This window comes from Amnibacterium soli (assembly GCF_039544415.1).
GTDB lineage: Bacteria > Actinomycetota > Actinomycetes > Actinomycetales > Microbacteriaceae > Amnibacterium > Amnibacterium soli.
In genome coordinates, this window is sequence record NZ_BAABLP010000005.1 from 1 (window position 1) to 54,150 (window position 54,150).

At 72.6% G+C, this 54,150-nt stretch carries 56 protein-coding genes, 2 tRNA genes and 2 pseudogenes (1 of these 60 only partly in view); 30 read left to right on the forward strand and 30 right to left on the reverse strand.

What is annotated here, in order from left to right:
- The first annotated feature begins 76 nt into the window (after positions 1-76).
- Both ABEA53_RS12215 and ABEA53_RS12220 read left to right on the forward strand, forming a co-directional pair.
- Positions 77-262, forward strand: a complete 186-nt coding sequence (locus ABEA53_RS12215; protein WP_345481496.1) for a Sec-independent protein translocase subunit TatA/TatB — start codon at positions 77-79, stop codon at positions 260-262.
- 7 nt (positions 263-269) lie between these two features.
- Positions 270-659 carry a twin-arginine translocase TatA/TatE family subunit gene (locus tag ABEA53_RS12220; RefSeq protein ID WP_345481497.1) on the forward strand — a complete coding sequence of 130 codons (390 nt, stop codon included), beginning with the start codon at positions 270-272 and terminating at the stop codon, positions 657-659.
- Positions 660-677: 18 nt separating this feature from the next.
- Here ABEA53_RS12220 and ABEA53_RS12225 read toward each other — a convergent pair whose 3' ends face one another.
- From ABEA53_RS12225 to ABEA53_RS12255, 8 genes and pseudogenes are all read right to left on the reverse strand, one after another.
- Positions 678-1,925, reverse strand: coding sequence for an MFS transporter (locus ABEA53_RS12225; protein ID WP_345481498.1), 1,248 nt, complete (start codon positions 1,923-1,925; stop codon positions 678-680).
- 23 nt (positions 1,926-1,948) lie between these two features.
- The gene (locus ABEA53_RS12230; RefSeq protein WP_345481499.1) at positions 1,949-2,611 is read right to left on the reverse strand and encodes an MmpS family transport accessory protein; all 663 of its coding nucleotides are present in this window, start codon (positions 2,609-2,611) and stop codon (positions 1,949-1,951) included.
- A gap of 162 nt (positions 2,612-2,773) precedes the next feature.
- The gene (locus ABEA53_RS12235) at positions 2,774-4,819 is read right to left on the reverse strand and encodes an APC family permease (protein WP_345481500.1); all 2,046 of its coding nucleotides are present in this window, start codon (positions 4,817-4,819) and stop codon (positions 2,774-2,776) included.
- A 106-nt stretch (positions 4,820-4,925) separates the two neighbouring features.
- A pseudogene (locus ABEA53_RS16940) lies at positions 4,926-5,444 on the reverse strand (DUF6611 family protein); the annotation flags it as partial.
- Positions 5,445-5,528: 84 nt separating this feature from the next.
- On the reverse strand, positions 5,529-6,890 hold the full coding sequence (gene nhaA, locus ABEA53_RS12240) for a Na+/H+ antiporter NhaA (protein WP_345481501.1): 1,362 nt from the start codon (positions 6,888-6,890) through the stop codon (positions 5,529-5,531).
- A 336-nt stretch (positions 6,891-7,226) separates the two neighbouring features.
- The gene (locus tag ABEA53_RS12245; protein ID WP_345481502.1) at positions 7,227-7,640 is read right to left on the reverse strand and encodes a PPOX class F420-dependent oxidoreductase; all 414 of its coding nucleotides are present in this window, start codon (positions 7,638-7,640) and stop codon (positions 7,227-7,229) included.
- Complete coding sequence (locus ABEA53_RS12250; protein ID WP_345481503.1) at positions 7,637-7,795, reverse strand: hypothetical protein; 159 nt, start codon at positions 7,793-7,795, stop codon at positions 7,637-7,639. The genes ABEA53_RS12245 and ABEA53_RS12250 overlap by 4 nt, the downstream gene beginning before the upstream one ends.
- Positions 7,796-8,061: 266 nt before the next feature.
- Positions 8,062-9,495, reverse strand: coding sequence for a GDSL-type esterase/lipase family protein (locus ABEA53_RS12255; RefSeq protein ID WP_345481504.1), 1,434 nt, complete (start codon positions 9,493-9,495; stop codon positions 8,062-8,064).
- A gap of 412 nt (positions 9,496-9,907) precedes the next feature.
- Between ABEA53_RS12255 and ABEA53_RS12260 the strand changes: the two genes are divergently transcribed.
- Entirely contained in the window at positions 9,908-11,242 is a 1,335-nt protein-coding gene (locus ABEA53_RS12260; protein ID WP_345481505.1) for an ATP-binding protein, read from the forward strand.
- Positions 11,243-11,259: 17 nt separating this feature from the next.
- A complete protein-coding gene (locus tag ABEA53_RS12265; RefSeq protein ID WP_345481506.1) occupies positions 11,260-12,297 on the forward strand; it encodes a hypothetical protein in 1,038 nt (345 codons plus the stop codon).
- A 103-nt stretch (positions 12,298-12,400) separates the two neighbouring features.
- On the opposite strand, the gene ABEA53_RS12270 is transcribed toward ABEA53_RS12265, so the two are convergent.
- Positions 12,401-12,473 (reverse strand) — tRNA-Lys (locus tag ABEA53_RS12270).
- 148 nt (positions 12,474-12,621) lie between these two features.
- Here ABEA53_RS12270 and ABEA53_RS12275 point away from each other — a divergent pair.
- The 3 genes from ABEA53_RS12275 to ABEA53_RS12285 all read left to right on the forward strand — a co-directional run bounded on the left by ABEA53_RS12275 (position 12,622) and on the right by ABEA53_RS12285 (position 14,863).
- Positions 12,622-13,248 carry a DNA-directed RNA polymerase subunit beta gene (locus tag ABEA53_RS12275; protein WP_345481507.1) on the forward strand — a complete coding sequence of 209 codons (627 nt, stop codon included), beginning with the start codon at positions 12,622-12,624 and terminating at the stop codon, positions 13,246-13,248.
- 257 nt (positions 13,249-13,505) lie between these two features.
- A complete protein-coding gene (gene sigK, locus ABEA53_RS12280; protein ID WP_425550629.1) occupies positions 13,506-14,099 on the forward strand; it encodes an ECF RNA polymerase sigma factor SigK in 594 nt (197 codons plus the stop codon).
- A complete protein-coding gene (locus ABEA53_RS12285) occupies positions 14,096-14,863 on the forward strand; it encodes an anti-sigma factor (protein WP_345481508.1) in 768 nt (255 codons plus the stop codon). Before sigK ends, ABEA53_RS12285 begins: the two co-directional genes overlap by 4 nt.
- A gap of 113 nt (positions 14,864-14,976) precedes the next feature.
- Here ABEA53_RS12285 and pstB read toward each other — a convergent pair whose 3' ends face one another.
- The 8 genes from pstB to ABEA53_RS12325 form a co-directional block, all read right to left on the reverse strand.
- Positions 14,977-15,756 carry a phosphate ABC transporter ATP-binding protein PstB gene (gene pstB / locus ABEA53_RS12290; RefSeq protein WP_345481509.1) on the reverse strand — a complete coding sequence of 260 codons (780 nt, stop codon included), beginning with the start codon at positions 15,754-15,756 and terminating at the stop codon, positions 14,977-14,979.
- Positions 15,757-15,784: 28 nt separating this feature from the next.
- On the reverse strand, positions 15,785-16,861 hold the full coding sequence (pstA, locus tag ABEA53_RS12295) for a phosphate ABC transporter permease PstA (protein ID WP_345481510.1): 1,077 nt from the start codon (positions 16,859-16,861) through the stop codon (positions 15,785-15,787).
- Positions 16,861-17,808 (reverse strand): phosphate ABC transporter permease subunit PstC, encoded by a 948-nt coding sequence (gene pstC / locus ABEA53_RS12300; protein WP_345481512.1) that lies wholly within the window; start codon positions 17,806-17,808, stop codon positions 16,861-16,863. Before pstC ends, pstA begins: the two co-directional genes overlap by 1 nt.
- 85 nt (positions 17,809-17,893) lie before the next feature.
- Entirely contained in the window at positions 17,894-19,000 is a 1,107-nt protein-coding gene (gene pstS, locus ABEA53_RS12305) for a phosphate ABC transporter substrate-binding protein PstS (RefSeq protein ID WP_425550630.1), read from the reverse strand.
- Positions 19,001-19,221: 221 nt separating this feature from the next.
- Positions 19,222-20,172 carry an NUDIX hydrolase gene (locus ABEA53_RS12310; RefSeq protein ID WP_345481513.1) on the reverse strand — a complete coding sequence of 317 codons (951 nt, stop codon included), beginning with the start codon at positions 20,170-20,172 and terminating at the stop codon, positions 19,222-19,224.
- A complete protein-coding gene (locus tag ABEA53_RS12315; RefSeq protein WP_345481514.1) occupies positions 20,169-22,337 on the reverse strand; it encodes an RNA degradosome polyphosphate kinase in 2,169 nt (722 codons plus the stop codon). The genes ABEA53_RS12310 and ABEA53_RS12315 overlap by 4 nt, the downstream gene beginning before the upstream one ends.
- An 18-nt stretch (positions 22,338-22,355) precedes the next feature.
- Positions 22,356-22,880 (reverse strand): hypothetical protein, encoded by a 525-nt coding sequence (locus tag ABEA53_RS12320; RefSeq protein WP_345481516.1) that lies wholly within the window; start codon positions 22,878-22,880, stop codon positions 22,356-22,358.
- Positions 22,881-22,983: 103 nt separating this feature from the next.
- Positions 22,984-23,673 (reverse strand): response regulator transcription factor, encoded by a 690-nt coding sequence (locus tag ABEA53_RS12325; RefSeq protein ID WP_345481518.1) that lies wholly within the window; start codon positions 23,671-23,673, stop codon positions 22,984-22,986.
- Positions 23,674-23,803: 130 nt separating this feature from the next.
- Between ABEA53_RS12325 and ABEA53_RS12330 the strand changes: the two genes are divergently transcribed.
- Positions 23,804-24,058, forward strand: coding sequence for a hypothetical protein (locus ABEA53_RS12330; RefSeq protein ID WP_345481519.1), 255 nt, complete (start codon positions 23,804-23,806; stop codon positions 24,056-24,058).
- Between the two features lie 186 nt (positions 24,059-24,244).
- Positions 24,245-24,865 (forward strand): heme-binding beta-barrel domain-containing protein, encoded by a 621-nt coding sequence (locus ABEA53_RS12335; protein WP_345481520.1) that lies wholly within the window; start codon positions 24,245-24,247, stop codon positions 24,863-24,865.
- A gap of 77 nt (positions 24,866-24,942) precedes the next feature.
- On the opposite strand, the gene ABEA53_RS12340 is transcribed toward ABEA53_RS12335, so the two are convergent.
- Positions 24,943-25,416, reverse strand: coding sequence for a VOC family protein (locus ABEA53_RS12340; protein ID WP_345481521.1), 474 nt, complete (start codon positions 25,414-25,416; stop codon positions 24,943-24,945).
- 105 nt (positions 25,417-25,521) lie between these two features.
- On the opposite strand from ABEA53_RS12340, the gene ygfZ reads away from it, so the two are divergent.
- Together ygfZ and ABEA53_RS12350 are read left to right on the forward strand one after the other, a co-directional pair.
- The gene (gene ygfZ / locus ABEA53_RS12345; protein WP_345481522.1) at positions 25,522-26,628 is read left to right on the forward strand and encodes a CAF17-like 4Fe-4S cluster assembly/insertion protein YgfZ; all 1,107 of its coding nucleotides are present in this window, start codon (positions 25,522-25,524) and stop codon (positions 26,626-26,628) included.
- 71 nt (positions 26,629-26,699) lie between these two features.
- Positions 26,700-27,719, forward strand: a complete 1,020-nt coding sequence (locus ABEA53_RS12350) for an FUSC family protein (protein WP_345481523.1) — start codon at positions 26,700-26,702, stop codon at positions 27,717-27,719.
- Between the two features lie 3 nt (positions 27,720-27,722).
- Here ABEA53_RS12350 and ABEA53_RS12355 read toward each other — a convergent pair whose 3' ends face one another.
- Positions 27,723-28,496, reverse strand: coding sequence for a class I SAM-dependent methyltransferase (locus ABEA53_RS12355; RefSeq protein ID WP_345481524.1), 774 nt, complete (start codon positions 28,494-28,496; stop codon positions 27,723-27,725).
- Positions 28,497-28,551: 55 nt separating this feature from the next.
- On the opposite strand from ABEA53_RS12355, the gene ABEA53_RS12360 reads away from it, so the two are divergent.
- Positions 28,552-29,307, forward strand: coding sequence for a phosphoglyceromutase (locus tag ABEA53_RS12360; protein ID WP_345481525.1), 756 nt, complete (start codon positions 28,552-28,554; stop codon positions 29,305-29,307).
- A 63-nt stretch (positions 29,308-29,370) separates the two neighbouring features.
- Here the strand turns inward: ABEA53_RS12360 and phoU are convergent, their stop codons facing one another.
- Positions 29,371-30,024, reverse strand: coding sequence for a phosphate signaling complex protein PhoU (gene phoU / locus ABEA53_RS12365; RefSeq protein WP_345481526.1), 654 nt, complete (start codon positions 30,022-30,024; stop codon positions 29,371-29,373).
- Between the two features lie 151 nt (positions 30,025-30,175).
- On the opposite strand from phoU, the gene ABEA53_RS12370 reads away from it, so the two are divergent.
- Together ABEA53_RS12370 and ABEA53_RS12375 are read left to right on the forward strand one after the other, a co-directional pair.
- Positions 30,176-31,345, forward strand: a complete 1,170-nt coding sequence (locus tag ABEA53_RS12370) for a sensor histidine kinase (RefSeq protein ID WP_345481527.1) — start codon at positions 30,176-30,178, stop codon at positions 31,343-31,345.
- Positions 31,342-32,040, forward strand: coding sequence for a winged helix-turn-helix domain-containing protein (locus tag ABEA53_RS12375; RefSeq protein WP_345481528.1), 699 nt, complete (start codon positions 31,342-31,344; stop codon positions 32,038-32,040). Before ABEA53_RS12370 ends, ABEA53_RS12375 begins: the two co-directional genes overlap by 4 nt.
- A gap of 57 nt (positions 32,041-32,097) precedes the next feature.
- Here the strand turns inward: ABEA53_RS12375 and ABEA53_RS12380 are convergent, their stop codons facing one another.
- The gene (locus ABEA53_RS12380) at positions 32,098-32,700 is read right to left on the reverse strand and encodes a hypothetical protein (RefSeq protein ID WP_345481529.1); all 603 of its coding nucleotides are present in this window, start codon (positions 32,698-32,700) and stop codon (positions 32,098-32,100) included.
- 163 nt (positions 32,701-32,863) lie between these two features.
- Between ABEA53_RS12380 and ABEA53_RS12385 the strand changes: the two genes are divergently transcribed.
- The 5 genes and pseudogenes from ABEA53_RS12385 to ABEA53_RS12405 all read left to right on the forward strand — a co-directional run bounded on the left by ABEA53_RS12385 (position 32,864) and on the right by ABEA53_RS12405 (position 37,861).
- Positions 32,864-33,346 carry a CarD family transcriptional regulator gene (locus ABEA53_RS12385; protein ID WP_119480860.1) on the forward strand — a complete coding sequence of 161 codons (483 nt, stop codon included), beginning with the start codon at positions 32,864-32,866 and terminating at the stop codon, positions 33,344-33,346.
- A gap of 50 nt (positions 33,347-33,396) precedes the next feature.
- Positions 33,397-34,496, forward strand: a pseudogene (gene ispF / locus ABEA53_RS12390) (2-C-methyl-D-erythritol 2,4-cyclodiphosphate synthase).
- A complete protein-coding gene (gene cysS / locus ABEA53_RS12395) occupies positions 34,493-35,896 on the forward strand; it encodes a cysteine--tRNA ligase (RefSeq protein ID WP_345481530.1) in 1,404 nt (467 codons plus the stop codon). The pseudogene ispF and the gene cysS overlap by 4 nt, the downstream one beginning before the upstream one ends.
- A complete protein-coding gene (rlmB, locus tag ABEA53_RS12400) occupies positions 35,886-36,839 on the forward strand; it encodes a 23S rRNA (guanosine(2251)-2'-O)-methyltransferase RlmB (RefSeq protein ID WP_345481531.1) in 954 nt (317 codons plus the stop codon). The genes cysS and rlmB overlap by 11 nt, the downstream gene beginning before the upstream one ends.
- Before the next feature lie 188 nt (positions 36,840-37,027).
- Positions 37,028-37,861, forward strand: a complete 834-nt coding sequence (locus tag ABEA53_RS12405) for a hypothetical protein (protein WP_345481532.1) — start codon at positions 37,028-37,030, stop codon at positions 37,859-37,861.
- 108 nt (positions 37,862-37,969) lie between these two features.
- On the opposite strand, the gene ABEA53_RS12410 is transcribed toward ABEA53_RS12405, so the two are convergent.
- Together ABEA53_RS12410 and ABEA53_RS12415 are read right to left on the reverse strand one after the other, a co-directional pair.
- A complete protein-coding gene (locus tag ABEA53_RS12410) occupies positions 37,970-39,265 on the reverse strand; it encodes a DUF4032 domain-containing protein (RefSeq protein ID WP_345481533.1) in 1,296 nt (431 codons plus the stop codon).
- Positions 39,262-40,359, reverse strand: a complete 1,098-nt coding sequence (locus ABEA53_RS12415; protein WP_345481534.1) for an ABC transporter ATP-binding protein — start codon at positions 40,357-40,359, stop codon at positions 39,262-39,264. Before ABEA53_RS12415 ends, ABEA53_RS12410 begins: the two co-directional genes overlap by 4 nt.
- A 199-nt stretch (positions 40,360-40,558) precedes the next feature.
- On the opposite strand from ABEA53_RS12415, the gene ABEA53_RS12420 reads away from it, so the two are divergent.
- Positions 40,559-41,488: a DsbA family protein gene (locus ABEA53_RS12420; protein ID WP_345481535.1), complete on the forward strand. Its 930-nt coding sequence runs from the start codon at positions 40,559-40,561 to the stop codon at positions 41,486-41,488.
- 65 nt (positions 41,489-41,553) lie between these two features.
- On the opposite strand, the gene ABEA53_RS12425 is transcribed toward ABEA53_RS12420, so the two are convergent.
- A tRNA-Thr gene (locus tag ABEA53_RS12425) sits at positions 41,554-41,629 on the reverse strand.
- A 37-nt stretch (positions 41,630-41,666) separates the two neighbouring features.
- The gene (msrB, locus tag ABEA53_RS12430) at positions 41,667-42,065 is read right to left on the reverse strand and encodes a peptide-methionine (R)-S-oxide reductase MsrB (RefSeq protein ID WP_345481536.1); all 399 of its coding nucleotides are present in this window, start codon (positions 42,063-42,065) and stop codon (positions 41,667-41,669) included.
- Positions 42,066-42,208: 143 nt separating this feature from the next.
- On the opposite strand from msrB, the gene ABEA53_RS12435 reads away from it, so the two are divergent.
- The 4 genes from ABEA53_RS12435 (at position 42,209) to groL (ending at position 45,412) form a co-directional block, all read left to right on the forward strand.
- Positions 42,209-42,493, forward strand: a complete 285-nt coding sequence (locus tag ABEA53_RS12435) for a DUF3263 domain-containing protein (protein ID WP_345481537.1) — start codon at positions 42,209-42,211, stop codon at positions 42,491-42,493.
- A gap of 53 nt (positions 42,494-42,546) precedes the next feature.
- Positions 42,547-43,098, forward strand: a complete 552-nt coding sequence (locus tag ABEA53_RS12440) for a LytR C-terminal domain-containing protein (protein WP_345481538.1) — start codon at positions 42,547-42,549, stop codon at positions 43,096-43,098.
- Between the two features lie 171 nt (positions 43,099-43,269).
- On the forward strand, positions 43,270-43,473 hold the full coding sequence (locus ABEA53_RS12445; RefSeq protein WP_345481539.1) for a cold-shock protein: 204 nt from the start codon (positions 43,270-43,272) through the stop codon (positions 43,471-43,473).
- 316 nt (positions 43,474-43,789) lie between these two features.
- The gene (gene groL, locus ABEA53_RS12450; RefSeq protein WP_345481541.1) at positions 43,790-45,412 is read left to right on the forward strand and encodes a chaperonin GroEL; all 1,623 of its coding nucleotides are present in this window, start codon (positions 43,790-43,792) and stop codon (positions 45,410-45,412) included.
- Positions 45,413-45,559: 147 nt separating this feature from the next.
- On the opposite strand, the gene ABEA53_RS12455 is transcribed toward groL, so the two are convergent.
- The 4 genes from ABEA53_RS12455 to ABEA53_RS12470 all read right to left on the reverse strand — a co-directional run bounded on the left by ABEA53_RS12455 (position 45,560) and on the right by ABEA53_RS12470 (position 48,691).
- Positions 45,560-45,847 carry a WXG100 family type VII secretion target gene (locus tag ABEA53_RS12455; protein ID WP_345481542.1) on the reverse strand — a complete coding sequence of 96 codons (288 nt, stop codon included), beginning with the start codon at positions 45,845-45,847 and terminating at the stop codon, positions 45,560-45,562.
- A 45-nt stretch (positions 45,848-45,892) separates the two neighbouring features.
- Positions 45,893-47,581: a sensor histidine kinase gene (locus ABEA53_RS12460; RefSeq protein WP_345481543.1), complete on the reverse strand. Its 1,689-nt coding sequence runs from the start codon at positions 47,579-47,581 to the stop codon at positions 45,893-45,895.
- Positions 47,582-47,645: 64 nt separating this feature from the next.
- A complete protein-coding gene (locus ABEA53_RS12465; RefSeq protein ID WP_119480874.1) occupies positions 47,646-48,341 on the reverse strand; it encodes a response regulator transcription factor in 696 nt (231 codons plus the stop codon).
- Positions 48,342-48,415: 74 nt separating this feature from the next.
- Positions 48,416-48,691: a hypothetical protein gene (locus ABEA53_RS12470; RefSeq protein WP_345481544.1), complete on the reverse strand. Its 276-nt coding sequence runs from the start codon at positions 48,689-48,691 to the stop codon at positions 48,416-48,418.
- 130 nt (positions 48,692-48,821) lie between these two features.
- On the opposite strand from ABEA53_RS12470, the gene ABEA53_RS12475 reads away from it, so the two are divergent.
- Both ABEA53_RS12475 and ABEA53_RS12480 read left to right on the forward strand, forming a co-directional pair.
- Positions 48,822-49,202 (forward strand): cold-shock protein, encoded by a 381-nt coding sequence (locus ABEA53_RS12475; protein ID WP_345481545.1) that lies wholly within the window; start codon positions 48,822-48,824, stop codon positions 49,200-49,202.
- Positions 49,203-49,204: 2 nt separating this feature from the next.
- Positions 49,205-49,825: a DUF3027 domain-containing protein gene (locus ABEA53_RS12480; RefSeq protein ID WP_345481546.1), complete on the forward strand. Its 621-nt coding sequence runs from the start codon at positions 49,205-49,207 to the stop codon at positions 49,823-49,825.
- Positions 49,826-49,842: 17 nt separating this feature from the next.
- On the opposite strand, the gene serC is transcribed toward ABEA53_RS12480, so the two are convergent.
- Complete coding sequence (gene serC / locus ABEA53_RS12485) at positions 49,843-50,964, reverse strand: phosphoserine transaminase (protein WP_345481547.1); 1,122 nt, start codon at positions 50,962-50,964, stop codon at positions 49,843-49,845.
- Between the two features lie 92 nt (positions 50,965-51,056).
- Between serC and ABEA53_RS12490 the strand changes: the two genes are divergently transcribed.
- From ABEA53_RS12490 to ABEA53_RS12505, 4 genes are all read left to right on the forward strand, one after another.
- Entirely contained in the window at positions 51,057-51,749 is a 693-nt protein-coding gene (locus ABEA53_RS12490) for an iron-dependent transcriptional repressor DtxR (RefSeq protein WP_345481548.1), read from the forward strand.
- 320 nt (positions 51,750-52,069) lie between these two features.
- Entirely contained in the window at positions 52,070-52,714 is a 645-nt protein-coding gene (locus tag ABEA53_RS12495) for a C40 family peptidase (RefSeq protein ID WP_345481549.1), read from the forward strand.
- A 391-nt stretch (positions 52,715-53,105) separates the two neighbouring features.
- The gene (locus tag ABEA53_RS12500; RefSeq protein WP_345481550.1) at positions 53,106-53,603 is read left to right on the forward strand and encodes an HNH endonuclease; all 498 of its coding nucleotides are present in this window, start codon (positions 53,106-53,108) and stop codon (positions 53,601-53,603) included.
- Positions 53,600-54,150: the 5' portion of a nucleoside hydrolase gene (locus ABEA53_RS12505; protein ID WP_345481552.1), read on the forward strand. The gene runs 397 nt beyond the window's last position; only the first 551 of its 948 coding nucleotides appear in the window; it begins with the start codon at positions 53,600-53,602; its stop codon lies off the right edge, out of view. The genes ABEA53_RS12500 and ABEA53_RS12505 overlap by 4 nt, the downstream gene beginning before the upstream one ends.

Below are 54,150 nucleotides of genomic sequence, written 5' to 3' on the forward strand. Positions count from 1 at the left end.
GGTCACCCCATCGGTCGTGCCGTCACCCTGCGCGGGTGGCGGCACGACCCGTTTCACCGCTGATCGAAGGAGATCCATGCTCGCCGGCCTCACCGGACTGCACCTGCTCGTCGTGGCGGGCGCGATCCTGCTGCTCTTCGGTGCCACCAAGCTGCCCGTGTTCGCGAAGGGGCTCGGTCAGAGCGTGAAGGTGCTCCGCACCGAGCTGCGCGACGACGAACCGGTCGTCGTGCCCGCGCAGCCCGCGACGACGGAGCGCTGAGCGCACCGTGGACCTCTCCATCGGCAAGCTGCTCGTCATCGGTGTCGTCGCGCTCTTCTTCGTGAGCCCCGACAAGCTGCCGCAGTACGCGGCGCAGCTGGCCCGCTGGGTCCGCGTCGTCCGCAGCTTCACCGACGAGGCGAAGCAGCGGGTGGCCACCGAGATGGGCCCCGAGTTCGACGACGTCGATTGGGCGAAGCTCGACCCCCGGCGGTACCACCCGAAGCGCCTCCTCGCCGACGCCTGGAACGCCGCGCCCGAGGGCGAACGCGATCCGCGTCCGGGCGACGCCCGCGCCGTCGACGACGAGCCCGACCTGCTGACGCAGGCCGACCGCCGCGCCGCCGCGAGCGCGTCCCCCGCCCCGGCGCACGCGCACTACGAGATCGGCAGCTGAGCCGGCGCCGCTCGTCCGTCAGCGCGGGCCCCTCGCCGCCTCCTGCAGCGGCCCTGCGCGGCCCGTGCCGCTCCGTCGGACGGCGGCGCCGACGAGCACGAGCAGCGTGGCCGCGCCGGCGGCGGCGTACACGCTGCGGTAGGCGTCCGGCGCCAGCGCTGCGGCCGTGATGAGCGCCCCCGAGAGGACCGCGCCGATCCGGCGCGTGTTGGTGAACAGCCCGGACGCCAGCCCCGGCGCGGGGAAGACGTCCTGGAACAGGGGCAGGCCGACGCCGGCGACGACCGCGAAGAAGACGGCGTTGAGGGGCTGCAGGGCGAGGAAGACGACGGGGCCGGGGGCGACCGCCGCGAGCCCGTAGTAGACCGCGCCCGCCGCGCAACCCGCGGTGACGAGGGCACGGGTCGGCCAGCGGCCGACGAGGCGCCCGACGAGCAGCAGCGCCGGGATCTCGAGCAGTGCGGCGAGGCCGAGGGCGATGCCCGCCCAGAGGATCGGCGCGTGCAGCGACCGCGAGACGTACAGCCCGGTGATCGTCACGGTCGCGATGTTCGTGGCCTGCAGCGCGACGAAGGCGGCGAGGACGACGAGGGCGCGCCCGAGGCGGACCTGCCGGAGCGCGGCGAGGCCCGACGTGCCCGGCGCGGCGGGCTGCGGGTCGCTCGCGCGACGGCGGCTGCGGATCAGCAGGAGCCCGGTGACGACGTTGACGACGGCGATCGCGGCGAGGAGGGCCAGCGCCGCCCGCGGCGAGCCGGCGCCGGCGACCGCGGTGGCGAGGAGGGGGCCGATCACCCAGGCGAAGGAGACGATCGCCCGGGTGCGGACGACGCGCGCCCGCGCCGCGCCGCTGTGCCGCAGCTGCGCGAAGAGCAGGGTGGAGCCCACGCCGGGCGGGCCGCCGAGCAGCACGAGCGCGACGACCGCGAGCGGGAGCGTCGGCGCGAGGACGAGGGCCGCGACCAGCGCGACGCCGCTCGCCCCGCAGAGCACGAGCGGGCGCAGGTAGTCCCGGCGCCGGTCCGCCGCCCCGGGGATGAGCAGTGAGGCGACGAACCCGCCGACGTTGTAGGCCGCGAGGGCGAGACCGGTCTCGGCGTCGCTCGCGCCGTAGAGGGTCACGAGCAGGACCGCCAGGATCGGGTTCAGGACCGCGAACTGCAGCGCCCAGAACCAGGCCGAGACCGGCCAGAGGATCGCGTCGCGCCGCACCGGGGCGCCCGGCCCGACGCCTCCTGCCGCGCCCGCGTCGGCCGCCTCCTCCACCGCTGCTCCCGCCGGCCTCGGGCTCAGCTGCCCGGGCGGTAGATGCACTGGGCCGTGGAGCCCTTGCCGTCGCCGCTCTGCTCGGCCACGACCTTCCCGTCGAGGGTGATGGAGCAGGCGATCGTGCCCGATCCCGCGTTCTGGCCGACCACGGTCAGCACCGACGACGCGGAGGTCAGGGTGCCGCGGACCGTGACGGTCTTCGACCAGGGCAGCGGCTGGTCCGACAGCGTCGTCTGCCCGCTCTGTCCGCCGCTGACCGTGTAGTAGGCGATGGCGCTCGCTCGTCCGGACCCGGTGACGGCGTAGACGACCCGGTGCGCCGTCCCGCTGCCGCCGACGGGTGTGCCCGCGCTCTGCGAGGCGTACCCGGACGCGGCGGCGGTGGTCGCGGCGATCGCGAACAGCACCGTGTAGACGATCGACATCACCAGGCTCGCGATCACCGCCAGCGCCCCCAGCACGATGCCGGCGATCCCCGGCCCCTTCCGGGACGCCGGGCGGAGGAGGGCGAGGATGCCGAGCACGATCGCCGCGATGCCGACGAGCCAGGCGCCGTAGGAGGCGAAGGGCACGAAGGCGAGCACGAGCGCGACGATGCCGAGGACCAGCGCGAGCACCCCGCGGCGGGAGCGCGGCGTCGGATCGGCGGCGGACGGCGCCGGCAGCGGGGGAGGCGTGCTCATCGGGTGCTCCTCGTTCGTGCGGGGCGACCCGCCGGTGGCAGCGGACCCGGTCGACGGGTCCGACCCCACCTTGGCAGAGCGGTCGCGCCGCACCTCGGCGGCGCGTCCCCGTCCAGGGCGACCGTCCGGGGATCCGAGTCCTCCCTCCTCGGGCCGGCCGCCTCAGCTCACGTGCACGACCGGGCGGCGGCGGACGTCGGGCTCCGACTCCCGCAGCACCTCGCGGGCCACGGGGGCGACCTCGCCCTCGCCGGCGATGAGGAACCGCACCATGTTCGAGATCGGGTTGCCCTCGGTCCACTCGAAGTAGATCTCGGGCACGACCCCGGTCAGGTTGCGGATCTGCAGCAGCACCGTCGCGATCGTGTTGGGCACGTTGCCGCTGTCCACCTTCAGCACGCGGAAGCCGTGCCGGACCTCCCCGCGCACCACCAGGTCCTCCTCGAAGTCCGACGAGTCGGTCTTGCGGACCTCGAGGAACGTGATCGCGGCTCGGCCGGGGATGTGGCTGTCGTGCCGCTCCGTCCTCGCCTTCGTCCGGTACTCGGCGGCGTCGCCGGGGCCGGGCTCGTTCGCGACGAGGTGGACCTCGCCGAACTCCTCCGCCTCCTGCAGGAACCCGAGGGCCGTGGCGTCGAAGGTGACGCTCGTCGCGCGGACCTCGAACGAGCGCCGCAGCCGCGAGACGAAGGAGACGAGCAGGATGCCGACGATGAAGAGCGCGCCGATCCGCAGGCCGTCCGGCCGCTCGATGACGTTGGTCACGGTCGTGTAGGCGAAGACGAGCGAGATCACCCCGAACCCGATCATCCGCTTCGGCTGGTGCTTCCGCCTCGCGGCCAGGGTCACCGCGACGGAGGCGGAGGTGATCAGCACCAGCACGCCCGTGGCGTAGGCGCCGCCCTGCGCATCGACGTTCGCGTCGAACGCCAGCGTGATGCCGATCGCGATGAGCGTGAACACGATGACCAGGGGCCGGACCGCACGGGCCCAGGTCGGCGCCATGCCGTAGCGCGGCAGGTACCGCGGCACGATGTTCAGCAGGCCCGCCATGGCCGAGGCGCCGGCGAACCACAGGATCGCGATGGTCGACAGGTCGTAGGCCGTGCCGACCACCGGGCCGAGGTACTCGTGCGCGAGGTAGGCCAGTGCGCGGCCGTTCGCCGCCCCGCCGGGCTGGAACTCCCGCTGCGGGATCAGGAGGGTCGTCGCGAGGCTCGAGGTGAGCAGGAAGACGCTCATCGTGATCGCCGCCGTCGTCAGCAACCGCTTCGCGCCGCGGATGCGGGCCTCCGGGCGTCCGCCGGGCTCGTCCCCGCGGCCGTGGATCTGCGGGATGACCGTCACGCCGGTCTCGAACCCGGACAGCCCGAGCGCGAGCTTCGGGAACACGAGCAGCGCGACGCCGACCACGAGCAGCGGGCTGCCGCCGTTCTGCCGCAGCAGCGCGGCGCCCCAGTCGCTGAACAGCGCCGGGTGCTGGAAGACGTGGACGAACGCGGTCACGATCACGACGGCGTTCAGCGCCAGGTAGACGGCGACGAGCACCACCGCGATGCCGATCGCCTCCCGGAACCCGCGCAGGAAGACCGCGCCGAGCAGCACGACCAGCAGCAGCGTCAGCGGCACCTGCGCCTCGTGCAGCGCCGCCGGCATGAGCGGGTTCTCGACCGCGTGCGCCGCGGCGTCCGCGGCGGACAGGGTGATGGTGATGATGAAGTCGGTCGCCGCGAACCCGAGCAGCACGAGGACGAACAGCTTCCCGCTCCACCACGGCAGCAGGCGCTCGAGCATCGCGATCGAGCCCTCGCCCTTGAAGCTCTCCGACGCGACCCGCCGGTAGACGGGCAGTGCGCCGAGCAGGGTCAGCGCGATCAGGACGAGCGTGGCGATGGGGGAGACGAAGCCCGCGGCCAGGGCCGCGATGGCCGGTTGGTAGCCGAGGGTGGAGAAGTAGTCCACGCCGGTGAGGCACATCACGCGCAGCCAGGAGTGGGTCTGCTCCGCGCGGCCGTGCGGGCCCTGGTGGCGCCCCGCCTCCTCCGCGCCCTGGAGCGCCCAGCGCGAGAAGCGTCCTCGGCGCTGCTGCGGCGCGGCGCAGACGTCGGGCACGGCGCGCTGATCGGGCAGCCCGGCGTCGCCGGCCGCCCAGGCGCACAGATCGAGGGGACCCGTGCCGCCCGTCGCCGCGGCCCGCGCGTCGTCCATCCTCCCCTCGCTCATCGGATCGGCCGCCGTCCCGTGCGGCCCCGGGGCGCAGGGGCGAGTCGGTCCCAGACGGCGCCCCACGCGACCTCGAACCGACGGCGTCGACCGCGCCCTCGCGGCGCAGCCGCTCCGCCTCCTGCAGCACGTCCGCGCACGCCTCGAGCTCCTCGTGCGCACCGCCGTCGTCCGGGATCGTGCCGTACTGGTCGCGTCCGGCGCGCAGCGTCCTGATCTGCGTGCGGCGCGCGCCGGCGAGCACCGCGAGCGCGGCCCACCCGGCGAGGTACGTCGCTGCAGCGGGGAGGAGCGCGAGCTCGAACGGGAGGCGCTGCGCCGCGCCGATCAGCACCGCGAGTCCGACCAGCACGCCGATCGGCGGCCAGCCGCGCAGCAGCCGGAACCGGATGCGCTCGCTCGTCGTCGACCCCGGAGGGAACACGGCCAGGCAGTACCCGGTGTACCCGTACCGGCTCGACCAGACGTCGAGCTCGCCCCACTCGTGCGGTCCGACGAGCACCCGCCGCACCGCCCGACGGGCCAGGGTCGGACGGTCGGAAGCGCGGCGCGCGCCGCCGCGGCTGCGGAGCGCCGCCGGGTGAGCCGCCCGGCGCGAGACGATCGACATCCCCCCGGTCTAGCGGGGGCGGTTCCGGGCCGTGCGTCCGTCTACGCGATCCACACGCGGCGGACGCCGATCCATACGCCGTCTTTACGCCGACCCGCTCGGCTCCTGCGTCGGCCCGCCGTACACGTCGGGGACGCCGTCGCCGTCGTCGTCGCGCTGCTCCTCCTCGTGCAGGCGCCGATAGGTCCGGTTGCGCAGGCGGAGCACGACCGCGGCGAGGACCGCCGCCGTCAGGGAGCCGAGGAGGACGCCCACCTTCACGTGGTCGTCGCGCTCGCTGCCGGCGCCGAAGGCGAGCTCCCCGATGAGCAGGGACACCGTGAAGCCGATGCCGCCGAGCAGGGAGGCGCCGAGCACGTCCCACCAGGACAGGCTCTCGTCGAGCCGGGCGCGCGTGAAGCGGGAGACCAGGGCCGTCGCTCCGAGGATGCCCAGGGTCTTCCCGACGACCAGGGCGACGACGATGCCGAGCGCGACCCGGTCCTCCAGCGAGGTGACGAGGCCCGAGAGCCCGCCGACCGTGACGCCGGCGGAGAAGAAGGCGAAGACCGGCACGGCGAACCCGGCCGAGATCGGGCGCCACCGGTGCTCGAAGTGCTCCGCCATGCCCGGTCCCGCCTCCGGGCCGCCGGCCGCGCGGGAGCGGAGGACGGGAACGGTGAAGCCGAGCAGCACGCCGGCCACGGTCGCGTGGATGCCGGAGGCGTGCATGAGCGCCCAGGCGATCACCGCGAGGGGGACGAGCAGCCACCACGACCGGATCCGCCGCTGCACCAGGACGCCGAAGACGGCGACGACGCCGAGCGCGCCGGCGAGGGGGAGGAGCGCGAGCCCGCTCGTGTAGAAGACGGCGATGATCGTGATCGCGAGCAGGTCGTCGACCACCGCCAGGGTCAGCAGGAAGGTCCGCAGCGCGGTCGGCAGGTGCGAGCCGATCACCGCCAGCACGGCCACGGCGAACGCGATGTCGGTCGCCGTAGGGACGGCCCATCCGCGCAGGGCGTCGCCGCCGCTGGTCAGGTTGACGACCGTGAAGAGCACGGCGGGCAGGGCCATCCCGCCGATCGCGGCGAACACCGGCACCACCGCGCGGCGCACGTCGCGCAGGTCGCCCGCGACGAACTCCCGCTTCAGCTCCAGTCCCGCGATGAAGAAGAAGATCGCGAGCAGCCCGTCGGCCGCCCACTGGCCGAGGGTCAGGTCCAGGTGGAGCGCGCGCGGGCCGACGACCGTGTCGCGCAGGCCGGCGTAGGCCTCGGACCAGGGCGAGTTCGCCCAGATCAGGGCGACGACGGTGCCGAGCAGCAGCAGCGCCCCGCCGACCGTCTCCTTGCGCAGCGCGGCGGTGATCCGCTGCGCCTCGAGCCAGGAGCCGCGGCCGAAGAGCGAGCCGGTGGCGCCTCGCTCGCGAGGAGTGCCGGGCGGTGGTGCGGACGGTGACGTCATGGTGGTGGCTCCCGGATCAGGATGTCGGGGTCGCTCGAACGACCGCCGACCAGACTTCCCGGCACACCGCCGCCGACGATATCGCGCCACCTCCGACCGGTGCTGTGCGGACCGGGCGGCGGCATCGGCCGTCGGCGTCCGCACGCCGACGGCGGGCGCCGGGGGATCGAGCCGTCGGGCGGCTCAGGCGCCGATCGCTCGCACGGCCCGGGCGACGAGCCGCTCCTCGGCTTCGAGGTCCTCGCGATCGCGATCTCGGGTCCTCGCGTCAACGGTGGAGGACGGGCGCGTGAAGCGGTCGCAGGACCTCCGACCGCCGCCGCCCGCCGGCTCCCGTCAGAACGCCCTCAACGTGGAATCGGCGAGGATCCTCGTCGCGCGCACGAGCAGCACCACCCGCTCGGGGTTCGGGCGGGGCCGCCGGTAGCGGGACTCGTACAGCGCCTCCGCGTCAGCCACGTCGCCCGCCCCGGAGACGACCTCCGCATCGCCCTGCACCGTGATCCACCTGCGGCCGTCCACCTGCGTCAGGCTGCAGGTCGGGTCGCGCTGCACGTTGCGGACCTTCTGGCTCGAGACGGACGTGATGACCCGGATCAGGCCCTGATCGACGGTGAACCCGACCGGCACGGCATGAATCCGGCCGCCGGCGCCGAGGGTGGACAGCACGGCCAGGTGGCGCTCGTGCAGGAAGGCCAGCCCGTCCGCGTTCAACCGCGCCCACGCGGACGCCGGCTCCGGCCCCGTCACGGCTGCTCCGCCGTCCGCAGCGGGAGGCGGTCGCCACCGGCCGCCGCCGCGAGGTCGACGACGCCGATGCGGGCTGCGGCGGCGACCGCGTCCGGCCGGTGCGGTTCCCGCTCCGTCGTCGTGTGCAGGTCCATCACGGGTCCCTCCGCTTCCATGGACCGGAGGTCCTGCAGTCGGTGCGCGGTCCGGACCGGGCCGCGACCGCACGAGTCGGACCCTCTCGCAGGCCGTCGACCTCCGTGCGCCGACGATGCGCATCGGCGAGCCTCGAGCATGCCACCGCTGGCCACGACCGCCCGGCCGGAGCTGCTGCTGTCGCCGTGCTCGTGCGCCTCGAAGCGCTCGGTGAGCCGACCGCCGGGGCCCGGCAGCAGCGGGTGAGCCGTTCCGGACCGAGCCTCCGTCGGGCGCCGTCGAGCGCTCAGGCGTTGACCACCCGCTGCTCCGGTCGGGCGGGGAGGGCGGAGCTCGATGTGCCGGTCGTCCGGTCGACGATGAGCTCCATGACCGCCGGCAGGATGGCCACTGCGGCGTCGTGGTAGGTCTGCGACCCGCTGACGGTGTCGACGGTGGCGAGGGTGATCGCCGGTGGCTCTGCGACGACCACCGAGGAGAAGCGCGCGGCGACGGTGCGCAGCGTCCTGTTGATCTGGCTCGCACGGGCCCGCCCCACGACTGCGAGGGGCTGGTGTCCGAGCAGGCTCGGGAAGCCGACCAGGACGACGCCGGCGGACGACGTGCTCTGGATCCTCCGCAGCATGAGCGAGATCCCCGTGGTGATCCTGGTCCGGAGGAGGACGCGGGTGGCTTCGATGAACGTCGGGGTCCAGACCACGACGTCGTAGGTGTGGGCACCTGAGGGGCCGAGAGAAGCGGCCAGGTGCTCGAGACGGACGAGGTGCTGCGAGCGGTTCTCGACCGTCACCCCGCGTCCTGTGCGCAGGTGCAGGAGTCCGGCGATCGCGCCGTCGAGCGCGTCTTCACGTCTGTCCGTTCCGAACCCGACCGCGTACTCACCGCCGATGACGAGGACGCGGATCGGATCGGGCCCGACGATGCGCACGTCGAGTCCCGCCGGGATCGATCGGCGCGTTGCGGAACGGGTGAGATCGCTGCCCTCGGACTTCAGCCGCGCCCGCGAGAATCGCCCGGGCTCCCGCACGGCTGGGGTCGGCGCTCGTGCTTCTTCAGGTGCGAGCTCGACCGTGGACGACGTCTCGCGGAGCGTGATGCGGCTGCTGGTGACCGTCGTCGAGACGTCGCCGAGCAGGGGGATCAGCTGCGCGGTGAGCGCCTCGGCCCAGAGCCGGTACGCCCGGGGAGACCCTTCCGGGCGGTACGCGGCATCGGCCATCGCGGGCATCGGCGCATAGGTCGTCCGCCTGTTGCGCGACACCGTGCGCTGCGTCGTCTCGTTCAGCCGGTCCGGCTGCTTCCGGAAGAGCAGCCGCAGCGGCGTCATCAACCCCACCCCGTCGGTCGTGGGCATCCCGGCCACGACGATGGGTACGAGCGGCCCGGGGGGCATGTCGCCGTCGAGCTTCGCGAGGAGACGATCCAGTGCTTGCGCCCAGCTCCGGGTCGGGGTCAGCCGCATCGCGTCGCTGAGTCCGAACGCGACGACGATCGCATCCCACCGCTCCGTGGCGCGGGTGCCGAGGATCGAGACGGCGTCGCTGAGCGATGCGCCGACCCGGCTGACCTGCTCGACGTCGACCGGGACGCGCAGCTGTCGCTGCAGGGCCTGCTGCAGCTGTCCGACCAGGGCGAGCCCGAAGGTGGGCACCCCCCAGCCCGTGGTGATGCCCGACCCCAGCAGCAGGACCTTGACCGGCTCGGCTGCGCCGCTCCGCATGAGCGGCTGATCCGACGGGCGGACCTGCGGGCTGGTCAACGATCGCGCGTGCAGCGCGATCGCGACCCGCCGCACGAGGGGGTCAGCAAGCATCTCGTCCCGTCCGTGGTCTGAGTGGATGAAGCATGTGTACCCGGATCCATGCCCGCGGAACGCTCCCAGAACGGGTCACCGGTCGGCACGGGACCGCCGTGCCGGCCGGTGACCCGTCCAGCGCGGGACGACCCGCCGCGAGAGCACGTGCAGGGCGCTGCGTGAGAAGGCCGGTGAAGGAGCCCTGCATGCTGCGGCACAGGGGGACGCGGGGTGCGCATGCACGGGTCTCGGTCTCGTGCCACTCGATCTGGGAGCGGCGTTCCGTGCACGACCATCCTTAGGTTCTGCACATGCCCATCCATCGACCGTCGGCCTGATGACCGTCGCCTCGTCCGGTCGGTCGCTGCTGCGAGCGTCGGTCGGCGTCCTCAGGGCAGCACCTGAGCACACGCTCGGGGTCGCGCCGTCCCCCGGGGCGGACGCCGTCGGCGCGGAGCCCGGCTCGGCGCCGGCGGGAGTCGGGTCGGTCGCGGTGGAGCGATGGCTGGTCCTGATCATCGCGGCGTTCGGTGTCGTCTACTCGTTGCAGAACCTGGACGGCCTGATCGCGGACTGGCCCGCGATGAGCGGCCCGATCGGCGGCGCCGTCGTCGCGCTCGTCGCGGCGTCCTGCTGCACGGGCGTCGTCGCGCTCGCGAAGCCGGCGATCTCCCGGCACCTCTTCACGATCGCCGTCGCCGCCTTCGTCATCGCGGCCGTGCTGTGGCCGTTCGCGCTGCACGCGACCCTGCCGGCCGACCCGTTCCCGTGGTTGACCTCGACCTGGCCGATCGAGGCGGTGTACCTCTGCGGTGCGACCAGTCGCATCTGGATCCCGCTGGTCGCGACCGCCGCCACCGCCGTCGCGCTCGCGCTGACGCTCACGGGACCGGGCGGGTTCTCGGGCTCCGACCTCGTCAGCACGATCGTGCCGATGTGTGCGATCAGTGCGGTGCTGGTGCTGCTCATCGGTGCGCTCCGGCACCGCATCCGGCTCGCGGAGCGCGCGCAGCACAACTCGCTGGTCGAGTACCGGAGGTCGCAGCAGGAGGTCACGACCGAGGCCGAGCGGGTCCGGACCGACGCGCTCGTCCACGACTCGGTCCTCACCACGCTCCTGTCCGCCGCGGCCGCCGCATCCGAGGACGACGAGGAACTCGCTGCTCGCATGGCGCGCAACGCGCTGCGGGTGCTGACCCACGTCAACCGGCGCGGAGCCGAAGGGCAGGTGCTGCCCTTCGCCCTGCTGCTGGAGCACGCGCGGAACGTGGTCCCCGACGCGTTCGCCGCGTTCACCCTCAGCACCGAACAGGCCGTCGACGTCGTGCTTCCCGCGGCAGCTGCTGACGCTCTGCTCGCCGCCATGGTGGAGACGATGGACAACAGCATCCGGCACGCCGGAGACGCCGACCGCGTGCTGTCCGCCGAGCCCCTCGGGCCCGACGGCATCCGCGTCCTCGTGGCCGACGACGGCGTCGGGTTCGAGGTCGTTCCGGCACTGGCGATGAATCGGGGGCTGCAGCTGGCGGTGGTGGAACGGATGCGCCAGGTCTTCGGCCGAGCCGACGTCGTGTCAGCGCCGGAGGAGGGGACCTCCGTGACCATCAGCTGGGGTTCGGTCGTCGTCTCCGGCACTCGTCCTCTCGAGGACAGGAAGGTCGTGACGTCGTGACCCCGGTGGATCGGTGGATGCGTCGGCTCACCGTCGGGGTGGTCTCCGGGGTGGCGCTCACCTTCGTGGCGACGACCGCTGTCGCCGAGCAGATGACGGCGACCGCGTGGGTCGCGGTCGGCTTGCTCGTGTTCGCCGAGCTCGCCTGCCTCGTCGTCGCCGACCGGCGCCTCGGGCCCGGGCTCACCGCGGTCGTGACCGGCATCGGCGTGCTGCTGCCGGTCCTGGGATCAGCGGGACGCGCACCGGAACCCACCAGCTACGGGTCCGGGGTCTGGTACGTCGCGGGTGCGCTCGCGCTGATCCTGCTGCTCCTCTGGGGGAACCGTGCTGCCGCCGGATGGGTGATCGTCGGCGTGCTCGTGGTCCACACCTTCCTCTGGGGAGGCGTCGGCGCCCTCGCCTCGCTCAGCGTCCTCGCGATGGTCATCCTGCTCGGCGCGGTGACCGCAGCCCGAGCCGCGATCATCAACGCCGAGGCCGCGCTGGACCGGGTCAGCGCCACCGAGCGGGAGGCGATCGCGTGGCGGACCCTGCAGGACGCGTATCACCAGGAGCGGCAGATGCGCCTCGCGGCGACTGCGGAGACGACCGGCGTCATGCTGCAGCGCATCGTCGACGCCGGCGGGCGACTGACCGCGCTCGAGCGGCAGGAGTGCCGGCTGCTCGAGCAGACGGTCCGCGACGAGATCCGCGGCCGCCGCCTGCTCACCCCGGCGATCCGCGACCAGATCCTCGCGCACCGGCGACGCGGTGCGGTCGTCCAGGTCAACGACGACGGGGGGCTCGATCACGAGGAGCCGGCGGTCATCGACGAGATGCTCCGCACCGTCGCCGACGCCTTGAACGGGCTCACCTCCGACCGCATCATCATCCGGACGCTTCCAGCCGATTCCCCCGACGCGATCTCGGTCGTCGCCACCACGATCGACCCCGTCGCTGCCGCACTCGGCCTCGACAGCGACGACGATCTCGTCGACCTGTGGCTCGAGCTCCCTCGACCCGGCACGACACCGAGTGCTCCGACGGCTCAGGCGGCCACGGCGCTGCGCTGAAGAGGAGAACGAGCTTCCTGCCCACCCCGCCCTGCGGTTCCGGAGCGAAGAACGCGATCGCAGCGAGGGAGCGTTCCGTCGGCGTGCGGCTCGGCCGATCGCGTGGGCCCCGTGGGGCTCGAACCCACGACCCGCGGATTAAAAGTCCGATGCTCTACCGACTGAGCTAGAGGCCCCTGATGTCGAGCGTAGCCGCGGACGGATCGGCGTCGCGCGGTGATCCCGTCCTGCGGCGGGCGACCGGACCGGCCGGCGCGGTGCGCAGCGCTTCGCGGAGGGCGGACGCCGCCGCTCGCGGTCACCCGTCGCTCGTACCCTGACGGGATGGCCGAGTTCCACCGCCCCGTGCGCATGCCCGCCGAGCACTTCGACTTCGTGAAGGGCGGCGAGGACCCGGCCGTCATCGTCCGCACCGCGCACGAGACCGCGCAGGCGCTGGTCAGCCGGGTGCGGGCGGACCCCGATCCGGAGGTGGTGGGCCGGCTCGTCGCGTTCGCCGAGCGGGAGGGGATCGACGCGGTCGCCGAGCTGTGGTCCCGTGCGGCGCCGCACAGCCTGCCGGGTGCGCTCTGGCGCCTCTACCTGCTGCGCGAGATGGTGCAGCGCGACGCCGACCAGGTCACGCTCGCCTTCGGACGCGGCGCGGAGCGGCTCCGCAGCATCGATCCCGTCATCGCGGGTGCGCCGTCGCCGGCGGGTCCGGAGGAGCTGCGGGCGCTCGCCGACGAGATCCTGCGGGGCGTGTTCGAGGGCGATCTCGCCCTGGCGCTCGACCGCGCCGCCGCGTTCTGCCGCGTGACGGCCGACGGCGCGCTCGAGCTCGCGGACGACGCGGACCCCACCGAGCCGCAGCGGGCGGAGGCGCTGACGCGTCGGGCGGCTCGGCTCGCACGACTCGCGGACGAGTTGTCGGTGTCTGCCAGGCTCGAACGCGACGGCGCTTTAGACTGAACGCGGCCCTTCGGGGCCCCGCCGGGCCGCAGTAACCCCGGGCTCCATTTTCAGCCGCTTCGAGCGGCCTCGCGCCGAGAGGCGTTTCTGCGGTCCGGCACTCCTCCGCAGGAATGGTCTGCGCATTCGGGCCCGCGGCCCAATCGCCGCAATCCAGCGCCTCAGCGCCTCCGAATCCCCTTCTGACACGAGCCTGAACGGTCGTCCGCCCACAACGGGTGGCCGGTCCTCGGCACACGGAGCGAAGGAGGTGCTGCATGCTGTCGGTCATGGATCCCGACGTCGGCGACGCGCTCTCCGGCATGCGGGACACCCCTGAGCAGCGGCTCGCCCGCGTCGCCACCGGCGACAAGCAGGCGTTCGCCGAGCTGTACGACTCGACCTCCGCCCGCGTCTACGGGCTGGTCAAGCGACTGCTCGTCGACCCGGCGCAGGCCGAGGAGGTCACCCAGGAGATCTACCTGGAGATCTGGCAGACCGCGACCCGGTACCAGCAGGAGCGCGGCAGCGCGATGTCCTGGATGCTGACGATGGCCCACCGCCGCGCGGTGGACCGCGTCCGCGCCTCCCAGGCCAGCCGCGACCGCGACACCCGCATCGGGATCCGGGACTACGACCGCGAGTACGACCAGGTCGCCGAGCACGTCGAGGTCACGATGGAGGGCGCTCGCGTGAAGCGCGCCCTGCAGGGCCTCACCGAGCTGCAGCGGCAAGCCGTCCAGCTCGCCTACTACGGCGGTCTCAGCCACTCCGAGATCGCCGCCGAGCTGCACGTGCCCGTCGGCACGGTGAAGACCAGGATCCGCGACGGGATGATCCGACTCCGCGATGCGATGGGGGTGACGTCATGACCAAGCGCGACGATGCACATCTGCTGAGCGGCGCGTACGCCCTCGACGCGGTGACGCCGGAGGAGGCGGAGCTCGTCCAGTCCGCCATGGAGCACTCGGAGGAGCTGCGCAGCGAGGTCGTCGGGCTCACCGACACCGCCGTGGCGCTCGGCCTCGGCCTGCCGCCCGTCGCGCCGCGACCGCAGCTGCGGGCGAGCATCCTGGACGCGATCCAGACCCTGCCCCAGCTGCCCGCTCCGGCGCAGGAGGCCGAGGCGCCCCACGAGGAGCCGGCGATCGTGCAGACGGCCATGCCGGCCGGCGCGCACGTCGTGCCGGCCCGCCGTCGGCGTCGGCGTCGCCCGATGGCGCTGCTCGCAGCGGCCGCGACCGCGGTCCTGCTGTTCGGCGGCGGCTTCCTGGTGCAGCGCACGCTGCTCGAGCCCCAGAGCGAGTACACGGCGGTCGTCGCGGCCGCCGACGTGCAGTCGGCCAGGGCCACCGTGCCCGGCGGCGGCGTCGTGAAGGTGTCGTGGTCGAAGAGCGAGCACCGCACCGCGGTGTCCGTCAGCGGCGTGAAGGCGCCCTCCGGCAAGGTGCTCCAGCTCTGGAGCGTCCGCGGCGGCACGGCGACCAGCGCTGGCCTCTACGAGGACGGCGACCGCTTCGCCCTGATCACCGGCACCCCGAGCTCGGGCGAGCGCCTCGCCGTGACCGTGGAGCCCGACGGCGGGTCGACGCAGCCGACCTCGGAGCCGATCGCAGCGGTCCCGCTCGACGCCTGAGCGCACGCACGGAGACGGCCGGACGGGGATCCCGTCCGGCCTTCCTCGTGTCCCGCCCGCTCGCTCGAGGGCGGGACGCGTGCTCGGGTGCACCCCGGAGCACGCGGGGCGGATCAGCCGAAGCGGCCGGAGACGTAGTCCTCGGTGGCCTTCACGGACGGCCTCGAGAACATCGTGCTCGTGTCGTCGTACTCGATCAGCTTGCCGGGCTTGCCGGTGCCGGCGATGTTGAAGAACGCGGTCTTGTCGGAGACCCGGGACGCCTGCTGCATGTTGTGGGTCACGATGACGATCGTGTAGTCCTGCTTCAGCTCCTCGATCAGGTCCTCGATCGCGAGGGTGGAGATCGGGTCGAGCGCCGAGCAGGGCTCGTCCATCAGCAGCACGTCGGGGGAGACCGCGATCGCGCGGGCGATGCAGAGGCGCTGCTGCTGACCGCCGGACAGGCCGTTGCCGGGCAGGTTCAGACGGTCCTTGACCTCGTTCCAGAGGTTCGCCCCCTGCAGCGACTTCTCGACCAGGGCATCGCCGTCGGACTTCGAGATGCGCTTGTTGTTGAGCTTCACGCCCGCGAGCACGTTGTCGCGGATGGACATCGTGGGGAACGGGTTCGGCCGCTGGAACACCATGCCGACCTGACGGCGCACGAGCACCGGGTCGACGCCCGGCGCGTACAGGTTGCTGCCGTCGACGAGCACCTCGCCCTCGACGCGGGCACCGGGGATGACCTCGTGCATGCGGTTCAGGGTGCGGAGGAAGGTGGACTTGCCGCAGCCGGACGGGCCGATGAAGGCCGTGACCGAGCGGGGCTCGATGGTGAGGGAGACGCCCTCCACGGCGCGGAACGAGCCGTAGTAGACGTTCAGGTCGTTGACGACGATGCGCTTGGCCATCGGATGCCTTTCGAGCGGGGTGCCCGCGTCAGCGGGCGAGCTTGGGGGAGAAGAAGCGGGCGACGAGGCGCGCGATCACGTTGAGCAGGAGCACGATCAGGATCAGCGTCAGCGCGCCGGCCCAGGCCCGGTTGAAGAAGTCCTGCTGGTTCGGCCCGGGCTGCGTCAGCTGCGTGTACACGAACACGGGCAGCGACAGCATGCGCTGGTCGAACAGGTTGTAGTTCATGCTCTCCGTGTACCCGGCGACGAGCAGCAGCGGGGCCGTCTCGCCGATCACGCGGGCGATCGAGAGCATGACGCCGGTGACGATCCCGGCGAGCGCGGTCGGCAGCACGACCTTCACGACGGTCAGCCATTTCGGCACGCCGAGCGCGTACGAGGCCTCGCGGAGGTCCATCGGCACGAGCTTCAGCATCTCCTCGCTCGAGCGCACGACGATCGGGATCATCAGCAGGCTGAGCGCGACGGCGCCGCCGAAGCCCGCGCGGTAGCCGGCGTTGGCGGTGATCAGCGAGAAGAACGCGAACGCGAACAGGCCGGCGACGATCGACGGGATGCCGGTCATGACGTCGACGAGGAACGTGATCGCGCGGGCGATCGCGCCGCGGCCGTACTCGACGAGGTAGATCGCCGCGAGCAGCCCCACGGGCACGGAGATGACCGTCGCCGCGAGGGTGATCTCGAGCGTGCCGACGACCGCGTGGATCGCACCGCCGCCGGAATCGGTCACGTTGCGCATCGACTCGCTGAAGAAGGCGACGTCGAAGCGCGCGGCGCCGCGCGTGATCGTCGTGAACAGCAGGCTGATGAGCGGCAGGAGCGCGATGCCGAAGGCGGTGCAGACGAGCGCGGTGACGAGGCGGTCCGTGGCGCGGCGCGAGCCCTCGACGAGCAGTGAGGCGACGTAGGTCACGACGACCCACAGCACCAGGCCGAAGAAGATCGCGCCGGTGATGTTGTACGCCGCGGTCATGCCCGCCAGCAGGAAGACCAGGAAGAGCCCGCCCATGACGACCAGGCTGAGCAGCAGCAGGCCGACGGGCGAGTACCGCGGCAGCTGCCCGCTGTGCATGCCGGTCGAGACGGCGGTGCTGGTGGCCATCAGATTCCCTTCCCGCCGCCGCGGCGCCCGACGATCGCCCGGGAGGCGGCGTTGACCACGAAGGTGATGACGAACAGGACAAGACCGGTGGCGATGAGCACGTTCACGCTCGTGCCGAACGCCTCCGGGAAGTTCAGCGCGATGTTCGAGGCGATCGTGGTCGGGTTCTCGCTGCGCAGCAGGAAGAACGACACGACGACGCTGGGGGAGAGGACCATCGCGACGGCGAGCGTCTCGCCGAGCGCGCGGCCCAGGCCGAGCATCGACGCGGAGACGATGCCGGCGCGGCCGAACGGCAGCACGGCCATGCTGATCATCTCCCAGCGGGTGGCACCGAGGGCGAGCGCCGCCTCCTCGTTGAGGCGCGGCGTCTGCAGGAAGATCTCGCGCGACAGCGCGGTGATGATCGGCGTGATCATCACCGCGAGCACCAGCGCGACGGTCAGGATCGTGCGGCCGGTGGCGGAGGCGGGGCCGCTGAAGAGCGGGAACCAGCCGAGCTTGCTGGTGAGGAACGCGTAGAACGGCTGCAGGAACGGGGCGAAGACGTAGATGCCCCACGCGCCGTAGACGACGCTCGGCACGGCGGCGAGCAGATCGATGATCGCGCCCAGGCCGCGGGCGATGCGGCGGGGCGCGTAGTGCGAGATGAACAGGGCGATGCCGATGGAGAACGGCACCGCGAAGAGCAGCGCGAGCAGCGCAGCCCAGATCGTGCCGAAGACGAGCGGCACGACGTAGGACCAGAAGTTCGGGAAGGCCCCGGTGCTCGTGATCTCCTCCGGCTTGGCGCCGAAGGCGGGCAGGCTCTGCACGATCAGGAAGATCGCGACGGCGGCGAGGGCGACGAGGATCAGCAGACCGCCGACGAGCGCTGCGCCGGCGAACACGGTGTCGCCGGGTCGTCGTCGGGCACGGATCTGGGCGGGAGCCGTCGAGGCGGTCATGCGGTCCTTCGGCAGAGGGTGGCGGGGGAGGCCGACGCGAGACTAGCCGCCCCGGACGTCGCGTCCGGGGCGGCCAGCGGGGGTGCTACTTGATGGACTTGGCGGCGGCTTCCGCCTTCTCCAGCAGCGTGCCGGTCATGGGCGCGCTCTTGGCCGTGTCGGCCGCGGCCTGCTGGCCGTCGGTGCTGGTGATGTACTCGGCGTACGCCTTCACGAGGGAGCCGACGGCCGCGTCCTTGTACTGCTGGCAGGCGATCATGTAGCTGACCAGCGTGATCGGGTACTCGGCCGTGTCGATCGCCTTGCGGTTGACCTTCACGACGACGTCGTTCGAGCCGCGCGCGGTGTCGAGCGGCGAGGTCTCGGCGATCTTCGACGCGACCTCGGCGGACGGCTTCACGAAGCCGCCGCCGACCTTGACGGCGACGACGGACAGGTCGCCGGCCGAGGAGTTGTCGACGTAGCCGATCGTGCCCTTGCCGCCGGTCACGGCGGAGACGACGCCGGAGCCCTTGGCCGCGCCCTCACCGGTCTTGTACGGGAAGGCGTCGCCGGCCTCCGCGGTCCAGTCGCTCGGTGCGACCTGGTGCAGGTAGTCCGTGAAGTTGGTCGTCGTGCCCGAGCTGTCCGAGCGGTAGACGGGCGTGATGGACGAGCTCGGCAGCTTGGCGCCGCTGTTGAGCTTCGCGATCGCGGAGTCGTTCCACTTCGTGATCTTGCCCGAGAAGATCTTCGCGATGGTCGGCGCGTCGAGCTTCAGGTCCTTGACGCCGTCGAGGTTGTAGACCAGGGCGACCGGCGAGACGTACACCGGGATGTCGATGCCCTTGGAGCCCGACGCGCACAGCGCGAAGGTGCCCGAGAGCTCGTCGTCCTTGAGGGCCGAGTCGCTGCCGGCGAACTGCGCGCCGCCGCCGATGAAGGCCTTGCGACCGGCGCCGGAGCCCGACGGGTCGTAGTTGATGGTGACGCCGCTGTTCGAGGTCTGGAAGCCCTTGGTCCACGCGGTCTGCGCGTTCGACTGGGCGGAGGAGCCGACGCCGTTCAGCGTGCCGCTCAGCGACGTGGAGGCGGAGCCGCTGCTGTCGCCGCTCGCGGCGGGCGTGCCGCCCTCGTTCGACGCGCAGGACGACAGCGCGATCATGGCGGTGAGAGCCGTGCCGATGGCGAGGCTCGCGCGCAGGTGCTTCAAGAGGTGATCCCTTCGGGGTCCGGGTGCAGGTGCCCGTGCGGAGGTTGTGCCTCTTCCCGCGCGAGCGCACCTGAAAGTAGGGAACGCCGGTAGCGCGATGCCCTCCCGCCGGTGAACGGGAGGTGAACGAGCCGTCCCGGGCGCATCACGGCGATGCCGGATTCATGCGACGGTCAGGTGGAACAGGATCGCCGTGCCGCGCTGCGGCTGCCGCTCCGGAACTACTCGGGCGCGCTGTGCGTCTCGATCGCGAGGATCCTGTGCGGCGCCTTCGCCGACAGGTGCACCACCGCGAACTCGGCGGTGCCGAGGATCCCGGCCCTCGTCATCCGGCCGCCGTTCGGGCTGCCGGTCGCTTCGGCGATCTGCTCGAGGATCTCCGGCAGCACCGGCGCGTGGCTGCAGAGCACGGCCGTGCGCCCCTTGGCGACCCGGCGCTCGACGACCGCCCGCACGTGCTTCGGGTCGTGGTGCTGCATCTCCCAGTCGTCCTGGCTGAGCTCCTGCGCCTTCTTCACCTCGATCCCGGTCGCCTTCGCCAGCGGTGCGACCGTGGCCAGGCAGCGGGCTGCCGTGCTACTGACGATCCGCGTGGGGCCCCAGGCGGTCAGCGCCGGCACGACCGCGCGGGCCTGCGCCTGCCCGCGGGAGGTCAGCCGCCGGTCGGCGTCGGTGCCGGAGGGGGAGTCGAACGCGGCCTTCGCGTGCCGCAGCGCGATCAGGGCGAAGCTCTCCAGCTCCCCGGTCACCGCCAGCTCGGCGAAGCGCTGCAGCAGCTCGGCGTCGCGCTCGTAGGTGAGGCGCTTGCCGACCTTCGCGAGCGGCACCCACTCGACGGCGTCCACCTCCGCGCTCGGGGTGAAGTGCCCGCGCTCGAGCTCGTGCTTCGTCACCTCCGCGGCCCAGTACACGACCGTCTTGTCGCGGCCGTTCGGCAGCACGTAGGTGGTGGAGCCGAGCGGCACGCCGAGGTGCACCTGGTAGCCGGTCTCCTCCTCCACCTCCCGCACCGCGGTGAGGGGCAGCGACTCGTCCGGCTCGGTCTTGCCCTTCGGCAGGCTCACGTCGCCCTGGCGCGGCCGCGTCACGAGCAGGACCTCGTAGCTCTTCGCGCGCCGGCGCCAGCAGACCGCGCCCGCCGCGAGGACGGGCGTGGCCGTCGCGTCGGTCATCGCCCTTGGCGCTTCCTCGTGCTCAGCGCCTGCTGCGTCGCCGTCTGCAGGTCGATGTGCGGTTCGCCGGCGTCGCTGATCGCGTGCCGCTCCCACACCCCGATGTCGTCGAGGTGCCACGACGAGGTCTCGTCGCTCATCGCGAGGTCGAACAGGCGGTCGAGCTCGGCGAGGTGCTCGGGGCGCTTCAGCTGCACCAGCGCCTCGACGCGGCGGTCGAGGTTGCGGTGCATCATGTCCGCGCTGCCGATGTAGGTGATCGGGTCGCCGTCGTTCAGGAACGAGAAGATCCGCGAGTGCTCCAGGTAGCGGCCGAGGATCGAGCGCACGGTGATGTTCTCGCTGACCCCCGGGATGCCGGGCTTCAGGCTGCAGATGCCGCGCACCCAGACCTCGACGACGACGCCGGCCTGGCTGGCCCGGTAGAGCGCGTCGATGATGGCCTCGTCGACCATCGAGTTGACCTTGATGCGCACCCGGGCCGGCTTGCCCGCCTCCGCGTGCATCCGCTCCGCGTTGATCCGCTTGAGCAGCCCCTTCCGCAGGTGGAGGGGCGCGACGAGCAGTCGGCGGAACTTCTTCTCGATCGCGTAGCCGGACAGCTCGTTGAACAGCCGCGTCAGGTCCTTCGCGACGCGGTCGTCGGCCGTGAACAGGCCGAGGTCCTCGTAGATGCGGCTGGTCTTCGGGTTGTAGTTGCCGGTGCCGATGTGGCAGTAGTTCTTGAGGTTGCCGTCGGCCTCGCGGCGCACGATGAGCGCGAGCTTGCAGTGCGTCTTCAGGCCGACGATGCCGTACACGACGTGCACGCCGGCGCGCTCGAGCTTGCGCGCCCAGTCGATGTTGTTCTGCTCGTCGAAGCGGGCCTTGATCTCGACGATCGCGAGCACCTGCTTGCCCGCCTCGGCCGCGTCGATCAGCGCCTCGACGATGGGGCTGTCGCCGCTCGTCCGGTAGAGCGTCTGCTTGATCGCCAGCACGTCGGGGTCGGCCGCGGCCTGCTCGAGGAAGGCCTGCACGCTCGTCGCGAACGACTCGTACGGGTGGTGCACCAGCACGTCCTGCTTCGCGATCGCCGCGAACAGGTCGGGCTTCTCGTTCGGCTCGCCCGGGATGAACGCGGCCGCGGTCGCGGGCACGGCGGTCGGGTAGTGCAGGTTCGGCCGGTCGAGCTTGTTCAGCTCGAACAGCCCGGCGAGGTCCAGCGGGCCGGGGAGGCGGTACACCTCGTCGCGCGTGACGTCGAGCTCGGAGGTGAGCAGCTCGAGGGTCCGCGCGTCCATGTCCTCGGTGATCTCGAGGCGGATGGGCGGCCCGAAGCGACGGCGCAGCAGCTCGCGCTCCAGCGCCTGCAGCAGGTTCTCGCTCTCGTCCTCGTCGACCTCGAGGTCCTCGTTGCGGGTGAGGCGGAACACGTGGTGCTCGAGCACCTCCATGCCGGGGAACAGCTCGCCGAGGTGGTGGGCGATCAGGTCCTCGAGCAGCACGAAGGTCGAGGTGGAGGAGTTCGGCGTCGACGTGGCGACGAGCCGCGGCAGCACGCCCGTCGGCACCTTGAGGCGCGCGAAGTCGACGCGGTCCGACTTCGGGTTGCGCACCCGCACCGCGAGGTTCAGCGAGAGGCCGCTGATGTACGGGAAGGGGTGGGCCGGGTCCACCGCGAGCGGCATGAGGACCGGGAAGATCTGGTTGGCGAACACCTCGGCGAGGCGGTTCTGCTCGCTCTCCGACAGGTCGTCGACGCCGACGATGCGGATGCCGTGCTCCTCGAGCACCGGCCGGACCTGCTCGTGGAACACCTCCGCGTGCTGCACCTGCAGCACGTGCGCGGCGGCGTTGATGTCCGCGAGCACGGCCTTCGGCGTGCGACCGATGTTCGTCGGCACCGCCAGGCTCGTGAGGATGCGCCGCTTCAGGCCGGCGACGCGCACCATGAAGAACTCGTCGAGGTTCGACGCGAAGATCGCGAGGAAGTTCGCGCGCTCGAGCACCGGCAGCGTCTCGTCCTCCGCGAGGTCGAGCACCCGACGGTTGAACGCGAGCCAGGACAGCTCGCGGTCGATGTAGCGGTCGCGCGGCAGCGGCGCGAGCCGGGGCCGCTGCGGCAGGGGGGCGGGGGTGTCGTCGTCGACGACCGCCGTGGCGGTCGAGGTCTCCTCGTCCATCCCCGCATCCTCCCACCGTCAGGGTTGCCCGCAGGTGAACGGGCGGGGCGTCAGAAGGTCTGCGCGGGTCTTCGCCCGGTTGAACCAGGCGTTGGACGCCGGGAGGAAGCTCAGCACGGCCGCGGCGGCCATCACGAGGAAGTGCAGCGCGCCGACGCCGTAGGTGCCGAGGGCGCCGAAGATCTGCAGGACCGCGATGACGAGCAGCACGATGCGCGCCCAGTTGCGACCCTGGCGCAGCTTCCGCGCGAACACGATGACCAGCACCGCGAAGACGACCGACAGGACGACGCTCAGCACGGTCGCGCCGATGGCGGTGCCGCGGGCGAACGCCTCGACGTCCACGCCCTGGGTGTCCCGGCCCTGGAGCTGGCTGTTCGCGCTCTGCACGGCCGCATCGATCGTGGCGGGCAGCAGCACGAGGCTGAGCACGAGGCCGATCAGGCCGAGGACCGCGCCGATCAGGTAGAGCCGGTACGACCAGACGACCGTGCTCGGCGCCGGTTCGAGGGAGGAAGCCGTGGGTGCGGCGGATGCGGACATGCGTCGGGACCTTTCCGTCAGTCCGCAGGGTCGCGGACGGCCAGAACCTAGCGAACCTCCTGCGACCGGCCAGTCGGCTCCCAGGCGATTCGCAGCGTCGGTCTCAGCGCCGCGTGGCGGCGATGCGCTCGCCCTCGTCTTCGTAGACGTTGAAGCGGTAGCCGACGTTGCGCACGGTGCCGATCAGGCTCTCGAGGTCGCCGAGCTTCGCCCGCAGCCGCCGCACGTGCACGTCGACCGTCCGGGTGCCGCCGAAGTAGTCGTAGCCCCACACCTCGCTCAGCAGCTGCTCGCGCGTGAACACCCGCGAGGGGTGCGTCGCGAAGAAGCGCAGCAGCTCGAACTCCTTGAAGGTGAGGTCGAGCGGGCGGCCGTGCACCCGCGCGGAGTAGCTGGCCTCGTCGATCACGACGCCGGACGCCTGGATCTTCGACGCGCTCTCCGCCTGCGCCATGCGGCCGATGACCAGCCGGATGCGGGCGTCCACCTCGGCGGGTCCGGCGGAGTCGAGCACGACGTCCTGCACGCCCCAGTCGGCGCTGACGGCCGTGAGGCCGCCCTCCGTGAGGATCAGGATCATCGGCACCGTGATGCCCGTGGTGGTGAGGATCTTGCACAGCGACTTCGCGCTCGCCAGGTCGAACCGGGCGTCGATCAGGATCACGTCCGACGGGGGAGCGCTGATCAGCTGCGCCGGCTCCGCGGGGATCGACCGTACCTTGTGGCTCAGCAGGCTGAGCGCGGGCAGCACGTCGCCATCGACCTGAGGGGTCAGGATCAACAGCTGCGCCATGGGGGTCCTTCCGGCCGTCCGCTGGCCTGCATCGTATCGGTCGGCCGGTTCCGAGCCCCTCCGGGGCCTCTACCCGCCGCCGCTGGAGGCCTGCTGAGCACCCACGGGCGGGGATGGGAGGATGCCCGCCGTGCCTGCAGCCCGCGTCGCCGTCGTCGCCGTCTGGCTGCTCACCCTGATCGGCGTCGTGCTGGTCGACGTGTTCGTGCCGGACCCGCACGCGCTCTCCTGGCTGGCGCTCGCCCTGCCGCTCGCCGTCGTGGCCGGGATCGTCGCGCAGCTCGCGGTGGCCGAGCAGCGCGGCTTCGTCGTGCGGCTCGCCGCGACCACGGGCGGCACGTTCGTGCTCGTGCTCCTCGGCGCGCTCGTCGCCGCCCTCGGCTGAACCGCCGCGCGGGCCGGGCCCGTCGTCCAGCGCCTCCGGCCTAGGATCGTTCCGTGCAGCTGGCGATCGAACTGTTCTACCTCGGCCTGCTCGGGCTCGCCTCGCTCGCCATCGCCTTCGTGTCCGTCGTCGTGGTCGCCAAGCTGTTCCGGGGCCAGCGCTGATCCGTCCTGCGAGGACCCGCTCATGATCGACATCCCCACCGGCCTGCCCGCCGAGCTCGTGCCGCTCTCGTGGCTCATCGGCGTGTGGGAGGGCACCGGCCTAATCGAGTACGAGGTCGGCGACGAGACCCGCCGACACGAGTTCGGCCAGCGCGTCAGCTTCAGCCACGACGGGCTGCCCTTCCTCAACTACAGCTCGTTCACGTGGCTCTTCGGCGCCGACCGCGGCACGCCCGACGAGGGCCCGACCGTGCCGCTCGTGACGGAGACCGGGTACTGGCGCCTCAGTCGCCCGCCCACCGAGGGCGACCCCGGGCCCGGCATGCTGCCCGGCGAGGGGCCGCGCCCGTTCTCCACCGCCGCGAGCGTCGAGACGCTGCGCAACGCCTCCGACGGCTTCGACGTCGAGGTGTCGCTGGTGCACCCGACCGGCGTGACCGAGTTGTACCTCGGCCGCGTCAAGGGCCCGCGCATCGACCTCGCGACCGACGCCGTCATGCGCACCGAGAGCGCCAAGGAGTACTCGGCCGCGACCCGCATCTACGGGCTCGTGGAGGGGGACCTGCTCTGGGCGTGGGACATCGCCGCGCTCGGGCAGGAGCTGCGCACGCACGCCTCCGGCCGCCTCCGCCGCCGCGACTAGCGCTCATGGCTGCGCCGCCGACCCTGCGGCGCAGCGGTGGCGCGCCACGACCCCGAACGGGTCGCGGTCGGCCTCGGTCAGCCGGCCGCTGCCGCTTCCAGGGCGTCGACGTCGAGCTTCTCCATGGCGAGCATCGCCTGCGTCACGCGCGCGACGACCTCCGGGTCGGGATCGGCCATGAGGCGCCCGAGCGCCTCCGGGACGATCTGCCAGGAGAGGCCGAAGCGGTCGCTCAGCCAGCCGCACCGCGACTCCCGTCCGCCGCCTTCGAGGAGCGCCGTCCAGCAGCGGTCGACCTCCTCCTGCGTGTCGCAGAGGACGTGCAGGGAGACCTGCGGGTCGAACGGGAACAGCGGACCGCCGTTCAGGAACGTGTACTGCTGGCCGACGAGGGTCAGGTCGACGAGGAAGGGCGCGCCCGGCGCCGCTCCGGGCGGCGCCGCGACCACGCGATCGACGTGCGAGTCGGGCAGCAGGCCCGTGTAGAGCTCGGCGGCCTCCACCGCCTGGTGGTCGAACCACAGGTGGGTCGCGAACCGCAGCACCGTCATGACCGGCTCCTCCGCCGTGCTCGGCCCGCGCCGCGGCCGCGGCACCGTGGGAGGCCGTCGCCCGCCACGCTACTGAGGGGCCGCGGAAGCGCCTAGCCTCGAAGCGTGGACAGCCCCCTGCTCGACGTGCCCGGCGCGGTCGCCGCGACCGACCCCGACGCCGGCGTCGCCGCGCACTACGGGCGGCCCGCGCACGAGCAGCGCGCGCTCGCCGCGGGGCGGGCGCTCGTCGACCTCTCCTCCCGCGGCGTGCTGCGCCTCGAAGGCGAGGACCGGCTGACCTGGCTGGACTCGCTCACCAGCCAGCGCCTCCTGGGACTGCGCCCCGGCGACTCCGCCGAGACGCTGCTGCTCGATCCCGCGGGCCGCATCGAGCACGCGATGTCGATCGTCGACGACGGCACGGCCGCGTGGCTCGTCGTCGAGGCGGCGAGCACCCTGCCGCTGGCGACGTTCCTCGAGCGGATGAAGTTCTGGAAGCAGGTGACGATCGAGGACCGCACGGCGGACGTCGCGGTGCTCGCGGCGCTCGCCGACCTCGACGAGCCCGGTCCCGACGGCGGCGCCCCGCTGCTCTGGCGCGACCCGTGGGCCGACGGCGCGGTCGGGGGCGTCACCCGCGCGACGACCGCGGTGCACCCCGGCGCCGACTTCCCGCTGCGGCTGGCCCTCGTGCCGCGCGCCCGCCTGACCGCTCTTGCCGAGGAGGCGGCAGCCGGCTCGGTCGCCCTGGCCGGGGTCGACGCCCTCGAGGCGCTGCGGATCGCCGCATGGCGTCCCCGCGCCGCGCACGAGGTCGACGCCCGGTCCATCCCGCACGAGCTCGACTGGCTGCGCAGCGCGGTGCACCTGGAGAAGGGGTGCTACCGCGGGCAGGAGACGGTCGCCAAGGTGCACAACCTCGGCCGCCCGCCGCGCCGCCTCGTGCAGCTCGACCTCGACGGCTCCGACGCCGTGCTGCCGGAGCCGGGCTCGCCCGTGCTCGCCGACGACGCGGAGGTCGGCGTGGTCACCAGCAGCGCGCGCCACCACGAGGACGGTCCCGTGGCGCTCGCCGTCGTGAAGCGCTCCGTCGCCGAGGACGCCGCGCTCGTCGTCCGCACCCCCGACGGCGACGTCGCAGCCGCCCAGCGCGTCGTCGTGCCCTCGGGCGCCGGACCCGCCGTCGCGGTGCCGCGCCTGCCGCGCCTCGGCGCGGTGCAACGGCACTGAGCGCAGCAGCGGGGCGCCGCGTCCCCTCCTGGGCCGACCCCCGCCCGGCGCTGCGCCGGTCGGCCGAGGCGGTGCCCGCCGCGGGCCAGCTCGCGATCGCGGCGACCGCCTCCTACTGCTTCGCGCACTTCGTGGTCGGGCACCCGGTGCCGCTGCTCGCGATCACCGTCTGCCTGAGCAGCCTCGGCTTCGTGCGCGACGCCCGCCCGAGGCGAGTGCTCGAGACCGCGATCGGCCTGTCCGTCGGCGTCGCGCTCGCCGAGGTGATGCTGGCCGTCGCCGGACGCGGGGTCTGGCAGATCCTGGTCGCGCTCTTCGCCACGCTGCTGCTCGCCCGCCTGCTGAACGCGGCGCCGGCGGTCGCGGTCGCGGCGACCGCGCAGTCCGCGATCGTGCTGCTGATCCAGCTGCCGTCGGGCGGCGGCTGGGCCCGCAGCCTCGACGGCTTCATCGGCGGCGGGATCGCCCTGCTCGCGACCGCCCTGCTGCCGCGCGACCCGCGACGGGCCGCGCAGCGGGACGCCGACCGGGTGTTCGCCGGGCTCCGCCGCGGCTTCGACGACACCGCCAGGGCGCTCCGCACCGCCGACCGGCCGACGGCCGCGGCGGCGCTCGGCGCGCTGCGGGAGCTGCACCCGGTCGTCGACGACTGGACGACCACCCTCGACTCCGCGATCGCGATCGCCCGGGTCTCCCCGTTCCTCCGGCGCCGGCTGCCGGAGCTGCTCGCGCAGCGGCGGCTGCTCGCGGGCGTCGAGCTCGCCGTGCGGTCGATGCGCACCATCGCGCGGCGGGCGGAGGCGCTGACGAGCGACGGGCGGGCGCGACCGGAGCTCGCCGAGCTGCTCGCCGCCGTCGGCTCCGCCGCGGCGCTCCTCGGCCGCAGCGTGCACGACCCCGCCGTGCTGGCCCCGGCGCGGGAGGACCTGCTGCTCATCGCGCGACGGCTCGACCCGCGGCTGGTCAGCCCGGAGGCGTCCGTCACCGCGTCGATGATCACCGTGCTCGTGCGCCCGGTCGTCGTGGACCTGGCGGTCGCGGCCGGTCTGCCGCAGGAGGACATCCGCGCCGCCCTGCCCTCCCTCGCCTGACGCTCACGTCGGGGCGACGACGCTCCAGGGCACGGTGAGCTCGCCGAGGCGCCAGCGCGAGCGGCCGGCCGCGACCGGCACGCCCTGGTCCCGCAGCGCCTCGGCGGCGGCGACGAAGCGCTGCACCGGGCCGTAGACGGACAGCGGCGCCGCCCGCGTCCACGCCGTGTCCAGCGCCGTCAGCAGGTCGTGCACGCGCTCGCCGGGCACGTTGCGGTGGATGAGCGCCTTCGGGAGGCGCTCGGCGACGACCCCGGGGGAGTCGAGGCCCTCGAGCCGCAGCGAGATCGTGAACCGCTCGGGCCCGTCGGCGCCGACGTCGACCCAGGAGCAGATCCGGCCGAGCTCGTCGCACGTCCCGTCCACGAGCAGGCCGCCCGGCGCCAGGCGACCGGCCGTGCGCGCCCAGGCGCCCGCCACCTCCGCCTCGTCGTACTGCCGCAGCACGTTCATCGCCCGGATCAGCACCGGCCGCTCGCCGCCCGGCGTCGGCACCTCGAACCCGCCCGTCGCGAAGGTCACCGTCTCCGTCGCGTGCGGCAGGGCCGCGGCGACGCGGTCCGGCTCGATCTCCAGCCCCAGCACGCGCACCCCGGGGGCCACCGCGCGCAGGCGGTCGGCGAGCTCGAGCGCGGTCCACGGCCGCGCGCCGTAGCCGAGGTCGACGACGAGCGGGGAGGGGGTGCTGCGCAGCTGCGGCAGCGAGGCGAGGTAGCGGTCGACGCGGCGCAGCCGGTTCACGCCCGTGGTGCCGCGGGTGACGCGACCGACGGGCATGCTCCGACGGTACCGACCCGGGAGCGGCGGCGGAGCGCCGTCCTACACTCGAGGCGTGCCGACCGAACACTCCCTCGTCCTCCTGCGCCACGGCTACAGCGAGTGGAACGAGAAGAACCTCTTCACCGGCTGGGTCGACGTGCGGCTGACGCCGCGCGGCATCGAGGAGGGCCGGAACGCCGGCCGCCTGCTGCGCGAGGCCGGCCTGCTGCCCGACGTCGTGTTCACGTCGCTGCTCACGCGGGCGATCCAGACCGCCGACGAGGCGCTGCTCGCCGCCGACCGCGCCTGGCTGCCGGTCGTCCGCGACTGGCGGCTCAACGAGCGCCACTACGGCGCGCTGCAGGGCAAGGACAAGGCGCAGACGCTCGCCGAGTACGGCCCCGAGCAGTTCAAGACCTGGCGTCGCAGCTACGACGTCCCGCCGCCCGCGATCGAGCCCGGCAGCGAGTTCTCGCAGGACGCCGACCCGCGCTACGCCGGCGTCGACGTGCCCCGCACCGAGTGCCTCGAGGACGTCGTCGAGCGGATGGTGCCGTACTTCGAGCGCGACATCGCCCCGCGGCTGCGGGCGGGCGAGCGCGTGATCGTCGTCGCGCACGGCAACTCGCTGCGCGCGCTGGTCAAGCACCTCGACGGCATCTCCGACGACGACATCGCCGAGCTGAACATCCCCACCGGCATCCCGTTGCACTACCGCCTCGACGAGCAGCTGCGCCCGATCGTGACCGGGGGCGAGTACCTCGACCCGGAGGCGGCCGCCTCCGGCGCCGCGGCCGTCGCCGCCCAGGGCGGCAAGGCGGGCGCCTAGCCCGAGGACGACGGAGGGGACCCGGCCGCCGGCCGGGTCCCCTCCGTCATGAGCGGGTGCGGGTCAGTTCGACACGGCGACCCAGTCGCCGGTCTGCAGGTACTGGACCTTCTTGGCGATGGACACCGCGTGGTCGGCGAAGCGCTCGTGGTACCGGCTCGCGAGGGTCGCGTCGACGATGTCGCTCGCCGCGCCCTTCCAGGTCTCACCGAGCACCTTGTCGAAGACGCTGAGGTGCAGGTCGTCGACCAGGTCGTCGTCGTCGCGGATCTCGGTCGCGAGCTCGGTCGACTCGCTCTCGAGCAACCGCGTCAGCTTCTGCGCGATCAGCACGTCGAGGCGGCCGAGCTCCTTGAAGGTGGGGCGCAGGTCCTTCGGCACGACCTTCTCGGGGAAGCGGGTGCGCGCGAGCTGCGCGATGTGCTCGGCCAGGTCGCCCATGCGCTCGAGCGAGGCGCTGATGCGCAGCGCGGACACGACGATCCGCAGGTCGCGGGCGACGGGCTGCTGCCGGGCCAGGATGTCGATGGCCAGCTCGTCGAGGCTCGCGGCGAGCTCGTCGATGAGGTGGTCGTCGGCGATCACGTTCTCGGCGAGGGAGACGTCGGACGAGTTGAACGCCGTCGTCGCCTTCTCGATGGACTGGGCCACCAGCCCGGCGATGCGGACCAGCCGCTCCTGGACCTCTTCGAGCTCCTGCTGGAACACCTCGCGCACGTCGACCCTCACTTCTTCCCGAACCCCGGAAGGCCAACGTCGGCCACGGAGGTGAACATCAGGTGCAGAGCAGGCGAACGCCCGGACAAATCCGCGACCCGCGCCCGCCAGAAGGAAAGACGCCCCTGAACAGTCGCTTATCGTACTCTGCATGAGCGCGGCGTCCATCGTGGTGCTCGGGATCGTCTTCGGGCTCACCGTCGGCGTGCTGTTCACCGTCCTCATCAGGGCGGCGCTGGACCGCGGCGCGGAGGTGCTCGACCTGCAGGCGACCGCCCTGCCCGACGGGGCGCTCGCCGTGCTCGACGCGCTCACCCAGCCCGCCCTCGTGGTCGACGGCTCGAACTCCGTGCTGCAGGCGACGCCGGAGGCGCTCGCGCTCGGCCTCACGGACGGCCGCGCCCTCACGCACCCCGAGCTGGAGCGCCTCGTGGACGAGGCCCGCACCGACTGCGCCTCCCGCGGCACCGACCTGGTGCTCGTGCGGGCCGCCGGCGCCCGGAACCTCGTCGTCACGGCGCGCGCCGCACCGATCGACACGACCCGCGTGCTGCTGCTCATCGACGACCGGTCCGACGCCGTGCGGCTGGAGGCGGTGCGGCGCGACTTCGTCGCCAACGTGAGCCACGAGCTGAAGACGCCGATCGGCGCCGTCTCCCTGCTGAGCGAGGCGCTCCAGAGCGCCGCGGACGACCCGGACCAGGTGCGGCGCTTCGCCGCGCGGCTCACGACGGAGGCGGGCCGGCTCGGCGCGCTCGTGCAGCAGATCATCGAGTTCTCCCGGGTGCAGGGCGCCGACCCCCTCCAGTCCGCCGAGGCCGTGCCGCTCGACGAGGTGCTGCGCGCCGCCGTAGACCGCACCCGGGTGGCGGCGGAGGCGCGGGACGTGTCCGTGGTGCTCGGCAAGAAGTCGGGGCTCTGGACGCTCGGCGACCGGGCCATGATCACGACGGCCGTGCAGAACCTCGTCGCGAACGCGATCGCGTTCTCCGCGACCGGCGGGCACGTCGGCCTCGGGGTGCGGTCGCGCGAGGGCGTCGTCGAGATCGCCGTGTCCGACCAGGGGATCGGGATCGCGGAGGAGGACCTCGACCGCGTGTTCGAGCGCTTCTACCGCACCGACCAGGCGCGGTCGCGCTCGACCGGCGGCACCGGGCTCGGCCTCAGCATCGTGAAGCACATCGCGGAGAACCACGGCGGCGAGGTGCGGCTCTGGTCCCGCGTCGGCCGCGGTTCGACGTTCACCGTCCGGCTGCCGGAGACCCCGGCGCCGGCATCCGCAGCGGCGCGACCCTCGCGCCGGGAGAAGGAGCGCGCATGACGGTCATCCTGCTGGTCGAGGACGAGCCGGCGATCGCCGAGCCCCTGGTCTACCTGCTGCAGCGGGAGGGCTACGAGGTCGCCGCGGTCGCGGACGGCGGCGAGGCCCTCGCCCGGTTCGGGCGCGGCGACGTCGACCTGGTGCTGCTCGATCTGATGCTGCCGGTCCTGCCCGGCACCGAGGTCGCCAAGCGCGTCCGGGCGGTCTCCGACGTGCCGATCATCATGCTGACGGCGAAGGACGCGGAGATCGACATCGTGCTGGGCCTCGAGCTCGGCGCGGACGACTACGTGACCAAGCCCTACTCGAGCCGCGAGCTGCTGGCCCGCGTGCGCGCGGTCCTGCGCCGCCGCGTGGAGCAGTCCGACGCCGTGGGACCTGACGTGCTCGAGTCGGGTCCGATCCGCCTCGACGCGGACCGGCACGCGGTGTTCGTGCACGGCAGGGAGACCGCCATGCCGCTGAAGGAGTTCGAGCTGCTCGAGCTGCTGCTGCGCAACGCGGGCCGGGTGCTCACCCGCGGTCAGCTGATCGACCGCATCTGGGGCTCCGACTACTTCGGGGACACCAAGACGCTCGACGTCCACGTCAAGCGCATCCGCGCGAAGATCGAGGAGGAGCCGGCGGAGCCGCGCCTGCTGCTCACGGTCCGCGGGCTCGGCTACCGGTTCGAGGACCTGCCGGCCGAGGTGTAGGACGACGAAGGGCGCCGCCTCCGATCGGAGGCGGCGCCCTTCGGCATGCGGCTCGGGTCAGCCGGCGAGCGACTCCGTCGGGGTCGGCGTGGGCGTCGCGCCGTCGGTGGGCGCGAGGGAGTCCGTGGCGTCGGGGGAGGGCGTCTCCGTCGGCGTGGGGGTCGGCGTGGGCACGAGCGTCGCGTACTGCGAGAAGCTGCCCGTCAGCACCGGCACGCGGACGTCCGTGTCCTTGGCGGACTCGGAGAACGTGATCGGGAAGAGCCCCCCGGCCGTCGCCTGCACGTCCTCGAGGATCACGGTGCCGGCCGCCCCGGGCACCGACGCCGCCGGGGTGGACGGGTCCGTCGACAGCGACAGGATGCCGCTCGCGGGCACCTGGAGGGTCTTCGTCTCCGCGCCCTGCGCACCGGTCCACTGCAGGGTCACGGTGGTCGCGGTGCCCTTCGAGTTCGCGAGCACGCCGATCAGCGAGGCGGTGTCGTCGGGGCCGTCGACCAGGAACAGGTTGCGGAGCGCGACGTTCCCGACGGAGCTGTTCACGCCGTCCGCGGGGTTGTACGGGAGGGACGTGTCCTGCGGGGTGATGAACTGGCAGCCCGCCAGCACCGTCGTCGCCAGCACGGTCACCGCGACGGATGCCGCGACTCGCATCTTCACTGCAACACCTCTCGTCGGGTCGACCCGTGGGGCACGACCACCGCGGTCCGACCGTCGTGCAGCCTAGCGGACCGCCCCCTCGGCGGACCGGAGGGCGACCCCCTCCAGCCGCGCCGGAACGGCCCCCGTGCTAGCATGGAGGCCGCTTTTCGAGAGGATGCGCATGCAGTTCGAGGTCGGAGAGACGGTCGTCTACCCCCATCATGGGGCCGCGAAGATCGTCGAGGTCAAGAAGCGCACCATCCGCGGCGAGGAGAAGGTGTACCTCAAACTGAACGTGGCGCAGGGCGACCTGACCATCGAGGTGCCTGCGGAGAACGTCGACCTGGTCGGCGTCCGCGACGTCATCGGCAAGGAGGGCCTCGACCGCGTGTTCGAGGTCCTGCGCACCCCGTTCGTCGAGGAGCCCACGAACTGGTCCCGCCGCTACAAGGCGAACCTCGAGAAGCTCGCGTCCGGCGACGTGATCAAGGTCTCCGAGGTCGTGCGCGACCTCTGGCGCCGCGACCAGGACCGCGGCCTGTCCGCCGGTGAGAAGCGCATGCTCGCGAAGGCGCGGCAGATCCTGATCTCCGAGCTCGCGCTGGCGGAGAAGACGGACGAGGACCAGGCGTCCACCGTCCTCGACGAGGTGCTCGCCTCCTGACCGTCGCGATCGTCGTCGCCGCGGGCGACGGCGTCCGACTTGGCGCGGGCGTGCCGAAGGCGCTCGTGCCCGTCGCCGGACGTGCGCTGCTCGACTGGGCGCTCGACGGCGTGCTCGCCGCGGAGGTCGACCACGTCGTCGTCACCGCGCCGCCCGCCGGCGTCGAGCGCATGGCGGCGCTGATGGCCGCGCGTGCCGACGCGGCCCGCGTGACGGTGGTGCCGGGCGGCGCGACCCGGCAGGAGTCGGTCGCGCTCGCCCTCGCGCACGTCGGCGACGACGAGGTCGTGCTGGTCCACGACGCGGCCCGCCCGCTCACCCCCTCCGGGCTGTTCGACCTCGTGCGCGCGGCGGTCGTCTCGACGGGCGCGGGCGTCGTGCCCGCCCTCGCGCCGGCCGACACGGTCAAGGAGGTCGACGGCGCCGCGGTGGTGGCGACGCTCGACCGCTCCCGGCTGGCCGCCGTGCAGACCCCGCAGGGCTTCCCGGCCGGTGCGCTCCGGCGCGCGTACGCCACGGCCGGTGAGGGGCACACGGACGACGCCTCGGTGTTCGCCGCGGCCGGCGGCGCGGTCTCGGTCGTCGCCGGGGACCCCGACGCCTTCAAGGTGACCACGCCGTGGGACCTGCGCCGGGCCGAGCAGCTGCTCGCGCCGCCTCCCGCCTCCCGCACGGGGCTCGGGGTCGACGTGCACGCCGTCGACCCCGGGCGGCCGATGCGGCTGGGCGGCCTGGACTGGCCCGGCGAGGCCGGGCTCGCGGGGCACAGCGACGCCGACGTCGTCTGCCACGCCGTCGCCGACGCGCTGCTGTCCGCCGGCGGCCTCGGGGACCTCGGCGCCCGCTTCGGCGTCGATCGGGCCGAGGAGGCGGGCCGCGCCGGCATCGACTTCGTCACCCGGTCGGTCGCGCTGCTCGCCGAGGCGGGCCTCGCCCCGCGCTCGATCGCCGTGCAGGTCATCGCAACCGGCCGAGGATCGGGCCGCGCCGGCACGAGATCGAGGCGCTGCTGTCCGCCGCGGTCGGCGCACCGGTCGCCGTGTCCGGCACGACGACCGACGGGCTCGGCCTCACCGGCCGGGGCGAGGGCGTCGCCGCGATCGCGACGGCCCTGGTCGGCGCGGTCTCTCCCGTACCATCGGGCTCGTGACCGTCCGCCTCTACGACACCCGGTCGCAGGCGCTCCGCGAGCTCGAGCCGGTGGTCCCGGGCCGGGTCGGCATGTACGTCTGCGGTCCGACGGTGCAGTCGTCCCCGCACGTCGGGCACCTGCGCAGCGCGCTCTCCTACGACGTGCTGCGCCGCTGGCTCACCCACCGCGGCCTCGCCGTCACGCTGATCCGCAACGTCACCGACGTCGACGACAAGATCCTCGACGCCGCACCGCGCGCCGGCAGCGAGTGGTGGGCGCACGCCTTCCGCGTCGAGCAGGAGTTCGCCGCCGCCTACCGCGCGCTCGGCGTGCAGGAGCCGACGTACGAGCCGCGCGCGACCGGCCACATCGGCGACATGATCTCGCTCATCGAGCGGCTGATCGAGACCGGCCACGCCTATCCGGCGCCCGACGACTCCGGCGACGTGTGGTTCGACGTCGCCTCCTGGCCCGACTACGGCCTGCTCACGCGGCAGACGGGCGACGCGCTCGTGTCCGGCGAGGACGGCCGCGCGCGGCGCAGCCCCCGCGACTTCGCGCTCTGGAAGGGGCACAAGCCCGAGGAGCCCGCGTCGGCGGCGTGGGCGAGCCCGTGGGGCAGCGGCCGGCCCGGCTGGCACATCGAGTGCTCGGCGATGGCGCAGCGCTACCTCGGGGCGGAGTTCGACATCCACGGCGGCGGCCTGGATCTGCGGTTCCCGCACCACGAGAACGAGCTGGCGCAGTCGACGGCCTCCGGATCGCCGTTCGCGCGGCTCTGGGTGCACAACGGGCTCGTCACCGTCGCCGGGCAGAAGATGTCGAAGTCGCTCGGCAACTCGGTGTTCGCCGCGGACCTGCTGGGGTCGGCGCGCCCCGTCGTCGTGCGGTACGCCCTCGTCTCCGCGCACTACCGCTCGGACCTCGACCTGCACGACGGCGCGCTGCTCGAGGCGGAGGAGGCGCTGTCGCGCGTCGAGCGCTTCGTCGCGCGCGCCGTGGAGTCCGGGGCGACCCCGGCCCCGGCGATCGTGCCCGACGCGTTCGCGGCGGCGATGGACGACGACCTCGGGGTGCCCCAGGCGCTGGCCGTGCTGCACGAGACGATCCGCCGGGGCAACCAGGCGATCGACTCGGGCGCGCTCGACGATGCCGGCGCGGCGCTGGCGGGGGTGCGGGCGATGACGGGCGTGCTCGGCATCGACCCCTCGGACCCCGCGTGGAGCACCGGGGTGCACGATGACGGCAGCCGCGACGCGCTCGGGGCCCTGGTCGAACGGCTGATCGCCGAGCGGCAGGCGGCCCGCGAGGCGCGGGACTTCGCGACAGCGGATCGGGTCCGCGACGAGCTGGCAGCCGCCGGCATCGCGCTGACCGACACGGGAGACGGGACGAGGTGGAGCATCGATGGCCGGTGACGCCAGGCGGCGCACGCCGAATCTGAAGGGCACGAAGGTCGGGTCGGGCGGCAACGGGCGCCAGGCGCTCGAGGGCAAGGGCCCGACCCCGAAGGCGGAGGACCGCACCTACCACCAGGCGCACAAGCGCAAGCAGCTGGCGGAGCGGGCGGCCTCGAAGCGCGGCGACGGGCAGCAGCGTCCCGCGCCGCGCAAGAAGGCGGCGGTCGAGGACCTCGTCACCGGCCGCAACGCGGTGCTCGAGGGCCTCCGCGCCCGCATCCCCGCGACGACCGTGTACATCGCGGCGCGCATGGAGGTGGACGACCGGATCCGGGAGATCCTCTCCATCGCCAACCACCGGGACATCCCGGTGCTCGAGGTGATGCGCCCCGAGCTCGACCGGCTGACCGGCGGCGACCTGCTCCACCAGGGCATCGCGCTCGCGACGAAGCCCTACGAGTACGCGCACCCGATGGACCTGCTGCAGAAGCCGGGCACGCCCCTCGTCGTCGCGCTCGACGGCATCACCGACCCGCGGAACCTCGGCGCGATCATCCGCTCCGTCGCCGCGTTCGGCGGGCACGGCGTGGTCCTGCCGCAGCGCCGGTCCGTGGGCGTGACGCCCGCGTCGTGGCGCGCCTCCGCGGGCGCCATCGCGCGGGTGCCGGTCGCGATGGCGTCGAACCTCGCGCAGACGATCACCGCCTACAAGCAGGCGGGGGTCTTCGTGATCGGCCTCGACGGCGGGGGAGACGTCGCGCTGCCGGCGTTCGAGCTGGCCGACCGGCCCCTGCTGGTCGTCGCGGGCAGCGAGGGCCAGGGCCTGTCCCGCCTGGTCCGCGACCTCTGCGACCAGATCGTCTCGATCCCGATCGGCCGCGCGACGGAGTCCCTGAACGCCTCCGTCGCCACCTCCATCGCCCTCTACGCGATCGCGACGACCCGCACCGCCGCCGAGTAGAGCACGACAGCAGGAAGATCCGAGCGCTTCAACAGGAAGAAGCCGCTTCAGCAGGAAGATCGGCGCCGTTCCTTCCTGCTGAAGCGCGATCTTCCTGCCGACGCACTCGTTCGATCACCGGCGCCCATCCGCTCCTCCCCAGGAGGCGTCGCCCACGTCGTGCGGCAGGCGGAGCACCATGCTCCGCCATGGGCGCCTTCGAGTTCTTCACCACCGCCGAGCTCCGGGCGCGTGGGGAGACCGTCGCCTCGATCCAGGAGACGATCCGCTCGGGCCGCGCCTTCCGGGTGATCAAGGGCTGGTACGGCACCGCGCGCACGCCGAAGGACGCCGTGCTCGCGATGCGCATGGGCGGGCGGCTGGGCTGCATCTCCGCACTCGCCCTCCACGGCGCATGGGTTCCTCCTTCCGGAGGTACGCACATCGTGTTCCCGACGTCCGCATCGGGCCGCCGGTCGGCCGATCGTGAGCGCGGCGCCTCGGTGGTCCGGCACTGGAGCGCGCCAGCCGAGCGCACGGGGTCTTCGTTCGCCGTCGCGCCGCTCGAGCTGGCGATCGCCGACGCGCTGCGGTGCGTGCCGCCGCACCTGCTGATCGCGATCCTGGATTCGCTCCTGTTCCGGCGGCTGATCTCGCGCAACCGGCTCGAGGCGCTCATCGCCCGCGGGCCGCAGCGCGTGCACCACCTCATCGCGCACCTCGAGCCGAGGAGCGAGTCCGGCATCGAGTCGATCGTGCGCTACCTCCTGGCGGTGGCGGGCATCCACGCCGCGGTCCAGGTCACGATGCGCAGCGGGGACCGCACGGACATCGAGGTCGACGACTGGCTGGTGATCGAGGCGGACGGTCGCGAGACGCACGCCAGGGAGGAGTCCTTCACCAGGGATCGCGTCCGCGTCGTCCGCCTGATGCGGGCGGGCCGGATCGTGCTGCAGTTCGCCTACGCGACGATCATGTACGACCCGGAGTTCGTGCTGCAGGCGATCCGCGACGTGATGGCTCGGCACGCGCCCCTGGCATGAGCACGACAGCAGGAAGATCGAGCATCAGCAGGAAGTAATCGACGAAATCTTCCTGCTGAACGCGATTCTTCCTGCTGTGGTGCTCAGGAGTTCCTGCTGTCGTGCTCGTCAGACGGTGGTGCGCCAGTCGTCGGGGCCCTGGGAGACGCGCACCGGGGTGGTGATGGAGCCCGTCAGGGGCTCGAGCAGCGCGGCCTCGTCGCGGCGGTGCCGCAGGATCTCGTCGACGTAGGAGTTCAGCGCCTCCGCCAGCGGCACGTCGCGGTTCTGCCGCTGCGACATGAACCAGCGGTGCTCGAGCACCTGGTGGAACACCTCGGCGGGCTCGAGCTTGCCGCGCAGGTCGCGGGGGATCGAGCGGACCACGGGCTCGAAGACCCCGGCGACCCACTCGTGCGCCGCCATCTCCTCGTCCATGTCGGCGCGCCCGAAGGCGTGGCTCCACTGGTCGAGGTCGTTCAGGAGGCGGCGGGCCTGGTTCTCCTCCGCGTCGAGCCCGGTCAGGCGCAGCAGGCGCCGGGTGTGGTGCCCGGCGTCGACCACCTTCGGCTGGATGACGACCTCGTTGCCGCCGGCACCGGTCCGGATCGACAGCTCCTCGATGTCGAAGCCGAGCGCGTTCAGGCGGTCGACCCGCTCGTTGATGCGCCAGCGCTCGGAGGAGGCGAAGGTCTCGCGGCCCATCAGCTCGTTCCAGAGCATCCGGTACTGCGACACGATCCGCTCGCTCGTGACGAGCGGGTCGAGGTCCTCGTCGACGTGGCCGCCGGCCGCGAGGTCCATCAGCTCGCCGGCGATGTTGACGCGGGCGACCTCGAGGTCGTTCTCGCGCTGCCCCTTGGACAGGCCGCCGGAGTACAGCTTCCCGGTCTCCGCGTCGACGAGATACGCCGCGAAGGCGCCCGCGTCACGTCGGAACAGCGTGTTCGACAGCGACACGTCGCCCCAGAAGAACCCGATCACGTGCAGCCGCACGAGCAGCAGCGCGAGCGCGTCCGCCAGGCGGGTCGCGGTGTCGGGCCGCAGCGTCTGCGAGAACAGGGCGCGGTAGGGGAGGGAGAAGCGGAGGTGGCGGGTGACGAGCACCGTCGCCAGCTCCGCCCCGTTCTCGTCGAGCCGGCCGCTGATCACAGCGACCGGCTCGACGCACGGCACGTCCATGCGCTGCAGCGTGCGGAGCATGTCGTACTCGCGCTGGGCGAGATCGGTCGACGTCTCCTTCACCGCGACGACGTACCCCGAGAGGTTCGCGAAGCGGACGACGTGCCGGGAGATCCCCTTCGGCAGGGCCGCGATGTGCTCGGCGGTCCACTGCTCGAGGGGGATGCTCCACGGCAGGTCCAGCAGCGCCGGATCGACCGTCGCCGCCGTGATGGAGAGCGAGTCCCCGAACGAGTCGCTCAAGCCGTGACAGCAGCCGAGAGGCGCGCCCCGGACTCGACGTCGAACACGTGCGTGTGGTTCTGCTGCGGGTGCAGGTAGACCGTCTCGCCGACCTGCGGGTGCGCACGGCCGTCGACGCGCGCGACGATGTCGGTGCGGCGGCCGTTCACCTCCGCGTGACCGTAGAGGTAGCCGTCCGCGCCGAGCTCCTCGACGAGGTCGACGACGACGGGCAGGCCGTCGCCGCGCGAGGTGGAGACCTCGACGTCCTCGGGGCGCACGCCGATCGTGACCTGCTTGCCGCTGGAGCCCGCGACCGTCTCCCGCGTCAGCGGGATGAGGTACTCGCCGAACTTCACGCCGCCCTCGACGAGGTCGGACGGGAAGAGGTTCATGGCCGGGCTGCCGATGAAGCCGGCGACGAACACGTTGTTCGGGCGCTCGTACAGCTCGCGGGGCGAGCCGACCTGCTGCAGGATGCCGTCCTTCAGCACCGCGATGCGGTCGCCCATGGTGAGCGCCTCGGTCTGGTCGTGCGTGACGTAGACCGTGGTGACGCCGAGGCGGCGCTGCAGGGAGGCGATCTGCGTGCGCGTCTGCACGCGCAGCTTCGCGTCGAGGTTCGACAGCGGCTCGTCCATGAGGAACACCTGCGGCTGGCGGACGATCGCACGGCCCATGGCGACGCGCTGGCGCTGACCACCGGAGAGGGCCTTCGGCTTGCGGGCCAGGTAGGGCTCGAGATCGAGCAGCTTCGCGGCCTCGAGCACGCGGTTCGCGCGCTCGTCCTTGCCGACGCCGGCGATCTTGAGCGCGAAGCCCATGTTCTCGGCGACGGTCATGTGCGGGTAGAGCGCGTAGTTCTGGAAGACCATCGCGATGTCGCGGTCCTTCGGCGGGATGTCGGTGACGTCCTTCTCGCCGATGTAGATGTGGCCGTCGTTGACCTCCTCGAGCCCCGCGAGCATGCGGAGGGAGGTCGACTTGCCGCAGCCGGAGGGGCCGACGAGGACGAGGAACTCGCCGTCGGCGACCTCGAGGTTGAGCGCGTCCACCGCGGCGCGCGTGCCGCCGGGGTAGAGGCGGGTCGCGTGATCGAAGGTCACGGTTGCCATGGCTGAATCTCCTTCACCGGCAGGTACGTGCCGGACGATCCGTAGTGAGGATGACCAGTGGTCATGCCCGGCGCCATCGCCGGACGCGCTCAGTATGGCACGCGGGCGCTGGGGCGGGCGGGGCGCCTATGCGCCGCCCTTACGCACGGCGGTTACCATGCCTGCCCGTGCCGCCGGTCGGCGGTCGCAGGAGGGATCCATGAGCAACGCTGCGAGAGCGTCGAAGAACGAGCGCCGTGACGCCGCCCGGGAGAAGGCCCGCGAGCAGCGCCTCCGGCAGCAGCGCCGCGAGCGCCGCAACAAGGTCGTGCTGCAGGCGACCATCGGTGTCGTGATCGTCGCCATCGTGGCGATCGTCGCCGTGATCATCGTCAACTCGGTGCGCCCGCCCGGGCCGGGCCCGCGCAACATGGCGAGCGGCGGCATCACCATCCAGGGCGCGCAGCTGACGGCGGCGAAGACCGCCGCGCCGTCCTCCGACGCCACCCCGTCGCCGCAGCCCACGCCCAGCGACGGCGTCGTGCTGATCCAGGCCTACGAGGACTTCGGCTGCCCGGCCTGCCAGAGCTTCGAGCAGACCTACGGCAGCCAGGTGAAGCAGCTGATCACGAGCGGCGCCGCGGTCGTGCAGTACCACCCGGTCGCGATCCTCGACAACCACTTCACCGACAACAGCTACTCGACGCGGGCGGCCAACGCGGCCGCAGCAGTCGCGAACTACTCGCCGGACACCTACGCGGCGTTCCACGAGCTGCTGTACCGCACCGACGTGCAGCCCAAGGAGGGCGGCCCCGGCCTCACCGACGACCGCTTGATCGAGCTGGTGAAGCAGGTCAAGCCGAGCAACGTCGCGCAGATCACCACCGCGATCCGCGACCAGCAGTTCAAGGCGTGGGTGCAGGCCCGCACCGACGAGTTCATCGACAAGACGGGCTCGCTCGCGAAGGTGACGATCCCGACGAAGAACCGGGCGTCGACCCCGACCGTCGTCGTGAACGGCCGCTACTGGGACGGCTCGACCAACTTCGGCAGCTTCGTCACCAGCGTGGGCGGTGCCGCCGCCGCGACGCCGAGCCCCTCGGCCTCCGCCGCGCCGACCCCGACGCCGAGCGCGACGAAGTCGGAGTAGCGCCTCCGGAGTCATGCAGAAGGCCCTCCCCGAGTCCGCGGGGAGGGCCTTCTGCATGTGCGCGCTGGAGCCGAGAGTCGGAATCGAACCGACGACATCCGCATTACAAGGGCGGCGCTCTACCGACTGAGCTATCCCGGCGCTCCGTCAGTCTACGAACGGCGCTCCGCCCCCGGTCTCACTCCTCGTGGAAGGAAAGGGAGATCGAGTTCATGCAGAAGCGGTCGCCCGTCGGGGTCTGCGGGGCGTCGTCGAACAGGTGCCCGAGGTGCGAGCCGCACCGGGCGCACAGCACCTCCGTGCGGGTCATGCCCCAGGCGGTGTCGACCTTCAGCTCGACGGCGTCGGCGGAGACGGGCTCGTAGAACGACGGCCAGCCCGAGCCGGACTCGAACTTTGTGGTCGAGCGGAACAGGGCCGCGTCGCACGCCTTGCAGCGGAACAGCCCGTCGCGGTGCTCGTCGAGCAGGGCTCCCGACCAGGGGCGCTCGGTCGCCGCCTCGCGCAGCACCTTGAACTCGTTCGGGTCGAGGGCGGCTCGCCACTCGGAGTCGGTCTTGGTCACTTCGTAGGTCATCGCTGCCTCCCCGGCGGGCGTCCGTGCTCGCATGAGCGGACACGGCGTTCGGCTTCCGCCTCACGGGGAGCCAGCGCTTCTAGCATCCCTCCTATTCCCTCGAACGAGGGGGGCGGGCCGCACGGAAGGACACCGAGCACGACGTGGACGAATCCGTGGACCCGACCGGCGGCGAGCCGGCGCTCTCCGCCCGGGAGCTCGACATCCTCGCCTTCGAGCGCGCCTGGTGGCGCCGCGGAGGGAGGAAGGAGGAGGCCATCCGCGAGGAGTTCGGCATCTCCGCCGCCCGCTACTACCAGGTGCTCGGCGCGCTCATCGAGGCGCCCGCCGCTCTGCGGGAGGATCCCATGCTCGTGACGCGCCTCCAGCGCCTCCGCGATGCCCGAACGGTACGGCGCGCCGATCTGCTGCGCCGGCACTCGAGCTGAGCGCGACAGGAGCCGTGCCGGTCGTCCCCGGTGCGGCAGGAACACGGAGAACAGTGGAAAGAGGCGCGACCGCGCGACCGCGCGATCGGTTCGACGACGTCCCCACCGACCTCGCGCGGGTCGGCGCGCACCGGGCACCGGCCCGTCGCGGCCGCGGGCTGGCGACGTTCGGCTGGGCCGCGCTCGCCACCGGCGTGCTCGTGGGCGCCGGGGTGCTGGGCCTGTCGGTCATCGAGCGCGGCGTCGCCACGACCGGTGACGGCGGGACCACCTCGAGCGCCGCGTCGGCTGCGGCGCCCGCCGCGACCATCGACCCGGACGCCTCCGTGGTCGTGCTGAACGCGACGAAGACCTCGGGACTCGCCGCGAGCGCGGCCGCCGCTGCGAAGAGCGACGGCTGGAAGGTCGCGTCGACCGCGAACGCCGACACGCAGGGCGTCAAGGTCTCCACCGTCTACTACGGCGACAAGGCCTCCCAGGGCGCCGCCCTCGGGCTGGCGAAGTCGCTCGGGATCGGCCGCACGCAGCAGTCGGACCGGTTCGACGTGAAGGGGAGGACGCGGCTGACGGTCGTGCTCGGCTCGGACTTCACCGCCTCCTCCTGACGCGGATCCGCCCGTTCCGGCCGTGCGTGTTTCGGCGCGGTTTCCGGCGTGTTGAGAGTCGTCGACGATCCTCGCGCAGGGCGCTCCAGCGCCTCCGGGCGCACCGCGGGCGCTGTTGGATTGCCCTCGTGCAGCGGGGGAGCCCCGCCGCGAGGTGAGGAGCAGCGCCTGATGGCAACCGGTGTCGTGAAGTGGTTCAACGCCGAGAAGGGCTACGGCTTCATCACGGAGGACGGCGACGGCCAGGACGTGTTCGTCCACTTCTCCGCCATCGAGATGACCGGCTACCGCTCCCTCGCGGAGGGGCAGCGCGTCGAGTTCCAGGTCGGCGCCGGCGACAAGGGCCCTCAGGCGGAGGCCGTCCGGCCCAGCTGACGGCCTTCGATCCGCGAGCGGATCGAGAGCCCTGCCGCTCCGCGCGTCGCGGACGCGACCCGCGGTGCGCCGCACCTGCTTCGAGCCCGTGCCGCGGAGCAGGTGGCGACCGGGCGGGCGGACGCTCCGGCAGGCGGGTGGTTCCCGTCGCCGTACGGGTTCCGCCCTGGGCGAGCGCGGCCGCCGCGGCTTGCACTCCTCAGGGGCGACTGCCAAAATGCTTTAGCACTCGGTCTGATCGAGTGCCAGGCGTGGTGGCCCCACCCGGAGACGCACGCCGTCCCGACCGTCACCGTCCAGGGAGGACGAAGCACTTATGGCGAAGATCATTGCCTTCGACGAGGAGGCCCGCCGCGGCCTCGAGCGTGGCCTGAACACGCTCGCTGACGCCGTGCGCGTCACGCTCGGCCCGCGCGGCCGCAACGTCGTGCTCGAGAAGAAGTGGGGCGCCCCCACGATCACGAACGACGGCGTCTCGATCGCCAAGGAGATCGAGCTCGACGACCCGTACGAGAAGATCGGCGCGGAGCTCGTCAAGGAGGTCGCGAAGAAGACCGACGACGTGGCCGGTGACGGCACGACCACGTCGGTCGTCCTCGCGCAGGCGCTGGTCCGCGAGGGCCTCCGCAACGTCGCCGCGGGCGCCGACCCGATCAGCCTCAAGCGCGGCATCGACAAGGCCGTCGCGGCCGTCGTCGCCGAGCTGCTGTCCGCCGCGAAGGAGGTCGAGACCAAGGAGGAGATCGCCGCCACCGCGTCCATCTCCGCCGGCGACGAGACCATCGGCGCGATCATCGCCGAGGCGATCGACAAGGTCGGCAAGGAGGGCGTCGTCACCGTCGAGGAGTCGAACACCTTCGGCACCGAGCTCGAGCTGACCGAGGGCATGCGCTTCGACAAGGGCTTCCTGTCGCAGTACTTCGTCACGGACCCCGACCGCCAGGAGGCGGTGTTCGAGGACCCGTACATCCTGATCGTCAACAGCAAGATCTCGAACATCAAGGACCTGCTGCCGATCGTCGACAAGGTGATCCAGAGCGGCAAGCAGCTGCTGATCATCGCCGAGGACGTCGACGGCGAGGCGCTCGCGACCCTGATCGTCAACAAGATCCGCGGCATCTTCAAGTCCGTCGCCGTCAAGGCCCCGGGCTTCGGCGACCGCCGCAAGGCGCAGCTGCAGGACATCGCGATCCTGACCGGCGGCCAGGTCATCTCCGAGGAGGTCGGTCTCAAGCTCGAGAACGTCACCCTCGACCTGCTCGGTCAGGCCCGCAAGGTCGTCATCACCAAGGACGAGACCACGATCGTCGAGGGCGCCGGCGACGGCGAGCAGATCGCCGGCCGCGTGCAGCAGATCCGCAACGAGATCGAGAACACCGACTCGGACTACGACCGCGAGAAGCTGCAGGAGCGCCTCGCCAAGCTCGCCGGCGGCGTCGCCGTCATCAAGGCGGGTGCGGCCACCGAGGTGGAGCTCAAGGAGCGCAAGCACCGCATCGAGGACGCCGTCCGCAACGCGAAGGCCGCCGTCGAGGAGGGCATCGTCGCCGGTGGTGGCGTCGCCCTCATCCAGGCCGGCAAGACCGCGTTCGAGAAGCTCGAGCTGCAGGGCGACGAGGTGACCGGCGGCAACATCGTCAAGGTCGCCGTCGACGCGCCGCTCAAGCAGATCGCGCTGAACGCGGGCCTCGAGCCCGGCGTGGTGGCCGAGAAGGTCCGCAACCTGCCCGTCGGACACGGCCTCAACGCCGCGACCGGTGAGTACGTGGACATGCTGGCCGCCGGCATCAACGACCCGGTGAAGGTCACCCGCTCCGCGCTGCTCAACGCGGCGTCGATCGCGGGCCTGTTCCTCACCACCGAGGCCGTCGTCGCCGACAAGCCGGAGAAGGCCGGCGCCCCCGTGGGCGCCGACGCCGGCGCGGGTATGGACTTCTGATCCAGCCGTAGCACGCACCGGAAGGGCCGGACTCCTCGAAGGGGGTCCGGCCCTTCTGCGTCCCCGGCGGGACGTGCTCCGGATCCGTGCCGCTCCTCCTGGCGGAGAGCGGCACGGATCCGGAGCACGACGCGGGCGGCCGCGTCGTCAGTTGAAGAGGCGCGCGTTCGCCAGCTCCGTCTCCACGTACTGCTGGCCCGCGACGCGCAGCGCACGGTCGATGGAGGCCAGCACCTGCTCGACGTTCGTCTGCGTGGTGCGCCACTGCTGCACGACGCCCTGGAACGCGACGGCGGCGCCGCCCGTCCAAACGCTCTGCAGCGCGTCCAGCTGGCCGTGCAGCGCCGACACCTCGCCCTGCAGGCGCGAGACGGTGGCGCCGATCGCGGCGGCCGCGGAGTCGACGGCTTCGCTGTCGACGGTGAAGCGGGTCATGGGGTCCTCCTGTCTGCCGGGCGGGTCCCGGGCGGAGGCGCCACGCTAGGACGCGGCCCGCTGCTCCTCGTCGACGAGGTCCTGCTGATCCGACTCGGCCTCGTCGTCCTCGCTGGGGAGGAGCGGAAGCGCGACCCGGAACGTCGCGCCGCCTCCGGCGGTCTCCGAGATGCCGATCGTGCCCTGGTGCGCGCTGACGATGGCGGCGACGATCGCGAGCCCCAGGCCGCTGCCGCCGGTGTCGCGGGTGCGGGAGGAGTCGGCGCGCCAGAAGCGCTGGAAGATCTTGTCCCGGACCTGCGGCGGGATGCCCTCGCCGTGGTCGACGATCTCGAGCACCGCGACGCCGCGGGCCTTGTCGCCGTAGGTGGCGATCTCGATGGGGGAGCCGTCGGGCGTGAAGCGGATCGCGTTGCCGATCAGGTTCGCGAGCACCTGCCGCAGCTTGTCCTCCTCCGCCATCACGACGGGGCGGGCGGTGCCGGTGCGGATCGGCGCGGAGGCCTCCTCGCCGTCGCGGGCGCGCCGGCGGGCCCGGATGAGCCGTGCGGAGGCGAGGCGCAGCGAGCCGGTGACGCTCGCGGCGTCGGGGTTGACGCCGCGGCGGAAGAGCCGGCTCGAGGTCGTGGTCGACGCGTCGGGCGCGTCGCTCGTGTCGTCGCTCACCGGGCGCAGGATCTCGACGGTGCCGGTCGGCTGCTCGGGGTCGTGGCCGATCACGCGGATCGGGCGGCTCGGCGCGAGTGCCCTCGCATCCATCGCGGCGTCGTGCGCGAGGGGCAGCAGCTCGACGACCGTGCGCTTCAGCTCGCGCGACTCGTCGAGCCGGGCGAGGGCCAGCAGGTCGGAGACGAGGGCGCCGAGGCGGATCGCCTCGCGCTCGATGCGGTCCATCGCCGACGCGACGTCCTCGCGGGACTGCAGCGCGCCCATCCGGTACAGCTCCGCGTACCCGCGGACCGAGACGAGCGGGGTGCGCAGCTCGTGGCTCGCGTCGCCGACGAACCGGCGCATCTGGTCGATGGTGCGGGCGCGGTCCGCGAGCGCGCCGTCGATGCGGTTCAGCATCCGGTTCAGCGAGCGGTTCAGTCGCCCGACCTCGGTGTTCGGCGTCGTGTAGCCGAGGCGCTGGCCGAAGTCGCCGTCGGCGATCGCCGCCGCGGTCCGCTCGACCTGCTTGAGCGGCGAGAACGTGGAGCCCACCAGCACCCGGGTGAGCACCGCGCCGACCACGACGACGCCGATGCCGAACACGAAGAAGAGCGTGAAGAGCTGCGCGATGAGCCGGTTGATGCTCTCGAGCGGGATGCCGAGCACCGCGACGGAACCGTCGTCGAGCGTCTTCGCCGCGATGCGGAACGCGGCCGCGTTGCCCTTCTTGACCGTGAACGGCTGCTCGTACCGCCCGATGTCCGTCGAGGTGATCCGCGGGATCGCCGGGTCGAACTCGGACCACCGCGGATTCACCTGCACCGGCGAGCCGTCGGCGTTCAGATGGGCGAACACGAACTGCGTCGCCGCAGCGGTCTCGTCGTTCTCGGTGGTGGCGAGGGAGACCGACTTCAGCGTCTCGCTGATCTGCGTGTCCGCGTCGGTGATCAGGTAGTTCCGCAGCACCGTCATCACGCCGATGCCGGACACCACGAGCCCGAGCGTCAGCACGAGCACGGTGACGCCGGTGATCTTCGCGCGCAGCGAGATCCCGTTCCACCACTCTCCGACGGTCGCTCGCATGGTGGACGTCATTCTCGCGGGAGGAGGTGGTGAGCGCGCTGCACGGCCGTGCGGCCGCGGGAGGTCAGACCTTCGCCGCCTTCAGCATGTAGCCGAAGCCGCGCTTCGTCTGGATGATCGGCTCCGCGGAGTGCGCGTCGAGCTTGCGGCGCAGGTAGGAGATGTAGGACTCGACGATGCCGGCGTCGCCGTTGAAGTCGTACTCCCACACGTGGTCGAGGATCTGCGCCTTCGAGAGCACCCGGTTCGGGTTCAGCATCAGGTAGCGCAGCAGCTTGAACTCGGTCGGCGACAGCTCGATCGCCTCGGATCCGACGGTCACCTCGTGGGTGTCCTGGTCCATCGTCAGTTCGCCCGCGCGGATCACGGCGTCCTCCTCCGCGTGCATCGTGCGGCGCAGGATGGCCTTGATGCGCGCGACGATCTCGTCGAGGCTGAACGGCTTCGTGACGTAGTCGTCACCGCCGACCGTGAGGCCGGTGATCTTGTCCTCGGTGTCGTCCTTCGCCGTGAGGAAGAGGATCGGCGAGGTGTAGCCCGACGCGCGGAGGCGCTTGGTGACGCCGAACCCGTTCATGTCGGGGAGCATCACGTCGAGGATGATTAGGTCCGGCTCCTCCTCGAGCACGGCGGAGATCGCCTGCGCGCCGTTGCTCACCGCCCGCACCGCGAAGCCGGCGAAGCGCAGGCTCGTGGTGAGGAGGTCCCGGATGTTCGGCTCGTCGTCGACGATGAGGATGCGCGGTTGCTCGGACGCCATGTCGCACAGTCTCTGCGCGCTTCCTGAGTGGACTCTGATACTTCGTCGTGCGTGATGCCGACGCAGGACGAAGGTCAGCGACGACTTCGCTGAGCGCCTTGCTCACGGGCCCTGCGGACCGCCAGCACGACGAACAGCGCGATCACCAGCAGCAGGCCGATCGTGAGGCCCGGCAGGGGCAGCAGCTGCAGCACGAGCAGGCCGCCGGACTGGAACGCCGCGTTCGGCAGGCCCGACGCCCGCAGGATCAGCAGCACGACGACCGCGAGGGCCGAGACGCCGATCAGGGCGAACGCGAGCGTCGCCAGCACGCGCTGCGCGCGCGGGGTCCGGGTCTCGCGCTCCACCACGGGGCGAGCCTATCCGGCGCCGGTACGGCCGCCTCCCGCCGCCGTTAGGATGGTGCGGTTCTTCCCGGGGCCGCCTGCACGCACGCGCGCCCGCCTCCTCCACACGAGCCCAGTCCACACGAGGTCCTCCATGCCCACCGGCAAAGTCAAGTTCTACGACGACAGCAAGGGCTTCGGCTTCATCACGTCCGACGACGGCGAGGAGGTCTTCCTCCACGCGTCGGCGCTGCCCGCCGGGGCGGTCGTGAAGGCCGGCACGAAGCTCGAGTTCGGCGTCGCGGCCGGCAAGCGCGGTTCGCAGGCGCTCTCGGTGCGCGTGCTCGAGAACCCGCCCAGCATGCAGCGCATGGCGCGGCCGTCCGCGGAGGACCAGGCCGCCCGCATCGAGGACCTGATCAAGCTGCTCGACCGCGAGGGCGCGAACCTGCGTCGCGGGCGGTACCCCGACTCGGCGCACGGGTCGCGCATCGCCGCGCTGCTGCGCCGCGTCGCCGAAGACTTCGACGCGTAGCCGTGGCGGTCACGCGGCAGGAGCGGATCGAGCTCGCCCTCTCGGCGCTGCAGGAGGTCACCGGCGCCGCCGGCATCGGTGAGGTGCTGGCGGTCGAGGAGGTCGAGCCGGGCGTCGTCGACGTGCGCTTCGCCTGCACGACCTCGGCCTACTCGGGCTGGCACTGGACCGTGTCCACGGCCGACCTGCCCGACCAGGAGCCGACGGTGCTCGAGGTCGAGCTGCTGCCCGGCGACGGCGCGCTGCTGGCGCCGCCGTGGGTGCCGTGGGCGGAGCGGCTCGCCGAGTGGCGGCGTCAGCACCCCGACGAGCGCCACCCCGGCGAGGCGGTCGACGACGACACCGACGACGACACCGACGACGACACCGACGAGGACCTCGACGAGGACGACCTGACCGGCGACGACAGCATCGACGAGGTCGACGAGGCCGACCTCGAGGGCGACGAGAGCCCCGAGGAGACCGAGCAGGACTCCGGTGACGTCGCCGACGAGGACGAGGACCGGCACCCGGTCGACGGCGGCGACTCCGACGAGGACGACCCGGACCACGACGAGTTCGACGAGGACGAGGACGACTCCGACGACCGGGTCCGCCCGGCGCTCGAGGACCGCTCCCTCTAGCCGCCGGGCGGCGACCCTCAGCGGGTCGCGGCCACCACGTGCTCGATGCAGGCGATCAGCGCGGCGACGTCCGCCGGGTCGACCGACGCGAACGTGCCGATGCGCAGCTGGTTGCGGCCGAGCTTGCGGTAGGGCTCGGTGTCGACGACGCCGTTGGCCCGCAGCGTCTTCGCGATCGCCGCCGCGTCGACGCCGTCGAAGTCGATCGTCACGACGACCGGCGAGCGGTGGGCCGGGTCCGCGACGAACGGCGTCGCGTAGTCGACGCGCTCCGCCCAGTCGTAGAGCAGGCCGGAGGAGGTCGCGGCCCGCTCGGCGGCCCACGCCAGACCGCCCTGCTCGTTCATCCACTGCAGCTGCGACTCGAGCAGCACCAGCGTGGACAGGGCGGGCGTGTTCAGCGTCTGGTCGAGCCGCGAGTTCTCGAGGGCCGCGCCGAGCGACAGGAACTCGGGGACGTAGCGGTCGGACGCGGCGATGCGCTCGATGCGCTCGACCGCCGCGGGGGAGACGAGCGCCGCCCAGAGGCCGCCGTCCGAGCCGAGGTTCTTCTGCGGCGCGAAGTAGTAGACGTCCGCCTCGGCAGCGTCGAAGGCGATGCCGCCGGCCGCGCTCGTCGCGTCGATCACGGTGAGGGCGCCGGGTGCGGCGATCCGTCGGACGGGCGCGGCGACGCCGGTGGAGGTCTCGTTGTGCGGCCAGGCGTACACGTCCACGTCGTCGACGACCTCGAGGTCCGCGCGGCTGCCGGCCGGCGCCTCCGTCACCGCGGGCGCCGCGAGCCACGGGGCGCGCGCGGCCTTCGCGAACTTCGAGCCGAACTCGCCCCAGGTGCCGTGGGCGCTGCGGTGCTCGATCAGGCCGAAGGCCGCGGCGTCCCAGAAGGCCGTCGAGCCGCCGTTGCCGAGCACGACCTCGTAGCCGTCCGGCGCGCCGAGCAGGGTCGCGAGGTGCTGCTTGACCGAGCCGACCAGCGCCTTCACCGGCCGCTGGCGGTGCGAGGTCCCGAGCACCGTGCGCGACACCGCCACGAGGGCCTCGATCTGCGCGTCGCGGACCCGGGAGGGGCCGCAGCCGAACCGGCCGTCGGCCGGCAGCAGCGCGGCCGGGATCTCAAGCGTCCGAGGTGCATCCGTCACGGGCACCAGAGCCTATCCGCGCCGTGCCGGGCGCTCCGCGGGCGCGTCGCCTGCGCGTCCTACACTGTCAGCGGCCGGAGAGGAGGGCTGCGATGACCGATCTCGTGGACACCACCGAGATGTACCTGCGCACCATCCTCGACCTGGAGGAGGAGGCGATCGTGCCCCTGCGGGCGCGGATCTCCGAGCGCCTCGGCCACTCCGGTCCCACCGTCTCGCAGACCATCGCGCGGATGGAGCGCGACGGCCTCGTCGTCGTGTCCGGCGACCGGCACCTCGAGCTCACCATCGCGGGCCGCACCAAGGCCGTGCACGTGCTCCGCAAGCACCGCCTCGCCGAGCGGCTGCTCAGCGACGTGATCGGGCTCGACTGGGAGTTCGTGCACGAGGAGGCGTGCCGCTGGGAGCACGTGATGAGCGAGCAGGTGGAGGAGCGGCTCGTCGAGATGCTCGGCAACCCCACCGAGTCGCCCTACGGCAACCCGATCCCGCCGCTCGACGACCTGAGCGCCTCCCCGTCCCTCCGGTTCCTGGAGGGGGTCGTGTCGCTGGTGCCGCATGTGCGCGCGAGCGACGGCCCGGTCGAGGTGACGATCCGCCGGCTCGGCGAGCCGGCCCAGTTCGACCCGGAGCTGCTGGGCGAGCTGAAGGCGACCGGGGTCGTGCCCGGTGCGAAGGCGGTCGCCTCGACGACCTCACGGGGCGTGCGCATCGAGGTCGACGGCTTCGAGGACGCGCTCGAGCTGCCCGCCGAGGTGGCCGTGCACGTCTTCGTGCAGGCCTGAGCGCCCGCCGCTCGACCCGTCTCATCCTTCGAGTGGATGTCGAAGGTTCTCCCGCGCGTCGCGCGTCCGGGTCGTAGTCGTTTCGTTACCGTGATCCCGGTTCCAGGGGCACGACGCCCCCGGTCCGAGTTGCGCAGGGGGTGCACGTGGGGGCGAAAACGGGTCTCGATGACTCGCGGACGACCGGACGCGTCCCGCGCCGCGCCGGCCGCACCGCGGACGGCGACCGGCCGGACGCCCGCAGGGGTCGGCGCACGGCGCCGCACGCGCCTGCCGCGACGGCCGCGCGGCAGCCGGTCCGCCGCGCCCGATCGCGCGTCGTGCTCTCCGCGCTCGTCATGACCTTCGCCGCCGGCCTCGTCGCGACGCTCGCGCTGCCGTCCTACGCCTTCGACCCGACCCGCACCGGCAACGCCGAGAACGTCGCGGGCCGCAGCGTCACGAGGAGCGGCGAGCAGCAGTACGAGGCGGACGAGGACATCGCCGCCGCCGCGCTGCAGCGCGACACGTTCAAGGCCACCTCGTCGGCCGCGCTGCTGCGCCGCGCGTACGCCACGCAGTTCTCCAGCTACTCCGGCCCGAGCGCCGCCGACTTCCTGAAGAACCCGGCGCACCCGGCCTTCAGCCTCGACGGCGTCGTCGGCACCGCCATGCAGTACATCGGCGTGCCCTACGTCTTCGGCGGCGCCGACCCGAGCGGCTTCGACTGCTCCGGCTTCGTGATGTTCGTCTACGCCCAGTACGGCGTGAGCCTGCCGCACTCCGTCCACGCGCAGGACGGGATCGGCTCGCACATCTCGCCGGCCGACGCCCGCCCCGGCGACGTCATCGTGTTCAACGACGACTCCCACGACGGCTTCTACGTCGGCAACGGGATGATCCTGCACGCGCCGTACCCGGGCGCCCGCGTCCGCGTGCAGAAGCTGTGGACCAACGACGTCCACTTCGTCCGCTTCGGCATCTGAGCCCGTCCGCACCCGTGAGCGGGCCGCGGCGTGAACATCCCGTCACAGTGCGGTCGCGGTTCGCCCCGGCGGGCACGCGCGGTCGCACGCGTGATCTAGCCTGACGCTCGAGAGACCCCGGCGGAAGGACTTCCGATGACGAACGGCAGCAGGTGCGGACGGTCCACGTCCGGTGTCCTGCTGGACGCGCGTCATCGCAGCGTCGACCATCGTCGACGCGCCATACCGTCCGCGGTGCGTGAGGAACAGGGTGTCGTCCGTCGGACGGCGCCCTTTTTCGTGTCCGGACGCGCCGCGTCCGGGTCGTGCTCCGGGTGGAGCGGCGCCCGCCGCGCCGTCGGGTCTGGTCGAACCCCTGCAAGCCGTGCAGGCCGCTTCGAGAGGAACGCTCATGCGCACCCTGGTCCTGAACGCCGGATACGAGCCCCTCGCGGTCGTGTCCTTCAAACGCGCGCTCGTGCTCGTGCTCAACGGGAAGGCGACGGTCGTCTCGGCCGATGAGCGCCACCCGGTCTTCGCCGCCTCCGGCTCCTGGGACCGGCCGAGCGTCATCGTGCTGACCCGGTACGTTCGGATGCCCGGGCTCCGCCGCGTGCCGGTCACGCGGCGGGGGGTGCTGCGGCGGGACGAGTTCCGCTGCTGCTACTGCGGCAGGAGCGCGACGACGATCGACCACGTGCTGCCCCGGTCGCGCGGCGGGGCGGACAGCTGGGAGAACCTGGCGGCCTGCTGCCTCGCCTGCAACAACACGAAGGGCGACAGGACGCCCGGAGAGATGGGGTGGACGATGCGTACGACGCCGAAGGTGCCGCACGGCACGACCTGGCTGGTGCGGGGCGTGGAGCGCCCGCAGGACGACTGGCGCGAGTACCTGGCGACCGCGGCGTGAGCGGCGCACCCTGGTACTTCGACTGCGACACGGGCATCGATGACGCGCTGACCCTCGGTCTGCTCGTCGCCGAGGGCGCGGACGTCAAGGGCATCGGCAGCGTCAGCGGCAACCTCGCCGCGGCGGGCGGCGCCAGGAACACGCTCGACCTGCTCGCGGTGATGGGCCGCACGGACGTCCCCGTCGCGGTCGGCGCCCACGACCCGATCGATGGCGTCTTCGGCGGCGGAGCGGCGTTCGTGCACGGCGAGAACGGCATCGGCGGTGTCGAGCTGCCGCGGGTCGGCGAGCCGGTGGCGGAGTCCGCCGCCGAGATGCTGGTGCGCCTCGCCCACGAGCACGAGGGCGCGCTGCGCGTGCTCGCGGTCGGCCCGCTGACGAACCTCGCGCTCGCGCTCGAGCTGGAGCCGCGGCTGCCCTCCCTCGTCGCGGACGTCGTGATCATGGGCGGCGCGGCGGCGGTGCCCGGCAACGTCACCGCGGTGGCGGAGGCGAACATCATCAACGACCCGATCGCGGCGCAGGCGGTGTTCGCGGCCGAGTGGCC

What these genes read in the sequence shown, in the direction of transcription:
- ABEA53_RS12325 (WP_345481518.1), bottom strand. Translation starts at nt 23,673, where the DNA reads ATGGCGCAGCTGTTGATCCTGACCCCTCAGGTCGATGGCGACGTGCTG.
- ABEA53_RS12460 (WP_345481543.1), bottom strand. Translation starts at nt 47,581, where the DNA reads ATGCGAGCGACCGTCGGAGAGTGGTGGAACGGGATCTCGCTGCGCGCG.
- ABEA53_RS12215 (WP_345481496.1), top strand. Translation starts at nt 77, where the DNA reads ATGCTCGCCGGCCTCACCGGACTGCACCTGCTCGTCGTGGCGGGCGCG.
- ABEA53_RS12405 (WP_345481532.1), top strand. Translation starts at nt 37,028, where the DNA reads ATGGGCGCCTTCGAGTTCTTCACCACCGCCGAGCTCCGGGCGCGTGGG.
- pstC (WP_345481512.1), bottom strand. Translation starts at nt 17,808, where the DNA reads ATGACCGCCTCGACGGCTCCCGCCCAGATCCGTGCCCGACGACGACCC.
- ABEA53_RS12315 (WP_345481514.1), bottom strand. Translation starts at nt 22,337, where the DNA reads ATGGACGAGGAGACCTCGACCGCCACGGCGGTCGTCGACGACGACACC.
- ABEA53_RS12375 (WP_345481528.1), top strand. Translation starts at nt 31,342, where the DNA reads ATGACGGTCATCCTGCTGGTCGAGGACGAGCCGGCGATCGCCGAGCCC.
- ABEA53_RS12385 (WP_119480860.1), top strand. Translation starts at nt 32,864, where the DNA reads ATGCAGTTCGAGGTCGGAGAGACGGTCGTCTACCCCCATCATGGGGCC.
- ABEA53_RS12490 (WP_345481548.1), top strand. Translation starts at nt 51,057, where the DNA reads ATGACCGATCTCGTGGACACCACCGAGATGTACCTGCGCACCATCCTC.
- ABEA53_RS12310 (WP_345481513.1), bottom strand. Translation starts at nt 20,172, where the DNA reads ATGACCGACGCGACGGCCACGCCCGTCCTCGCGGCGGGCGCGGTCTGC.
- rlmB (WP_345481531.1), top strand. Translation starts at nt 35,886, where the DNA reads ATGGCCGGTGACGCCAGGCGGCGCACGCCGAATCTGAAGGGCACGAAG.
- ABEA53_RS12320 (WP_345481516.1), bottom strand. Translation starts at nt 22,880, where the DNA reads ATGTCCGCATCCGCCGCACCCACGGCTTCCTCCCTCGAACCGGCGCCG.
- ABEA53_RS12475 (WP_345481545.1), top strand. Translation starts at nt 48,822, where the DNA reads ATGCCCACCGGCAAAGTCAAGTTCTACGACGACAGCAAGGGCTTCGGC.
- msrB (WP_345481536.1), bottom strand. Translation starts at nt 42,065, where the DNA reads ATGACCTACGAAGTGACCAAGACCGACTCCGAGTGGCGAGCCGCCCTC.
- ABEA53_RS12340 (WP_345481521.1), bottom strand. Translation starts at nt 25,416, where the DNA reads ATGACGGTGCTGCGGTTCGCGACCCACCTGTGGTTCGACCACCAGGCG.
- ABEA53_RS12230 (WP_345481499.1), bottom strand. Translation starts at nt 2,611, where the DNA reads ATGAGCACGCCTCCCCCGCTGCCGGCGCCGTCCGCCGCCGATCCGACG.
- ABEA53_RS12335 (WP_345481520.1), top strand. Translation starts at nt 24,245, where the DNA reads ATGATCGACATCCCCACCGGCCTGCCCGCCGAGCTCGTGCCGCTCTCG.
- ABEA53_RS12250 (WP_345481503.1), bottom strand. Translation starts at nt 7,795, where the DNA reads ATGGAAGCGGAGGGACCCGTGATGGACCTGCACACGACGACGGAGCGG.
- ABEA53_RS12255 (WP_345481504.1), bottom strand. Translation starts at nt 9,495, where the DNA reads ATGCGGAGCGGCGCAGCCGAGCCGGTCAAGGTCCTGCTGCTGGGGTCG.
- ABEA53_RS12275 (WP_345481507.1), top strand. Translation starts at nt 12,622, where the DNA reads ATGGCCGAGTTCCACCGCCCCGTGCGCATGCCCGCCGAGCACTTCGAC.
- ABEA53_RS12445 (WP_345481539.1), top strand. Translation starts at nt 43,270, where the DNA reads ATGGCAACCGGTGTCGTGAAGTGGTTCAACGCCGAGAAGGGCTACGGC.
- ABEA53_RS12455 (WP_345481542.1), bottom strand. Translation starts at nt 45,847, where the DNA reads ATGACCCGCTTCACCGTCGACAGCGAAGCCGTCGACTCCGCGGCCGCC.
- groL (WP_345481541.1), top strand. Translation starts at nt 43,790, where the DNA reads ATGGCGAAGATCATTGCCTTCGACGAGGAGGCCCGCCGCGGCCTCGAG.
- nhaA (WP_345481501.1), bottom strand. Translation starts at nt 6,890, where the DNA reads ATGACGTCACCGTCCGCACCACCGCCCGGCACTCCTCGCGAGCGAGGC.
- pstA (WP_345481510.1), bottom strand. Translation starts at nt 16,861, where the DNA reads ATGGCCACCAGCACCGCCGTCTCGACCGGCATGCACAGCGGGCAGCTG.
- ABEA53_RS12235 (WP_345481500.1), bottom strand. Translation starts at nt 4,819, where the DNA reads ATGGACGACGCGCGGGCCGCGGCGACGGGCGGCACGGGTCCCCTCGAT.
- pstB (WP_345481509.1), bottom strand. Translation starts at nt 15,756, where the DNA reads ATGGCCAAGCGCATCGTCGTCAACGACCTGAACGTCTACTACGGCTCG.
- ABEA53_RS12260 (WP_345481505.1), top strand. Translation starts at nt 9,908, where the DNA reads ATGACCGTCGCCTCGTCCGGTCGGTCGCTGCTGCGAGCGTCGGTCGGC.
- ABEA53_RS12420 (WP_345481535.1), top strand. Translation starts at nt 40,559, where the DNA reads ATGAGCAACGCTGCGAGAGCGTCGAAGAACGAGCGCCGTGACGCCGCC.
- ABEA53_RS12285 (WP_345481508.1), top strand. Translation starts at nt 14,096, where the DNA reads ATGACCAAGCGCGACGATGCACATCTGCTGAGCGGCGCGTACGCCCTC.
- ABEA53_RS12500 (WP_345481550.1), top strand. Translation starts at nt 53,106, where the DNA reads ATGCGCACCCTGGTCCTGAACGCCGGATACGAGCCCCTCGCGGTCGTG.
- ABEA53_RS12355 (WP_345481524.1), bottom strand. Translation starts at nt 28,496, where the DNA reads ATGCCCGTCGGTCGCGTCACCCGCGGCACCACGGGCGTGAACCGGCTG.
- sigK (WP_425550629.1), top strand. Translation starts at nt 13,506, where the DNA reads ATGCTGTCGGTCATGGATCCCGACGTCGGCGACGCGCTCTCCGGCATG.
- ABEA53_RS12265 (WP_345481506.1), top strand. Translation starts at nt 11,260, where the DNA reads ATGCGTCGGCTCACCGTCGGGGTGGTCTCCGGGGTGGCGCTCACCTTC.
- ABEA53_RS12370 (WP_345481527.1), top strand. Translation starts at nt 30,176, where the DNA reads ATGAGCGCGGCGTCCATCGTGGTGCTCGGGATCGTCTTCGGGCTCACC.
- ABEA53_RS12415 (WP_345481534.1), bottom strand. Translation starts at nt 40,359, where the DNA reads ATGGCAACCGTGACCTTCGATCACGCGACCCGCCTCTACCCCGGCGGC.
- ABEA53_RS12465 (WP_119480874.1), bottom strand. Translation starts at nt 48,341, where the DNA reads ATGGCGTCCGAGCAACCGCGCATCCTCATCGTCGACGACGAGCCGAAC.